The following is a 55474-nucleotide window of genomic DNA, read 5'->3' as shown; positions in this document are numbered from 1 at the left end:
GAGCACCAGCGCCGTGGCGATGATCGGTCCGGTCACTTCACGCATGGCGCGTTTGGTGGCCTCGACCGGGGTCAGGCCCAGGCCGATATTACGCTCGACGTTTTCCACCACCACTATGGCGTCGTCCACCACTATGCCGATGGCCAGCACCAGGCCGAACAGCGACAGCGCATTGAGCGAGAAGCCGAACAGATGCATCACCGCGAAGGTGCCGATCAGCGAGACCGGTACGGCCACCAGCGGAATGATCGAGGCGCGCCAGGTCTGCAGGAACAGAATGACCACCAGGACCACCAGCAGCAGGGCTTCGAACAGGGTGTGAACCACGGCTTCGATGGAACCACGCACGAAGATGGTCGGGTCATAGACGATCTCGAAGTCCATGCCTTCCGGGAAGCCCTGCTTGAGCTCGGCCATCTTGTCGCGCACTTCATTGGAGATTTCGATGGCGTTCGAGCCAGGGCGCTGGAAGATCGGAATCGCTACCGCCGGCTGGTTGTTGAGCAACGAACGCAAGGCGTACTGGCTGGAGCCCAGTTCAACCCGCGCGATGTCCTTCAGGCGCGTGATCTCGCCATTTTCGCCGGCGCGGATGATGATGTTTTCGAACTGCTCTTCGCTGACCAGACGGCCCTGGGTGTTGATCGACAGCTGGAAACTGGTGGCGCTAGGCGAGGGTGGGGCGCCCAATTGCCCGGCGGCTACTTGACGGTTCTGCTCGCGGATGGCGCTGACCACGTCCGTCGCGGTGAGATTGCGCGAGGCGGTCTTGTTCGGATCGAGCCAGACCCGCAGCGAGTAGTCGCCCATACCGAACAGCTGCACATCACCGACACCGCCCAGTCGCGCCAGCTCGTCCTTGATATTGAGCAAGGCGTAGTTGGACAGGTAGAGCATGTCGTAGCGTTGGTCCGGCGAGGTCAAGTGCACGACCATGGTCAGGTCGGGCGAGGCCTTGTCCACGGTGATCCCGATCCGCGTGACTTCTTCCGGCAGCTTGGGCTGCGTCCTGGTGACCCGGTTCTGCACCTGCACCTGGGCATTGTCCAGATCGGTGCCGAGGGCAAAGGTGATGGTCAGGGTGATCTTGCCGTCGGCGGTGGATTGCGAGGACATGTAGAGCATGTTCTCGACCCCGGTGATCGCCTGTTCCAGCGGCGCGGCCACGGTTTCGCCGATGACCTTGGGGTTGGCGCCGGGGAAGTTGGCACGCACGACCACGGTAGGCGGCACGACTTCCGGGTATTCGCTGATCGGCAGCTGGAACAGCGAGATCGCGCCGCCGATCAGGATCAGCAGCGATAGCACGGCGGCGAAGATCGGCCGCTGGATGAAGAATTGCGAGAAATTCATCGGAGTCGTCCCTTAGCCGCGTGGATCAGAGGAGTGGGCGTCGGACTTCTGCACAACCCGTGGCGGGTTGGCGGCTTCCACGGCCTTGCGTTGTTCGGCCAGGGCGGCGACTGTCGCTGCGCTGGCCATCGGAATGTCCTGCGGCTCCACGGCCATGCCTGGACGGGTACGCTGTAGGCCCTTGACCACGATGCGTTCATCCTTGGCCAGGCCGCTGCGGACGATGCGCAGGCCTTCGAGCTTGGGACCCAGTTCGACATTGCGATAACTGACGCGGTTGTCCGCACCCAGGACCAGCACGAACTTCTTGCCCAGGTCGGTACCCACGGCTTCATCGTTGATCAGCACGGCGGCATAGGTCGCGCTGCCGACCAGCTTCAGACGGGCGTAGAGCCCCGGGGTAAAGCGGCCATCGCTGTTGTCGAACACGGCGCGACCACGGATGGTGCCGGTCTTGGGGTTGACCTGGTTGTCGACGAAGTCCATCTGCCCGAGGTGCGGGTGGCCGTCTTCATCGCTCAGGCCGAGGTAGACCGGGCTGCTCTGGCCGCGCTGGCCCTGGCGGGCGAGGTCGTTGTACTTGAGGAAGACCCGCTCATCGGCATCGAAGTAGGCGTAGACCCTATCGGTCGATACCAGGCTGGTGAGCAGGGTCTGCCCGGCGTTGACCAGGTTGCCGGCGGTGATCTCGGCACGGCTGACGCGACCATCGATAGGCGCAATGACCCGAGTGAAACTCAGATTCAGCCGTGCGGCTTCCAGCTTCGCCTGAATCGCGGCGACTCCGGCGCGGGCTTCGAGGGCGGCACTGGCACGGGCATCGGCCAATTCGGCGGAGATGGCATTGCTGGCGCGTAGACGTTCGCCGCGGCGGGCCTCGTTCTCGGTGCGCCCAAGGTTGGCGCGTACTTGTTGCAGCTGAGCCTCGAGGCCACGTACCTCGGCTTCGAAGGGGCGCGGATCGATCTGGAACAGCAGGTCGCCTTTGTTCACCAGCGAACCTTCGGTGAAGGCTACCTGGTCGATATAGCCGGACACGCGTGGGCGGATATCCACGGCTTGCGGCGCTTCGAGGCGGCCGGTGAGCTCGTCCCACTCGTTGATCGGTTGTTGCAGGACCTGGGCCACGCTGACTTTGGCGGCGGGCAGTGCACTGGTCGCTTCCGGGGCTTTGCCGCACGCGCTGATCACTACCAGGGCAAGTGCCGCCAGGGGCACGCGCAAGGCCTTGAATGACTGTTCCATGTGTGTCTCCGCCAATCGGTTTTCTGAATGGGCGGAGTGTGCTGCGGGGCAGGCGGGACGGCGAATCGAACGAGCTAAAGATGACTATCAGCGGGAATGATGATTCAGCACGGGAGGCCTCTATTGCAGGCTATCCGGGTCGCCAAAGAACATCTGGATGCGTGAGCGCAGCCAGCGTTCGGCGGGGTCGTTGTCCTGTGCGCCGCGCCAGGCCATGGATAATTCGAACGAAGGGCTTTCCATGGGCGTGTCCTCGGCGCGCACACCGCCGGCGGCGGTCAGGGCTGCGGCGGTGTAGTCCGGCACTATGGCGACCAGATCGGTGCCGGCCAGCAGCGTGCCCAGGCCATTGAATTGCGGTACGGCCAGCACCACTTTGCGTGAGCGGCCGATCTTCGCCAGCTCCTCATCGATAAAACCATTCAGGTCACCCGCGAACGACACCAGCACGTGCGGGCGGGCGCAGTAGTCGTCGAGGCTCAGGCGCCCGGGTGCGGAATCCGCCCGCAGCAGTTTGGGCTGGCTGCGGCGCAAGGTCCTGCGCTTGGCATTGGCCGGGAGTTCCTCGGTGTAACTGACGCCTACGGAGATTTCCCCGGAGGCCAGCAAATTCGGCATCAGCAGGTAGTTGGCGCGACGTACCACCAGCACCACGCCTGGTGCTTCGGCACGGATACGGCGCAGCAGCAGCGGCAGCAGGCCGAACTCGACATCGTCCGACAGGCCGATGCGAAACACTGCGGTGCTGGTGCCCGGGTCGAACTCCGAGGCGCGGCTGACGGCGGTGGAGATCGAGTCCAGCGCCGGTGACAGCAGGCCGAAGATTTCCTGGGCGCGGGCGGTCGGCTCCATGCTGCGGCCGGTGCGGACGAATAGCGGGTCGTCGAACAGGCTGCGCAACCGCGCCAGGGCGGCACTGATCGCCGGCTGGCCGAGGAACAGTTTTTCCGCCGCCCGCGTCACACTGCGCTCGTGCATCAGTGTCTCGAAGACGATCAGCAGGTTCAGGTCAACGCGGCGCAGGTCGTTACGATTCATTCGACGGCTCTCAAAAATCCCTTGCGCATGAGGCTGAAGGGCTGCGCCGTTGGCGTCAAGTCGCCGCATCATTGGCATTTATGTCGACTATCGATAGCCGCGGGTGGTTTTGCCGGCGAAGCCCCGATAAAGTCCAGGTCATAGGGATCCCTATGCGAGGTGAGCGATGTCCCGCGTGATTCGTTTCCATCAGTTCGGCCCGGCCGAAGTGCTCAAGCTGGAACAACAACCCACCGCACAACCCGCGGCGGGTGAGGTGTTGCTGCGTGTCGAGGCTATCAGCGTCAGCTGGTACGACGTGTTGTGGCGGCAGAACCTGGCGCCCTCCCAGGCGCATTTGCCGGCTGGGCTGGGGCAAGAGTTGGCCGGCGTAGTCCTGGCGCTCGGCGCGGGTGTGGATGACCTGGCCGTGGGTGACAAGGTGGCCAGCTTCCCGGCCCACAGCCCCAATCAATACCCGGGCTATGGCGATGAGGTGCTGTTGCCGCGCAGCTCATTGACCCGCTATCCGGAACTGTTGACCCCGATTGAAGCCAGCGGGCATTACACGCCGCTGCTGATCGCCTATTTCGCCTACGTCGATCTGGCCAACATTAAAGCCGGGCAAACCGTGCTGGTGACGGACGCCGCGCACTGTGCCGGGCCGGCCTTCGTGCAGTTGGGCAAGGCCCTGGGCGCGCGGATCATCGCGGCGAGCAAAGACCCGGAGGATCGTGAGCAACTGCTGGCCCTCGGCGCCGAGAAAGTCATAGTCACCGAAGAGCAGGACCTGGTGACGCAAATCGGCAAGTACACCGATGGGCGTGGCGTCGACGTGGTCCTGGACGGCCTGGGTGGCCCGCAGATGTGCCTGCTCGGCGATGTGCTGGCGCCGCGTGGGCGGCTGGTGCTCTACGGTCTGCAGGGTGGTAATCAGACGCCCTTCCCGGCCTGTGCGGCGTTCCAGAAGAACATCCAGTTCTTCGTCCACTGCCTGGGTAACTTCACCGGTAAGCCGGAGCTGGGCATTCCCCAGGATCAGCCGGCGCTGGAGCGCGCCCTGAACGCATTGAACCAGCTGACCCGTGATCGCGTGCTGCTGCCACGGATCGAGCGGGTGTTCCCCTTCACTGAGTTCGTCGAGGCCCATCGCTATATGGAAGGCTGCCCGAAACATGGGCGGGTGGTGCTGCAAGTCGCCGAGTAAAACCCAGCTGCTGTCGGCTAGCGGCCCCTGAGCAAATCGGCTGCCTGGTCGAGCAGTGCCAGTGGGTTGGCCGCTTTATGAATGTCGACGGACAGCAACTGCCGGAAACGTCGCGCTCCCGGAAAGCCCTGACCCAGACCCAGCACATGCCGGGTGATATGGTGCATGGCGCCAGCGTCGGCCAGATGCTCTTCGATATACGGCCGCAGCAGCTCTAGCGCGCCAACCCGGCTGACGACCGGGGCCGTACTGCCGAACAGTCGTTGATCGACCTCGGCCAGCAGATAAGGGTTGTGATAAGCCTCGCGGCCGAGCATCACCCCGTCGAACGTCTGCAGGTGCTCCTGGCATTCCTCGAGGGTCTTGATGCCGCCGTTGAGAATGATCTCCAGGTCCGGGAAGTCCTGCTTGAGCTGCGCCGCCACGTCGTAACGCAGCGGTGGAACCTCACGGTTTTCCTTCGGTGACAGGCCGGCGAGGATGGCAATTCGGGCATGCACGGTAAAACTCCGGCAGCCCGCCTCACGCACCTGGCCGACGAAGTCGCAGAGTTCGGCGTAGCTATCACGGCCGTCGATGCCGATCCGGTGCTTGACCGTTACCGGGGTCGAGACCGCATTGCGCATGGCTTTCACACAATCGGCTACCAGCCCCGGATGGGCCATCAAGCAGGCGCCGATCATATTGTTCTGCACCCTATCGCTCGGGCAGCCGACATTCAGGTTGACCTCGTCATAACCCGCTTCCTCGGCCAGCCGCGCACAGGCCGCCAACTCGGCCGGCACACTGCCACCGAGCTGCAGGGCTAGCGGGTACTCGGCTTCGGTATGGCGCAGAAAACGCTCGTGATCACCGCGCAGCAAGGCGCCCGTCGTGACCATCTCGGTGTACAGCAGGGCATGCCGCGACAGCAGGCGCAGGAAGAACCGGCAATGCCGATCGGTCCAATCCATCATCGGCGCCACGGAGAAGCGGCGGGAGGGCTCGGGGTGTGTGGTTGGCGCGGTATTTAGGGGCATTGGGTCAGTCTGTTGTGAAGCGGTTTTGGCCGGGCGAAAAGGCTTCGGCGTAGAAATCGTTTGGTGCTGGGTATGAAATGAACGCGTGTGACCTGAAGGAGCAAGTTTATCAGGAACGCTGCGGGCTTGAGGGGGTGGAGTGTTGGGGGCGGGAAGCCAGCCAGGAGTAACCTCTTCATCTCGCGGACAGCCATTGCCGCGGGGCCTCCAGCGGTTAGCTCTGCCACTGAACTGCGAGATGGTTGGCTCGAGACCAGCTTGTGAGCGTCGAGCCCGCCATCCATGCCGTTGTTACTTCACTGCCTTAATGGACGCGATCATGGCGTTCACGCCCTCGGCACGAAACCCGAACGCCACTCGATCTCCCATCTTCAGTCCCTCCAGATGCTCCGCCGTTGTTGTGAAGACCATGGGCATGCCGTCCATCTTCATACCCGGCATGTCCTCGGCCTGGACGGGAAGAGATAGTGCAACGACTGCACTGGCAGCGGCGACCAGGGTTTTCCTCATACGGTTTTTCCTTGGCGGTTGGTGGATGCAGCGGGGAGGTGCCGACGGCGCATCAAGCGATAGGCCGCGGGAATGACGAACAGCGACAGCAGGGGCGCGGTGACCATGCCACCGACCATCGGTGCGGCGATCCGGCTCATCACCTCGCTGCCGGTGCCGCTGCCCCAGAGGATGGGTAGCAGGCCGGCGATGATCACCGCCACCGTCATGGCCTTGGGCCGCACGCGCTGCACGGCGCCTTCGCGAATCGCGGCCACCAGTCCACGCTCGGTGCTGTCGCCGCTGTCTTCACGTTCGGCCCAGGCGTTCTTCAGGTAGAGCAGCATGATCACGCCGAACTCGGCCGCCACCCCGGCCAGGGCGATGAAACCGACTCCGGTGGCCACCGACAGGTTGAAGCCCAGCAGGTAGAGGAACCACACCCCACCGGTGAGGGCGAACGGCAGGGTGGCCATGATCAAACAGGCCTCGTCGAAGCGGGCGAAGCACAGGTAGAGCAGCACGAAGATGATCAGCAGGGTGGCCGGCACCACCAGCTTGAGGCGGGCATTGGCCCGCTCGAGAAACTCGAACTGCCCCGAATAGCTCAGGCTCATTCCCGGCTGCAGCTTGACCTGCTCGCCGACGACCCGGCGCAGGTCGGCCACCACCGAGGCGATATCCCGGCCACGCACATCGATATACACCCAGCCGGAAGGCCGGGCGTTCTCGCTTTTCAACATCGGCGGCCCATCGCTGACCTTGATCTTCGCCACAGTGCCCAGGGTGATCTGGCTCCCCTGCGAGGTGTAGATCGGCAGTTGCTCCAGGGCGCCGAGCGAGTCGCGCCACTCACGGGGATAGCGCACGTTGATCGGGAAGCGCGCCAGCCCTTCGATGGTCTCCCCGACGTTTTCACCACCGATGGCGCTGGCCACAATCGACTGCACATCGGCGATATTGAGCCCGTAACGCGCGGCGGCCTGCCGGTCGATGTCTACATCGATATAGCGCCCGCCAGTAAGACGCTCGGCCAGGGCCGAACTGACGCCAGAAACGGTCTTGGCCGCGCGCTCGACTGCCTGGGTGATCTGGTCGATCTCCATCAGGTTGGTGCCGGCGACCTTCACCCCGATCGGGCTCTTGATCCCGGTGGCGAGCATATCGATGCGGTTACGGATCGGCGGAATCCAGATATTGGTCAACCCCGGCACCTTGACCACCCGATCCAGTTCCTCCACCAACTGCTCCTGGGTCAAGCCGGGTCGCCATTGCTCGCGGGGTTTGAACTGGATGGTGGTTTCGAACATCTCCAGCGGCGCCGGGTCGGTGGCGGTTTCGGCGCGTCCGGCTTTGCCGAACACGTGCTCGACTTCCGGTACCGTCTTGATCAGCCGGTCGGTCAGCTGCAGCAGTTGTGCGGCCTTCTGCGCCGACAGCCCGGGCAGGGCCGAGGGCATGTAGAGCAGGTCGCCCTCATCCAGCGGCGGCAGGAATTCGCCGCCCAACTGGGAGATCGGCCACAGCGCGCTGAGAAAAACTAGCACCGCGGCCAGCAGGGTGACCTTGGGCCGGCGCAGCACCGCGTCGAGGGCTGGTTGATAGAGCCTGATCAACCAACGGTTCAGCGGGTTCTGTGCTTCATTGGGAATCCGTCCGCGAATCCAGTAGCCCATCAGCACCGGCACCAGGGTCACCGACAGCCCGGCCGCCGCCGCCATGGCATAGGTCTTGGTGAAGGCCAGCGGACCGAACAGGCGGCCCTCCTGGGCTTCAAGGGTGAACACCGGGATGAACGACAGGGTGATGATCAAGAGGCAGAAGAACAGCGCCGGACCGACCTCGGCCGCGGCTTCGGTCATCACCTGCCAGTGATGCTCGCCCTGCAACTCTTCCCCTGGATGGGCCGCGTGCCAGGCCTCGACCTTCTTGTGGGCGTTCTCGATCATCACCACGGCGGCGTCGACCATGGCGCCGATGGCGATGGCGATCCCGCCGAGGGACATGATGTTGGCGTTGATCCCTTGGTAACGCATGACGATGAACGCGATGAGGATGCCAATCGGCAGCGAGATGATCGCGACGAGCGAGGATCGCAGGTGCCAGAGGAAGACCGCACAGACCAAGGCGACCACGATGAATTCCTCGAACAGCTTGTGGCTGAGGTTTTCCACGGCGCGGTCGATCAGCTTGCTGCGGTCGTAGGTGGTGACGATTTCCACCCCGGCCGGCAGGCTGCGCTTCAGTTCGTCGAGCTTGGCCTTGACCGCGGCGATGGTCTCGCGGGCGTTCTTGCCGCTGCGCAGAATCACCACCCCGCCGACCGTCTCGCCTTCGCCGTCGAGTTCGGTAATGCCGCGGCGCATCTCCGGCCCCAGTTGGATGGTCGCCACGTCGCCGAGGGTCACCGGCACGCCGCCGGCACCGAGCTTGAGGGGAATTGCGCGGAAGTCATTCAGCGTCTTCAGGTAGCCGGAAGCGCGCACCATGAACTCGGCCTCGGCCAGCTCCAGCACGGCGCCACCGGTTTCCTGGTTGGCCCGCCCTATGGCTTCGACCACCTCGGCCTGGGTGATGCCCAGGCTGGCCAGCCTGAGCGGATCGAGGACCACCTGGTACTGCTTGACCATGCCGCCGACGGTGGCCACTTCCGCGACATTCGCCAGGGTCTTCAGCTCGAACTTGAGAAACCAGTCCTGCAGCGCGCGCAGCTGCGCCAGGTCGTGCCCGCCGCTGCGGTCCACCAGGGCGTACTGGTAGATCCAGCCCACGCCGGTGGCATCCGGCCCCAGGGCCGGCTTGGCGCCGGCCGGCAGGCGGCTCTGCACTTGGCTCAGGTATTCCAGCACCCGCGAGCGCGCCCAGTAGAGGTCGGTACCGTCCTCGAACAGCACATAGACGAAGCTGTCGCCGAAGAAGGAGAAGCCGCGCACCGTCTTCGCCCCCGGCACCGAGAGCATGGTGGTGGCCAGCGGATAGGTAACCTGGTTTTCGACTATCTGCGGCGCCTGGCCCGGATAGGGGGTGCGGATGATCACCTGCACGTCGGAGAGGTCCGGCAGTGCATCGATAGGCGTGCTCTGCACCGACCAGACACCCCAGGCCGTGACGAACAGGGTGGCCAGCAGCACCAGGAAACGGTTGGCCACCGACCAGCGGATCAGGGCTGCGATCATGGCCGGTTCTCCCGCTGTTCGGGCGTGGCTGGCGGCAGGAGGCCCTTGAGGCTAGCCTCGGAATCCAGCAGGAACTGGCCGGAGGCGACCACCTGCTGGCCTTCCTCTAGACCTTGCAGCACCACCGTCTTGTCTTCGCTTTCGCGCCCTAGCTGTACTTCGACCGGGCGGTAGCGCCCGCCGTCTTCGGCGAGCATCACCAAGGCACGGCGGCCGGTGCGGATGACCGCCTCGCTCGGCACCCACAACAGGCTTTGTTCAGTCGACCGGTTCAGGCGCACCTGGGCGCTCATGCCGGGGCGCAGGCGGCCGTCGGGGTTGGGCAGTTCGACCCGCACGCGAACCGTGCGGCTGTCCGGATTCGTCTCAGGCAGAACGGCGCTGACCGTGCCACCGAGCACTGCCCCTGGGAAGGCCGGCAGGCGTGCCTCGACCGCCTGGCCAATGGCAATGGTCCCGGCCTCGGCCTCGGGAACGGCCACCGCGAGCCAGACGCTACTCAAGCCGTTGACCCGGGCCAGGGTGTCGCCGGTCGCCACGGTCATGCCGGCCCGCACATCCAGCTCCTGCAACACACCAGCAATGGGGCTGGTGAGGGTCAGGATCGGCCGGGTCTTGCCGCTGCGCTCCACCTGGGCGATCAGCGCCGCCGGCATGCCGGTGAGGCGCAGGCGCTGGCGTGCCGCCGTGAGCAAACCGGCGTCGCCAGTGCGCTTGAGCGCGAGGAACTCCTCCTGGGCGGCGGCCCATTCCGGCACCAACAGGTCGGCCAGCGCTGCATTGGCCGTCAGCACATCGCCTGGCGCGCGGGCATAGACGCGCTCGACGAAACCGGCGGTACGCGCCTGGATAACGGCGACATCCCGTTCGTTGAACGCCAGCACGCCGACCACCTCCAGGTTGCTGGCGAGGGCTCCACGGCTGACTGTGGCCAGGCGCAGACCGAGGTTCTGGGTCAGGCTGGGGTCGATGCTGACCGCTGCGCTATCCGCTGCTGCATCGGCGTATTGAGGCACCAGTTGCATGTCCATGAAGGGCGATTTGCCCGGCTGGTCGAACTTCTGCTGCGGGTACATCGGGTCGTACCAGTAGAGCACCGGGCGCTGGTCTTGCGCGCTGGCGCCCGGTTCGGCGGCCGCGCCGGGCATTCCATCCATGCGCTGCTGAGCGAACCAGTAGCCGCCGGCAACGCCGAGGGTGGCCGCCAAGCCAGCCAACAACGCCCCTTTCCAGATCTGCGCAGTCATTGGTTAACCTCCCCATAAGTGAAATACAGCCGGGCGCCGGTCAGGGCCCGCTGCTCTTCGAAGTCGATATGTTTGAGGCGCGCCTCGATCAGCTCGCGACGGGCGGCGATGACGGCCGCCAGGTCGCCTGTGCCGGCGCGGTAGCTGGCCATGCTCAGTTCCACCTTTTCCTGGGCCAGGGGTATCAGGCTGTCCTGGCTGCGGCGCACGGCGCGGTTCAGGCGCTGGTATTCGGCCAGGTCATCTTCCAGTTGCTGGGCATGCTCGCGGGCGAGGACTTCGCGCTCGGCCGCAAGCGCGTTCAGCTCGGCATGTTTGGCGGCGATCTTGGGGTTCTGCCGGGAGCCGGGAAATAGCGGCAGATCGAAGCTGAGCTGCACGCTCATCATGTCGCCGAACTCGCGGCCGCGGCGCTGGTAGTCGAGCTCCCAGCTCCAGTCGGAGGTCTTCTCCGCCACCGCCTCGTGCACCTTGGCTTGCGCCTCGCGGGTCATTGGTTCGTAGGCCGTCAGCGCGGGGTGGTGTTGCAGCTTATGGGCATAACCTGAGGCATCGATGGGCCACTCCGGCAAGCTGCCGGCCAGCGGCTCATCGGCGGCCGGGCCGATCCAGCGCCTGAGTGCGGCGCGGGCCTGCGCGCGCAAACGGATCAGTTCGTCCTGTTGCTCATCCAGTAGGGCCGCCTCCTGCTTCGGCGTCACGGCATCGGCGGCCTGTGCACGGCCGCCGGCGATCTGCGCGCGGACGCTATCGGCCAGCAGGCGATTCTCGCGGAAGAAGTTCTGGAACAGCGCCTGTTTGCGCTCCACCGAGTAGCTGCTGATCCAGGCCAGGGCGGTGGCCTGACGGACGTTCAGGCGTTCCACCCGGCTTTCGGCCGTTGCTCGGTCGACGGCCGCCTCGGCCACCTCGATGCGCGCCCGGCGCTTGTCGCGGTTGGGCACCTCCTGCATGACTCCGACCATCTGCATGGTCATGAAGTCCTGGTCGATACTCCAGCGCTCGGGACCGCCGATGGGGTAGTTCTGCACGCCCAGCAGTAACTTCGGATCGGGTAATTCGCCGGCCGGGATGGCGGCACTGCTGGCGGCTTGCAGCTTGGCCGCCTGGGCGCTCAGTGAAGGGGCATTGTCTTCGGCCAGCCGCAAGGCTTCATCGAGTGTCAGCGGGGCGGCCTGGCTCGGCAATGCCAGCACGGTTGCCACCAGGGCAGCCACGGCGGACCACCCGGTGCAATAGCGTTTGGAGTTCATGTTCTGGATTCCTGTGATTATTCGCTGCGCGCAACGCGGACGCGCGCGCAGGCCAGTCCACCCGCCGAGGCGCGAAGGACATCAGTGTCGAACAGGAATCAAACGCGGGGAGGTCGCCACACCCCGGACGGGGTCCGGACAGGCAGGAAGTCGCTGGAGAGGGACAGCACGAGAGGACTGGCCAAGCGGGTGGCAGGCTTCACGATCGACACCTGCAGCAAACTGCCGCTCTTGCATTCCTGACCGGGCTTGCAGAGCTTGCCATGACCGGAGGGACTGCCCATATCCTGGCAACAGTCCTGCCCCGCATCCGTACTGGTTTCAGGCGCCATCTTCGCCATGCCCGCAGTTTTCATCGGGCAAGGTTCTGTCGCTGCTGCGAGGCCCGCCATCCCGCTGAGGGGGAGCGCCAGGCTGATCAGGAAGATGAGGCAAAACCGCAGGGAGCGTTTCATGCGGGGGAGTTTAGTCGCTGGTTACGGGCCGGACAATTACTGATCCGTAAGGAAGAACCCGTATGGATGTGTTCGTGGATCAAGCGGTTGTCCTCGCCTCAAGCAAAGCGTTCGTAGTAGCGGATCATCCGGGCGGACAAACCGCCTTCACTTGCCGCTTCACCGATGTTCATTTACGCCTTCCGCTCGCTGAGTCACCGAGTCAGCCCAGCTCTCGCCGTGCCGGCTGCCAACGTTTCAGCAGCAAGGCGTAAGTGACCACCGAGACGCTGGACAACGCCATCGCCGCGCCGGCCACCACCGGATTCAAAAGTCCCATCGCCGCCAGCGGAATGCCGACCAGGTTGTAGACGAAGGCCCAGAACAGGCTCTTCAGAATCCGCCCGTAGGTTTGCCGGGACAGTGCCAACGCATCCGCCACCAGCGCCGGATCGCCGCGCATCAGGGTGATACCCGCGGTGTGCATCGCCACGTCGGAGCCGGTCGACATGGCGATGCCGACGTCGGCCGCCGCCAGTGCCGGCGCATCGTTGATGCCATCGCCGACCATCGCCACTACCGCGCCATCGGCCTTCAGCGCTTGCACCACGGCCGCCTTATCGCCCGGCAGCACCTCGGCGCGCACCTCGTCGAGGCCGAGCAGTCTGGCCACGCTAGCGGCCGCCCCCTGGTTGTCGCCGGTGATCATCACGGTGCGGATGCCCAGTTCGTGCAAGCGCGCCACAGCCTGCCGTGCGGAAGGCTTCAGCACATCACCGAAGGCGATCAGGCCCAACAGCACCGGTTGTTCTGTCACGTCGGCAAGCCAGGACAGGCTATTGCCGGCCTGGGCCAGCGCCGCCGCGGACGCCGCGAGCGGCGACAGATCCACGCCGAGTTCCTGCATCAACCGCGTGCTGCCCAGGCGCAGCTCGCAGCCTGCGACCGAGGCCGCCAGGCCGCGTCCCGGCAGCGCCGTGACCCTGGATGTCGGTAATAAGGTCGCGCCCTCTTGCTGGGCTCTGTCCAGAAGTGCCTGCGCCAGCGGGTGCTCGCTGCCGACCTGCGCCGATGCGGCGAGTTGCAGCAGGCGCACGCTATTGCCATCCGCCGCCTCCAGCGCCGTCACCTGGGGTTTGCCCAGTGTCAGCGTGCCGGTCTTGTCGAAGGCCACTACGCTCACGCGGTGCGCGATCTCCAAGGCTTCCGCGTCCTTGATCAGAATGCCGTGGCGCGCGCCGACACCGGTACCGGCCATGATCACGGTCGGTGTGGCGAGGCCCAGCGCACAGGGGCAGGCGATCACCAGCACCGCCACCGCGTTGATCAGCGGGCCGGCCACCTCGCCGGTCAGCCACCAGCCGATCAGCAGGGTCATGGCCGCGACCACCAGCACCACCGGTACGAAGACGGCGCTGACCCGATCCACCAAACGCTGGATCGGCGCCTTGGCCGCCTGGGCGTTTTCGACCAGCCGGATGATCCGGGCCAGGGTGCTTTCCGCGCCGACCGCTGTGGTCACGATCAGTAGCAAACCTTCGCCATTGATTGCGCCACCGGTGACCGGGTCGCCTTCACCTTTCGCCACCGGCAGGCTCTCGCCGGTCAGCAGCGACTCGTCGAGATGGCTGCGTCCTTCGTGCACCACGCCGTCGGCCGGCACCCGCTCGCCCGGTCGCACCGCCACCAGGTCACCGACTATCAGTGAGCTCGCTGGCACCTCGTACTCCACGTCGTCGCGCCGCACGCGGGCGGTGTCCGGTCGTAGCGCCTGCAGCGCCCGAATGGCGTCCGCGGTATGGTGCTTGGCGCGTGCTTCTAGCCATTTGCCGAGCAAGACCAGGGTAATGACTACCGCGGAAGCCTCGAAATAGAGGTGCGGGACGCCTGGACCGGAATGCGTCGCCAGCAAGTAGGCCGACAGCCCGTAGCCCGCGCTGGTGCCGAGCGCCACCAGCAGGTCCATATTGCCGCTGCCGACGCGCAAGGCCCGCCAGCCGGCCCGATAGAAACGCGCGCCCAGCCAGAACTGCACCGGCGTGGCCAGTAGCAACTGCACCCAGCCTGGCAGGCTCCACCGCGCCCCCAACAACGCGGCGAGCATCTGCGCCACGAGCGGCAAGGACAGCACGGCGGCCACAGCCACCGGCCACCAGTCGCGGTGAGGCGGCGCGGCGGCAGACACCTCGGCTGCCGGCACACTGGCCTCGTAGCCGGCGGCCGCTACCGCCTGGATCAGCGCCGCCAGCGATACCACGCCGGACACCACCCGGACCCGGGCCGCCTCGCTGGCCAGGTTCACCGCGGCCGCCAGCACACCCGGCACCTTCAGCAGGGCCTTTTCGACGCGCCCGACGCACGAGGCACAGGTCATGCCGACGATGGCCAAGTCCAGTTCGTCTTCCTTCACGCGATAGCCCGCGCCCACTATCGCCTGGAGCAGGGGTGCCAGCGCGACGTCGGCATCCACTTCAATAGTGGCCGCTTCGCTGATCAAGTTGACACTGGCGGCAGCAACACCGGGTACTCGGGTCAATGCCTTCTCGACACGTGCCACGCAGGACGCGCAGGTCATGCCGGCTACGCCGAGCGTCCATTGCCGGACTGAACCGGCGGGCAGGGCAGCAGTGGACGTGGGGAGCGCGCTGGTCATCATCAACCTCCGGAAATAGCTCTCTAGCGCAAGGGTGGACCTTGTCATTGGGGCAAGGTCAAGCGTCAACTCGATTGCTGGGCGAGTCCGCGAAGGCCGGCGCGAAGCTGCGGGCGGGGGATGAGACGGTGCCGATTCACTTCTTGCCCTCTTCGCGATTGATGGGATAACCGTTTGCCGCACCAAGTAGGGGTTGAATCAACATCCGGTCGAGCCAGAGATCACGGCTGGTGCGGAACTGTTCGATGCCGATGGTCATGCCTTCGTGGCCTTCCTGCGGCTGGGCACGGTAGGTTCCAAACAGTCGGTCCCAACAAGGCAGGTTGAAGCCGAAATTGCTGTTGGTCTCGTTCGGGTGGATGGAATGATGGACACGGTGCATGTCCGGGGTGACGAGGATCCAGCGCAGGGCGCGGTCCAGCCCGAGCGGAATGCGTACGTTGCTGTGGTTGAACATCGAAGTTGCATTCAGCAGCGCCTCGAAGACAAGCACCGCCATGGCGGGCGGTCCGAGCGAGACGACCACGGCGAATTTGAAGCCCATCGAGAGCAGGATCTCGATGGGGTGAAAGCGCAACCCCGTCGTGACATCGAACTCCAGGTCGGCATGATGCATTCGGTGCAGCCGCCAGAGGGCGGGGACCGCATGGAACATCACATGCTGAAGATAAATCGCGAGATCGAGCGCCAGTAGCGACACCAGCAAGGCGAGCCCGGCAGGCGGTTCGAACAGGTTAAGTAGGCCCCAGCCACGCGCCTCGGCAAGCAACGCAAGACCGACCGCAGCGACGGGGAAGGTGAGACGGACAAGGATCGTGTCGATCACGACCACGCCGAGGTTGTTGGTCCAGCGCAGCAAGCGGGGAATTTCCCGCCGGCGCCGGGGCGCCGCCACCTCCCATGCCGCCAACGCGACAAAAATGCCGAGAAACAAGCTGATGCGGATAAGCGGCTCGTTCTCAAGCAACAGTTCTGACATGCCCTTTCCTTCGTGATCGCCGAGCTAGAGCGCGTGGTCGTCGGCCATGCACAGTGATCCTCGCCTTCGGCGCATCGTGGAAACAGTCACTCAAAGTTGTTTGGCCTCTTTCCATGAAAGCATGGTCCTCGATCACCGCTAGCCGATCCTGCCCAGCGCCGGAAACATCTCCAAAAGCCAATAAGCGAAGGCCGAAAGTTGGCCGGTTACCATGGTCAGTCCCATCAGGATCAGGATCACACCGGAGCCAACATGGATCGCCCGGCTCCAACGGCGAAGCCGCTTCAGGTGGGCCAGGAAATAGTTGGTGAACAGGGCGGTCAACAGGAACGGCATCCCCAGACCCAGCGAGTAGACGGACAGCAGCGCGATGCCGTTGACGCCGGCGGCGCCACGGGCGGCGCTCATCGTCAAGATGCTGCCCAGGATGGGGCCAATGCAGGGCGTCCAGCCGAAGGCAAAGGCCACGCCCAGGACGTAAGCGGCCAGCGGGCCGCCCGTGGACTTGAGCTGGTGGACGAAGCGCACGTCCATATGCAGCCAACGTGGGTTGATCAGACCGGTCATGAACAGCCCGAAAGCGATCACGATCAGCCCGCCGATCAGGTTGGTTTCCTGCCGGTGGGCGAGTAGCAGCCGGCTGATGGCGGTGGCGCTGGCCCCCAGCGCGATGAACACCGTCGTGAAGCCGAGTACGAAACTCAGGCTCATGCCGATCACGGCGAGCCGCTCGCGCCGGCCTTTCAAAGCCTGCAACTCGTCTACCGAGCGACCGGCGACGTAGGACAGATAGCCGGGCACCAGCGGCAGCACGCAGGGTGACAGGAACGAGATCATCCCGGCGGCAAAGGCGCTCAGGATGCCGATGTTACTCAGACTCATCGCCGACTAATTCCTCTGGGTTGAAGCAATGACCTCGCGCAGGTACTCGATGACCTCCGGGCTGTCCCATTCGGCGGCACCGAGCTTGCGGCCCACCTCCCGGCCCTGGCGATCCAGCAGCAAGGTGATCGGCAGGCCGAACGCGTTGAGGCTCGAGATCGCTCGGGCGCTGTCGTCGATATAGAGCTCGAGGTGCTGGATGCCGATCTCGCGGTAGAAGTCCCGCACGACCTGCGGCCCGTCTTGATCGGTGGCGAGCGCAAGGACCTGAAAGTCGGCGCCGCCGAGCTGCGCCTGCAGCCGATCCAGGGTCGGCATCTCCTGGCGGCATGGGGCACACCAGGTTGCCCAAACATTCAGCAGCACCACCTTGCCCTTGAAGTCGGCCAGGGTGTGGGGCGTGCCCTCGCCATCGACGAATTTGACCTCCGGCACTGGCATCGACTGAGGCCAGATCATCAAGCCGGCGCGGGTGCTGGGCTCGGCGGCCTGCTCGGCTCCCTGGCTGCCGGCCTGCAGGACGAGGGCCATGAGGCCTGCGGTTGCCAGCCGCCAAACCCAGACTAGGCCGGTGCGCTTAGAGCGTTCCCTTGAACTTGGGCTCGGCAGCTGCGACGGCTGCAGTACAGCTTGAACGGCTCCCGCTTCGGCCCGCCCCTGCCTGGCGGCGCATGCGGGGTACCGAGAAGCCCGTGACCATGGGCGTTCCCTCAAGAGCCTGTTGATGAACTCCATCGGCAGGTGGCCTTCGACCACATAGTTCTGAATTCGCATGGCGCGGTAGCCATCCTGCTTCTCGGGGATGTTCTGTTCCTGCTTGATCCTGACCAAGTCGTTGGTCGCTACGACCTCCATCTGGAGGCCGTTCGCCTGCAGGCACTCCGTAGCGGACACACGTCCTTGTAACGGGTGTAGACGAAGTTCTGGACGACTACCTTGTCTGTAGATCGGACAAGCCCGCCGGCTTGTTGGTGAGGTCGAACAAGCGGAAACCGAACGCTTTGGTGTCCACCCACTGAGTGTAGCGCTCCTGACCCGCCGAGTCGGCGCTCTGTAGAGACTGGATTATTGACCCCTCGGGCCAGCGCTAAAGCGCTGTTCGGGTCCCGCTCCCCGCTTACGCGGGGACAAGCTGCGCGGGAATGACGAGGAAGAACTAATGCAGGGCGTCCTTAGAGCCTGTTCACGATCTCGCGAGCTAAGGTCAGGCAAGGCGAAATCGGGCTCAAAAGCGCAGTTTACAAGTAGTAAATGAGCATTTTTAGCCCGATTTCAACGCCGCATGGCCGACGCGCAGCAGATCATGAACAGGTTCTTAGGCCATTCCAGTTCAAGACTGGCAAGGGGAGATCGCCTTGCGTTGCTTCTTTAGTCAGCCAGTCAGGTCAATGATGAGTCGTCTTCGAAGCTCAGCAAGTCCTCGGCGGCGCTTTGATGCAAGCAGTTCGCGCAATGCCAGGTCGCTGAGAATCCATGGGGAGAAGAATCACTACCCGCAGCAACTACGCTGTACCTGAATTGGCGGACACTTAACCGAACCGTAGGAGCAGAACACGCAGCAGTCGCCAGGGATGGGTCGTAGCAGTGCCTTGCAGTTGCTGCACTGGTAGTAGAACTGGCAGGCATCTGTAGGCATGCTTTCCTGCTTGGCAAATCCACAGTGCGGGCACCTCAGCACGGACTCGAGGACTACGGTGCTCATGGGCTGGTTCGCTTCTGAAGGGTGGAAGGGTAACCCGCATTCGTGGTCGCCTCGATGAGGGCATCCGGCGCGGCCTTGTCGGGGTCGAAGGTGACGGTGGCGGTCTTGTTGTCGAAATTGACCTTGGCGGCACTTACGCCGGGTACCTTCTCCAACGATTTCTTGACCGTGATCGGGCAGAGTCCACACGTCATATTCTTCACATCCAGGGTGACGGTTTGCGGTGTTGCAGCCAACGCTATGAGGGGCAAAGCGGCGAGCGCGGCAATCAGCAATAGGCGCATGGGAAGCTCCTTTCAGTAGAACAATGGGGCGAACCACGGCACCGCCAGCAAGACGACCAGCAGCACTGTGACGAGCCAGAAGGTAAGCCGCTGCCGCTTGAGCGTGCGCGGCTCGGCGCACTGCATGCCTGGTGCACAAGCACGTGGTACCAGGTAGAGCGTGCGCATGGCCAGGCCCAAGAACAGCAGGGTCATACCGATGAAGATGGGGCGGTAGGGTTCCAGCGCCGTCAGGTTAGCGACCCATGCCCCACCGATACCGAGCGCCAGCAATAGCAGTGGTCCGACGCAGCACAGCGACCCGCCGAGGGCTGCCAGCCCTCCGGCGGTCAGTGAGCTGTTTGCGCTGTTCTGTGCCATATCCGTTTCCTTGAAGCTATCTGCATAGTGCTACTCTAAATTCTGTACCAAGGTACGGAGTCAAGAGGGGTGTGATGGCAGCAGGTTTAACGATTGGCAGACTGGCGGATGCGGCTGGGGTGAACGTCGAGACGGTTCGCTATTACCAGCGGCGTGGTTTGCTCGAAGAGCCAGCAAAACCAGTGGGAGGGCAGCGGCGCTATCCCCCAGAGATGGTGAAGCGGCTGCGCTTCATCAAGCGGGCGCAAGTACTAGGTTTCACTCTTTCCGAAATCACCGGCTTGCTGCGACTGGACGCGGGGTGCGAGTGTGCGGAGGCGCGTGAACTGGCTGCCCACAAGCTGGCGCTAATCGAGCAGAGGATCGCTGACCTTGCAGCGATCCGGCAGGTCCTGACCAGTCTGGTGCGGCAATGCGATGCCGGCGAATTCGGAACGGCTTGCCCGATTATCGCTGCGTTGGCCCGAGATGATCAGCAGTAGCGAAGGCGCTCATCAGTTCGAGCGCAGGTGATCCATCACCATGCTCAGCATGGCGAGCCATTAGATCGGATCGAGGCTGCCGCTACGGCTGCGGATCGGGAGATTCTGGGCAATGGCGACGCTCATCCTGCCCACCCCAAGGTCAGTGCGGTAAGCACCAGGTAGCGTGCCCCCTTAGCCAGCGTCACGATCAACAGGAAGCTCCAGAACGGCTCGCGCATGACGCCCGCTACAACGGTGAGCGGGTCACCGATGATCGGCAGCCAAGTCAGCAGTAACGACCAGCGACCATAGCGGTGGTACGCCTGCTGAGCTTTTTCCAGGTTGCGGTCACTGACGGGAAACCATCGTTTATGGCGCAAGTGCTCGACATAGCGGCCCAGCAGCCAGTTCAGCGCCGAGCCCAGCACGTTGCCTGTGGTCGCAGCAGCCAACAGTGCCGAGAGCGGATATTGGTCGGTGAGCAGCAGCCCGACCAATACCGCTTCCGACTGCAAGGGCAGAAGCGTGGCGGCACCAAATGCCGCCAGGAATAGGCCGAGATAGCCGGACAGTTCCAACACCTGATCGCGGCCCCTATGCGCTCAAGCCAATCCAGCCATGGATGCCGACATAGATACCCACACCGATGATCAGCACGCTGGAGAAGTAGGGCGCACGGCGAGCCAGCGCGCCGAGCCAGGGCCAGCGGTTCGAAGCTTGCCGCGCACCCACGGCAGCAGCGGCTCCTACAGTGACCAGGGTGATCGCCAAGCCGATGCTGAAGCACAACACGAGCACTGCGCCCAGCGCGATTTCCTTCACCTGAAGGCATAGGAGCAGGACGGTAATGGCTGCCGGGCAAGGAATGAGGCCACCCGTCAGGCCGAACAGTATGATCTGTCCTGTGGTGACATCGCGATTGGTGAAGCGCTTGCGAATGTCATTGGCATGCGCGCGCTCGTGGGCATCCTGGTAACCCCCCAGCGACAGCTCTAGGCCTTCCAACTCGGCATGCTGGCGATCATGGTCGTGCTCATGGAAGTCCAGGTCATAGTCATGCGAGTGGCCGGCATGTCCGAGGCTCAGCCGAGCGCTGAACTCGTGAGGTTCAGGAATGTCATCCTGCGACTCCAGATAAGCGCCCCGATCGGTAAATCGGAACGACTGGGTCTGCCCGTCCGGGCGGGTCGTCAGCACGCTCACTTCTGCGGCGGGCCAAGCATGACCGCTCAGCGTTTTCATGCGCCAACGTGGCGGTACACCCTCCTCGAAGACCGACAGCTCGATGCGCCCGTGCCCCGTGTCGATGCGGTGAGTTTCATCATGGTGATGATGGTCATCGCCTTCCTCGAAGCGCCACATCTGCTCGCCGCGCCAGGTGCGCCAGAGCATCCAGAGCGCGATGACGATGATGATGGCGGAGGACGCGAGCTGGAAGTAAGGCTCGGTGGTTTCGGCGTCCAGATTCTGACCGAGGTGCATGCCGCCCAGCGCCACCAGCCAGACCACTGCGGTATGCGAAACCGTCGCGGCAAGCCCAAGAAGTACGGCCTGTTTCACCGAACCGCGGATGGCCACGATAAAGGCCGCCATCATGGTCTTCGAGTGTCCCGGCTCAAGGCCGTGCAAAGCGCCCAGCAAAATGGCGCTGGGGAAGTACAACCAGGCGTTTGACGCCCCCTGTTGCAAGATTTCGGCGAAGCTCGACATGGCAGACCTAGAGGTATTTGGTGATTTGTTTGAATTCTTCCAGCGGTGCGCGCTCGCCACTGGTGAGGGCGCCGACCGTGTGTTCCAGGCAGTGATCGATGTGATCCTGGATCAGCGTGCGCTTGGCCTGGCAGACGGCCTTCTCCACCGCATGCAGTTGCTGGGCGATGTCGACGCAGGCGCGACCGTCTTCGATCATGGTGATGATGCTGCGCAAGTGGCCTTCGGCGCGTTTAAGCCGCTTGATGATGTCGTCGTGTGTCTGATGGGGGTGACTATGTTCGCTCATGGCAATTGCCTCGTTCTATCCCGTCACCGGCGAATCAGCGCCGGGACTGCTCGGATGTAGATCAGCTCACCGATAAGTTCGGTAAGGGTCTGGGTGATGATTGCGGCTGCCGCGAGGGTTCTCATCTCTTCGGGCAGTGCCAACGCCAAAGGCAGGGCAACCAAAGAGTTTCGCGTCGAGCTACTGAACGTGACGGTGCGAGCGGCTTGTGCAGGAAGCTTGAGCAGGCGTGCGCTTGCGAAACCGACCAGGGGCGCGAGCAGGAGAAACCCCAGGTAAACCGGTAGCACGGCCACTAGGCGATCGATGTCTCTCGCGACGTTGGAGATCTGGGAGCCAACCACCACGATCAGAACCACTGCCATCGCTGGTACCGGTAACCAGGCCCACGCAGAGCTCCAATCCTTTGCCAGGGTGGAGTGCTTAGTGGCAACTTCAGTGGCAATGGCCAACAACAGCGGCAACACGATCAGCAGCAGGAAAGCCTCGATGAAGGGGGATGCCGAAACGCTCACAGCCAACTCATCGCCAAGCATGAGCGTCAGGTACAGCGGCAACAGCAGCAGCTGTAGAACGAGGAGCACCGGTGTGGCTGACAGGATGAGTCTGGAGTCGCCCTTGCCCAGGTGGGTGAACACCACCACGTAGTCGATGCAAGGCGTCAGCAAAACCAGCAAGGCGCCTAGCAGAATCGCCGGCTGGCTTTTCAGTGGCAGCGTGAGCGCCCACACCAGGAAAGGCATCAGGACAAAATTTGCGATCAGCAAGGCGGCCATGAATCGCTTGTTGCGGACGCTCTCGCGCAGCTGCAGAAAGGGGATCTGCAAAAACATTGCATACATCAGAGCGCCAATACTCGGCGTGATCAGCGCTTCAGCGGATGTGCCGATGCTCGGAAAGGCCAGCCCGATAAATGCTGCCAGTAGTGTGGCAACGAAGTAGATTGGGATCTGCTGCTGTTCGAGGGTGTCGCGATTCAAGCTTTGCTCCAACTACTGCTTTGAAATCGGGTGAGCCTGCTCAACCTGAATGAACGATGTGCTGTAGCTGAGCGATCCTTTCCACTCAGTTACAGCCTCATCATATCCCCCTGGGGAGGATACGGTAAACGGATTGCCACCGGAAAGATTCGGGCCCTGAGGCGTTAGAACGCTCGGAGTGCTCAGCAAATCCCCAAAGACAGGCCAGTGATTGCCTATTGCCGGGGGCCGTTCTGCTCCCTGTCGGTCGAGGTAATCCGATTTCTGCGAGAAGCAGGGTTCAATGCCTTTCAGTGGCGCGCCGGCGCGGCTGATTGGATTTCGGCGGACGGCGAAAACAGTCCACAAATAGCGTGAAGCAATCAGCTTGAGGTGTGGCATGGAAGAATTGGTGTTTGTGTATAACGGAGACAGTGGCCTGGTGAATGGTGTGATGCATTACCTTCACAAGCGGATTTCACCGGACACCTATTCCTGTCAGCTCTGCGGCATCATCTATGACGGCATGTCCGTCAAACAGGAATGGCTCGCCTTCGTAAAGTCACTCGGGGTGAAGGCCGAATTTCTGCACCGTGATGAATACCGGAAGCGCTATGGAGAGTCCGCCCATGACTGGCCGGCTGTACTGTTGCACGATGGTCAGGTACTGAAAGCAATCGTCTTGAGCGCCCAAGATTTTGAGGCTATCTCCTCACTGGACGTTCTCAAGCAAAAGCTCGGGGATTTTGTGAGCCGCGAGTTTCCTGATCGATCTCCCCACGGCCAGGGTACCGGGTTGTCTCAGGCCTGAATTCTCACGCGGGTTATCCGGAGCCTCTGGATGCTCGTTTGCTGCGAGCAGTGGGAAAATCCCTGCCACTCAGAACGACCCGAAGCAACGCCTGGGCGAGCTTACCCGCGCTGGTCGGATCGCGGGGTGCTTGGGTGTGCGGGGAGTGATCCAGATGGATTCCCAAGGGCGCCGGGATAGGGGCTGCCGGATCAAGGCTTCCGATGAGGTGAGTTGGTATAGGCACTGTTGCGCCGGAATCAAGAGTGCGCAAAGAAGCTATGACCCAATCAAGGATCTGCGCACCTCAGCCGGACAAGGCTACGGCGAGCGATGGGCCCATCACCGTACCTGGCGCATCTTTCGCCCGCTGGAAACCGAAGGTCGGCCCGGGAGTCTGCGGCTCCTGAGCCTGTCTCGGTCTGGGCATAAACGCTAAAAGAACCTAGGGCATCGGCTCGGTTTCGCGTAGCAGCTGCTGTAGATCCGCTGGGATAGGCATTGGGGCTAAGGCACTCACCCGGGCGCGCCCTGTATTACCGATAGGCACCCAGATCCTGGAAAACAACAGGGCTGCGAGGATGCGTGGGATCTGACCCGCCAGCTCTCGAAAGTCCCTTGTCCGCCAGCCCAGTTGCAGCATAAGCCAATGCGATCGTGCGTGAAGTAGAGGCATACGCTGGGTGAGGATGTGGGCGCGTTCCAACCAGCGGAAGGCCTTCTGGTGATCCTGAACCCCGGTGGCAATGCTGGCTTGCAGAAAGGCCTCATCGATTGCGATGCGCAGTGCTTCTTTCATCTCAGATCCTCCATGGCCTACTTCTTCAGCAGGCGCAAACCGTTGAACACTACGAGCAGGCTGACACCCATGTCGGCGAAGACCGCCATCCACATCGTGGCTTGTCCGGTCAGGGTAATGGTCAGGAAAAGTGCCTTGATCCCCAAGGCCAACACGATGTTTTGTTTGAGGACTGCCGCGGTCTGCCGGGAAAGGTGAATGAATGCCGGGATCTTGCGCAGATCATCATCCATCAGCGCCACATCGGCAGTCTCGATGGCGGTATCTGTGCCAGCCGCGGCCATGGCGAAACCGATTTCCGATGTGGCCAGGGCGGGAGCATCGTTTATGCCATCCCCAACCATGCCAACGACGTGACCACGAGCTTGCAGTTCTTCAATGGCCTTCAGCTTATCGGCGGGCAGCAAGTTACCGCGTGCCTCATCAATGCCAACCTGCAGGGCGATAGCTTCGGCAGTGTGCGGGTTATCGCCTGTCAGCATCGTCGTCTTGACGCCCAACTGATGAAGCTCGCGGATAGCTGCTCGGCTTGACTCCTTGACCGTATCTGCAACAGCGAACACTGCAATCGCTCGGGATGGCTCACAGAGCACAATCACGGTCTTACCCTGGCGCTCCAGGCGATCAAGAACAGCCTCCAACCCCAGTGAGCAGAGACCAAGTGCTTCCACCAAACGGTGGTTGCCCAGGTGATAGCTGACAGCCTCGACAGTGCCGCGCACACCGCGTCCTGGCAGTGCTTCAAAACTGTCCACAGGCTTCAGCTGTAGACCGTTCTCGGCAGCATGCTTGGCGATAGCTTGAGAGACAGGGTGATCAGACCGGCCAGCCAGGCTGGCAGCCAGAATGCGATCACTTACAGAGTCAGTCTCGCCCAGAGGCATGTAGTCGGTTTGCACTGGCTTGCCATGGGTGAGGGTGCCGGTCTTGTCGAGCGCCAGGAAGTCGAGTTTGTGCCCGGTCTCGAGGTAGACACCACCTTTGACCAGGATGCCTTTGCGCGCCGCCGCTGCCAGGCCGCTGACAATAGTCACCGGCGTCGAGATCACTAGCGCGCAGGGGCATGCCACCACAAGCAATACCAGGGCGCGGTAGATCCAGTCGAACCAGGCGCCGCCCAGGAACAGCGGCGGTATCAAGGCAACCACTAAGGCAAAGATGAAAACGGCGGGGGTATATACCTTGGCGAACTGGTCGACGAAGCGCTGAGTAGGCGCCCGCGAGCCCTGTGCTTCCTCCACGGCATGAATGATGCGCGCGAGCGTCGTGTTGCTGGCGGCAGCGCTGACCCGGTATTCCAGCGAACCCGCTTGATTGATCGTGCCGGCGAAGACTGGGTCACCAATGGTCTTCTCGACCGGCAGACTCTCCCCGGTGATTGGGGCCTGGTTGATGGTGGAGTTACCGGCGATGACCTCGCCATCCAGGCCGATTCGTTCACCCGGGCGGACGCGAACAAGGGCACCGACCTCGAGCGTTTTGACATCCACATCAAGCCAGCTGCCATCGGCTTGCTGGACAGTAGCCCGTTCGGGAGTCAAATTCATCAGCCCACGGATTGCATTGCGAGCCCGATCGAGGGACTTCGCCTCGATCAACTCGGCCACCGCGAACAAGAACATGACCATCGCCGCTTCCGGCCATTGGCCGATCAAGACCGCCCCGGTCACTGCAATGCTCATCAATGCATTGATGTTGAGGTTGCTATTCTTCAGTGCAATCCAACCCTTCTTATAGGTGGTCGGCCCACACAGCAGGATCGCTACCATTGCCACTCCGGCCACTACCCACTCGGGGGCCAGCGCTGCGAAGTGAATGACTTCTGCCGACACGGCAGCTACGCCCGAGAGTGCCAGCGGCCACCATGCTTTCTTGCGTGGAGCAACGACCTCTCCGTTTTCAGACTTGGCAGCGGTCTCAGTTAAGGGCGTAAAGCCAAGGTCGCGAATTGCGGCAAGTGCCTGGGGAAGAGCCTCCGGTTTATGGCTGATAGTCAGCACGCGTTGCAACAGGTTGAATTCGAGACCTTCTATACCCGTCAGTCCAGACAGCTTGTCGCGGATGAGCTTTTCTTCGGTCGGGCAGTCCATCTGCTCGATGCGGAAGCTGCTCAGTTTTGCAGCGGCTTCGCTCACCCCGGATGCGCTTTCTCCTGCGCAGCAACTGACCGCCTCTGCAGGAGAGCAGCAGGCGTCTGGCTGATGAGCCTCGGGTTTACGTTCTTCCCCACAGCAGTTCGTCATGCAGATGTCCTCAGTGATCTATGTTGCGGAGTGCACACCCTGAAGCCACTATAGGGTCAAGCTTTTGTTGGAGGTGAGTGATGAAGATCGGCGAATTGGCCAGGCTGACGGACTGCCAGGTCGAAACCATCCGCTATTACGAACGTGAAGGGCTCCTGGCCGCTCCCGCGCGCAGCGAGGGTAATTACCGCTTGTACAGTGAAGGGCATGTCGAGCGACTCACGTTCATTCGAAACTGCCGCACGCTGGATATGACCCTGGGCGAGATCAGACGCTTGTTGAGGCTCAGGGACCGCCCCCAGGAAAACTGCGAAGGCGTCAATGCATTGATCGATGAGCACATCCAGCATGTGGAAGCGCGAGTCGCCAGCTTGCAAGCCTTGCAAGAGCAGTTGGTTGAGTTGAGGAATCGCTGCTCAGCTGAAAGAGGGATCGAGCAGTGCGGAATACTTCACCAACTGAATGTCAGCGGGGGGATCAACCTTGCTATCGATGACGACCACTCCCATGTGGGCAGGAGTCATGGCCATTAGTGGTATGGAGAGGGCCAAGGCTTAAGGGGCCGACACGAAGGGCTCGCCGAGGTGGCGAGCCCTTTTGCCTCCAGCCCAACGACCTTGGACTGAAAACTCGATCACCAATAGCGGGTCAGTTCGCCGGGTATTCGGCAATTGTTTGATCGGTGCCTGTTTTAGTCAAACCGATGACCTGATAGGCATCCTGCCTTCCCCCAGCCTCCATTCCAGGAGAGCCTGCCGGCATACCAGGGACCGCGATGCCGGCGAGATCGGGATGCTTATTCAGCTCGAGGATCTGCGCAGCAGGAACGTGACCCTCGACGAACTTCCCATTGATCACTGCGGTGTGACAGGACGCCAGTCGGGGAGCGACGCCGAGGCGCTGCTTGACCGCACTCATGTTGGACTCGACATGGTCGTTGACCTTGAAGCCATTGGCCTCGAGGTGCTTGATCCATTTCTTGCAGCATCCACAGCTGGCACTGCGGTGCACATCAATTGTCAGCGCCTCTGCTGCCTGAGCTGCAGAAGCCATGAACAAGGTGGCGAATGCGGCGACACGCAGTGCTCTGCCTTTCAGAAGAAGTTTAGCCTTCATGGACGTGCTCTTTCCCATCGGCGTGGGTGTGTGTAGTGCCTGCTGGCTTGGACTCTGGCTCAGGCTCGTCAGGTGCTTGCCCGGAGTCATGGTGACTCGCCCCAGCCACTTCGCCGGCATGGTGATCTTCGCCTGCAGCGTCATCATGGCCAGCGCCGGCTGACTTGTCGCTACCGTGTTGGCCTTCATGGTTATGCATTTCAGTTTCGCCACCACCATGCTGGTGACCGCCGCTGGATGCGATCAAGGCTTGGTACTTCTCTGCATCGAGAGTCGGCAGCTGCTGCAGGAAGGCCACCATGCCCCAGATATACTGGTCGCCCATGCTCTTGCCCCAGGCGGGCATGCCGGAGGCCTTGATGCCGTGCTTGATGATCCAGAAAGCAGTCGCCGGGCTTCCGTCCACACCGACTTTCATCAGGTTCGGCGGCGCCGGGTACAGGCTCTGGCTCAACTCGGTTTCTGCGGTGCCAGGGGCCAGGTGACAGCCGATGCACATCGAGTTGTAGTTGCCGGCCCCGGCGCGGATCATCGCCTCATCCTCTAGGTTGGGCACCTGGATGTCCTGGGAGCGCACCTCGATGGAGCGATCACGGGCCATGGCCAGGAAGGCATGCACGGCCGGCAGATGGGGATCATCGGCGCCTACGTTAACCAGGCCAAAGTAGGCACCGGCGCCTGCTGCGGCGCTTGCGACGATACTCGCTGCCACTAAGGTTTTAATTGTTCTTTTCATCTCAGATCCTCAAAACCACATCCGAATACCGGCTACAAAGCGAGCCTCGTTATCATCCTCACCTTCATCGCGAGCCATATCGGCGGTATTGCCGTAGGCGCGATTCCAGGTGACGCCGATGTAGGGGGCGAACTCCCGGCGAATTTCATAGCGCAGCCGCAGGCCGACCTCGGTATTGGCCAGCCCAGAACCGATGCCGCGTTCCGGGTCGTTCTTGCCGTAGAAGTTCACCTCGGCGGTCGGCTGCAGGATCAGGCGGTTGGTGAGCAGGAGGTCGTAGTCGCCTTCCAAGCGAGCGGCGGTCTGACCGTTCTCGCCGATGAAGGCGGTGGCCTCGGCCTCGAAACCATAGAGCGCCATGCCCTGGATGCCGAAGGCGCCCCAGGTTTGCGCTGAGCCGGGTTTGAAATCCTGCCGGACACCGGTGACCACGTCCCACCAGGGGCCAATGGCGTGTCCCCAGAGTGCTTGGATCTCAGCCTCCTCGGTCACGCCGCTGGTTCGCTCTCCTTCGGAGCGCAACCAGAGGCGATCGACGTCGCCGCCGATCCAGCCGATGGCATCCCAATTCAGTGCGCTGCCCTCATCGGCGTCCTGGTATTCCAGTTGGTCCAGCAAGAAGAAGGAGTTGAGCTGCTGGTCATGCACAGCATGGCCAGGCAGCGGAGGGAAGGCCGCTGCACGGTCGGCGTCGGTCAGGACTGGAATCGGGGTCCGACTCGTTGTCCTGGGGCCTTCGTCAGCGCTGCCAGGGTTCATCTGGCTGTGGTCCATGGAGCTATGGTCCATCGAACCCATTTTACTGTGGTCCATGGGCTCCATTGAGCCATGTCCCATTGCCGAGTGATCCATCTGGGCGCTGTTGGAACGGGTCTGCTTGGGTGGCGTGGATCCAGCTCTAGATGCAGGCTTAGCTTCCACCGCGGCAGGCGCCGGCGAAGCTGAGTGCATCGAATGGTCCATTGCCTCGGCGGCATTCGCCAGACCGGCCGTAACCGTGCTGAACGAAACGGCCAGAGCCATCAGGCTCGGATGGAAAAACCTACTGGTCATGATCTCGGTCCGCATCGGCCTTGTTAGCTTTGGGCTCATGGTTCATCGAGCCATGCGCCATCTTGCTGTGATCCATCGAGCCATGGTTCATGGAGCCGTGATCCATTTTTCGCGAGTCGGCCGCCTGGCCCTTCTGCTGGGGGGCGGGCTTGCCGGTGGAATTCGCAACAGGAGCAGTGGAGTGCTCATGCTCGCCATGGTCACCAGAAGCAACCGCGATGGGCATTTGCATGACACCCAGCAGGCTAACCGCGAAGGCACTGCCGATCAGGGTTTTACGATTCAGGAATTTGCTCATTATGGGTCTCCTTTACTCATCCACTCGGACTTCGCGGAACATGCCCATTTCCATGTGCAACAGCAGGTGGCAGTGGTAGGCCCAGCGGCCGAGGTTATCGGCAGTCACGCGGTAGCTGCGCTTCGAGCCTGGCGGCATGTCGATGGTGTGTTTGCGCACCATGAAGTTGCCGTGCTCATCCTCCAGGTCGCTCCACATGCCGTGCAGGTGGACGGGGTGAGTCATCATGGTGTCGTTCACCAGGGTGATCCGTAGCCGCTCGCCGTATTTGAGGCGCAGGGGCTGCGCATCGGAGAACTTGATGCCGTCGAACGACCAGGCGAATTTCTCCATATGGCCGGTCAGATGCAATTCGACTGTGCGGCTCGGTTCGCGGCCATCGGGATCGGGAAAGGTGCTTTTGAGATCCGCATAGGTGAGAACCCTACGGCCGTTGTTCCGCAAGCCGATACCCGGATCGTCCAGCTTCGGCGTCGGGCTCATGGTCTGCATGTCGACCAGCGGATTGTTGTCCTCCGATGCTTGGTGCGACTGCATTCCGGCCATGCCAGCCATCTTGCTGTGATCCATGCCAGCCATGTCGCCATTGCCCATGCCGGCCATCTTGCTGTGGTCCATGCCAGCCATGTCACCACTGCCCATGCCAGCCATCTTGCGGTGATCCATACCGGCCATGCCGCCCATACCGCCCATGCTTCCATGGTCCATGCCCATGTCGCCCATGCCGATCAGCGGCCGGGGATCGATCTCGGGAACGGGGGCGTTCAGGCCTTCACGCACAGCCAGGGTGCCGCGGGCATAGCCGGTGCGGTCCATGGATTGGGCGAAGAGGGTGTAGGCCTCGGCGCCGCTCGGCTCGACTATCACGTCATAGGTTTCCGCGACTGCGATGCGGAACTCATCGACGCTGACAGGTTTGACGCGCTGGCCATCGGCGGCCACCACGGTCATTTTCAAACCCGGGATGCGCACATCGAAGTAGCTCATGGCCGAGCCGTTGATAAAGCGCAGGCGGATCTTCTCGCCCGGTTTGAAGAGGCCGGTCCAGTTGCCGTTGGGCGCCTGGCCGTTCATCAGGTAGGTGTAGGTGTAACCGCTGACGTCGGCGAGATCGGTGGGGCTCATTTTCATCTCGGCCCACATCTTCCGATCGGCCACGGCGGCTGACCAGCCGTTCTCGCTCACGTCATCGATGAAGTCGCCGACGGTGCGTTTGTGGAAGTTGTAGTAGTCCGACTGCTTCTTGAGCTTGGCCATGACCCGGGCAGGGTTTTCATCGGTCCAGTCCGACAGCATCACGACATAGTCGCGGTCGTACTGGAACGGCTCGGGCTCTTTGGCGTCGATCACGATCGGGCCATAGACGCCCACCTGTTCCTGCAGCCCTGAGTGGCTGTGGTACCAGTAGGTGCCGTTCTGCTGGACCCTGAACCTGTACTCGTACATGCCATCCGGCGCGATGCCGTGGAAGCTCAGGCCGGGGACGCCGTCCATGTTGGCGGGCAGGATAATGCCGTGCCAGTGGATGGAGGTGTCTTCATCCAGGCGGTTCTTGACCCGCAGCGTGACCGTGTCGCCTTCGCGCCAGCGCAGCAGCGGACCCGGCAAGGTGCCGTTGATGGTCATCGCCGTACGCGGTGAACCTGTGATATTCACCGGGGTTTCGCCAATGAACAGGTCGAACTCGGTGCCGCTGAGCACAGTCGGCAGGCCCGGACTGGTCACTGCCCATACCGGGGCGCGCCACAGGCCCAGGCCGCCGAGAAGGCCGCCGGCGGCCAGGCCTTTGACGAAGGTCCGCCTGGAGGTTTTGGATTGCATGCCGTAAATGTCCAATCAGTCAAAGGAAGCCAGTGCTGAACAGCCCGCATGTGACGCTTGCAGGTTGGGCTGCCTGGTCAGGAGTTTCTTCGCGCGCTCCTGACCAGCCGTCCCGCTGCCGCTATGAGTCAGACGCACGCGCCAGCGAGCGTAGAAACTGCCACATTTGAACCATCCGGGTGATTACATTTCTGTAAGGTCGGACGCTGCGAAGTGGATCAGCAGTTGGCGTGAGCGGTCGCCTTGGCCTTGCTTTGAGCTACTGGGGCTTCAGCCTTCTGCGTCTGTGCAAGCTGGTAGGCCTCCATCGAGACTTTCCGGGCCTGCTCCATACGCGCGAAGGTCCGGTCACCGCCACCTGCGGCCATGGCCAGGGAGGAGGCGGTCAGAGCGGTGATTACGAAGAGCGCTTTCATGGATTGCATGTGGGTATCCTCAAGTGAGATTTGCTTACCCCGTGGAGTCCATCTCTCAAGCTGGACTTGGGGTTGAGCTTCTGGCTCGAAGTAACCTTAACCATCACGCCCTGTCAGAAAGCTGAGGCGAACATTACAGTTCAGTCAGGTTGCCATTTCCTTCTTGAAGAGCCTGCTCCTTGCTCTGTAGTGTCTGGGCCATGCTAGGCAGGCAACCGTGTTGAGTGGTTGCCTGGAATGCGTGTTGCGCAGTCATGCCTATGCTTCCGCGGGTCAGAAACGAGCAGTCGGACCTGACCTCAACACCATCACCGATCGAGAGAGCTAACCCAATGTCGAGAAAAACTACCGCCGCCACCGGTGCTGCCTTGGCGCTTGTTGCAGCCAGCCTGTTCGCCACTCTGCCCGCGCAAGCGGCACAAGATGCGAAAACTGCTGAAGTGAAGTGCTTTGGGGTCAACGGCTGTAAAGGCCAGAACGACTGCATGACCGCCAAGAACTCCTGCAAGGGCCAGGGCGAATGCAAAGGCCAGGGCTTCAAGCTGATGACCCAGGCCAAGTGCGATGAGGCCGGTGGCAAGACCAGCGAGTGAAGCAGTTCGGGAGTGCTTGCCACTCCCTTTCTCTGGAGTCCTGAATGAGTAAAAACAGCAGTCTGGGATTTGGTTTGGGGCTCCGCAGCGAGTATTACCACCAGATCTTGGAGCTTCGCCCCAGTGTCGACTGGTTCGAGATCATCTCGGAGAACTACATGGTGGGGGGCGGTAAAGCCCTTTACTTTCTGGACGCGATCAAAGAGCAGTACCCACTGGTGATGCATGGGGTTTCGCTGTCCATCGGTGGTCCGCGCTCAATCGATATCGACTACCTGCGCCAGTTGAAGCAGCTGGCTGAGCGAGTACAACCGCGTTGGATCTCGGATCACCTCTGTTGGAGCCGGGGCAATGCCCACCACCTGCATGACCTGTTGCCCCTGCCTTTCACCCAGGAGAGCTTGCTGCACGTCGCGGCCCGGGTACGGCTGGTTCAGGACGTGATCGAACGGCCATTGGTGCTGGAGAATGTCTCGGCCTACGTGCAATGGGCCGACTCCTCCATGAGCGAGGCGGCGTTCCTGGCTGAGCTTAGCTATTTGACTGGCTGCGAATTGCTCCTGGACATCAACAACGTCTACGTCAGCTCGCGCAATCAGGGGTTCGATGCCTGGCAGTTCATCCAAGAACTTCCCCAAGCGCGTATCCGCCAGATTCATCTGGCAGGGCACAGCGATTACGGGCACTACCTGATCGATACGCACGATCATCCAGTCGCTGACCCGGTCTGGGGCCTGTATGAGCGGGTCATCGGCTACCTGGGGCCTAGGGCCACCCTGATCGAGCGAGATGATTGCTTCCCACCGTTCGAGGAGTTGCTGGCGGAGCTGGAGAAGGCTCGAGGTATTGCGGCCGGGCGATTGCGGGAGGACGCCTCATGCGCCTGACTGCCATGCAGAAAGCATTTGAGGCGTACCTGACGTCAGGTGATAACGATGCGCCCCCCGAGCTGCTCGAGAGTATCCGGGGAAGCCGCACGCTTGCCGCTGAAGATGGGCTGAAGATCTACCACAACGCCTACCGTGCCCGGCTCCTGTCTGTCCTACGAGAGGATTTCCCCGCGCTCTATCAGTGGCTTGGGGATGACTCTTTTGAGCAGTTGGCCTTCGCCTACCTTGCGGCCTGGCCATCCAGCCATTTCAGCCTGCGCTGGTTGGGGGAGAAACTTCCCTGCTTCATCAGCGGCTACCTGGCCGACCCACAGTCCTCTGTGGTTCGAGAGTTGGCCGAGCTGGAATGGGCTTTCACCTTGGCGTTCGACGCGCCGGATGTGAAGCCATTGTCGCTGGAAATGATGGCCACACTCAGCCCCGATGAGTGGACAAGCCTGACAGTGAAGCTGCAGCCCTCGGTTCGGTGGCTGGAACTGCACTACAACACCCTGGAGAGATGGAAAGCAGTGAAAGGCGAGAGCCCTTCGCCAGACCCTGAACCGCTTCCTGAACCCATGATTTGCCTGGTCTGGCGATTCGACCTGACCTGCCAGTACCGCACATTGGGCCGCGGCGAAGCGGATGCGCTCAAGCTGATGGTGCAAGGCAACGTAACGTTTTCCGGGCTCTGCGCCACGTTGTTCGATGAGTTAGGAGAGCGAGCACCTTTACAGGCCGCCACATGGCTCAAACAGTGGGTGAGCGAAGGGTTGTTGATCCAAGCTGGCCCACGGTCAGATCAAGGTTAAGCGTCTATCGCGGACAAGCCGCTTGGCAGCAGTTAATCGTGAACATGCCCGTGGCCTTCGCTGCTGGCTTGGCCTTCGTGCTCACCACTGCCACATGCCGCAAGCAAGCCCAGCAGACAGACCAACAGCATGGATCGGCCCAGAATGGCTGTAGTTTTCATTGGGTAGTCCTTTCTTAAGAAGTAATGGTTATCTGATCTTTCAAGTCCAAGCCCCTCTCCCGCCGCATGGCGGGAGAGGGGCATGCCTTAAATCACCCGTTTGACGCCCAGGTATTCACCGGTCGTCTTCAGCGAGATGGTCACGTCGTTTTTGCTGCGATTGCGCCAGAACCAACCATGCGTGCCGTCAAAAATAGCGGTGAACTCACCCTTATCGCCTGTCACCTGCTGGCCTTTGCGGTAGCTGTGGAAATAGCCTTCGGCCCCGTTATAGGGCTCACCATGAGTGTCGTGATTCACCGGGCCTCCGGTGGTGGTGGACCATTCGTAGCTGACCTTGGCGTTATTCAACATTTCCAGCTTGATTTCGCGGGCTTCACCCGGCTTCAGGGTGACCGTCACTTCGTCGGTCTTTAGCGCAGGCTTAGGCTCCGACGCTGACTTAGCCGCAGGCTGTGCAGCAACCTGTACTGGTGACGTTTCCTGCGCCGGGGCTTGAGCAGGAGTCGTCACTATTGGTTGCGAGGCTGCTGCATCTGCAAGAGCTTCTTGCGCCAGGGTGATTTTCAGTTCACCCATTTGCGTTATGCGTATTTCGGCCCAGGTTCCAACGCCGTCAGGTTTCCGACCCAAGCACCGCCGATGCCGAGCGCCAACAGTACCAACGGCCCGACACAACACAGCGACGCGCCAATGGCGGCCAGCACCCCCCTCGATTAGCGAGCCTTTTCCGCTGAGTTGTGCCATGCCTGTCTCCTTGAACCTGCTTGCCAAGTACTATGCTAAATCCAGTACCTAAGTACGGAATCAAGGGGCAGGTGATGGCCGCAGAACTGACCATCGGCAAGCTGGCGGCTTCCGCCGGGGTGAACGTCGAGACGATCCGCTATCACCAGCGGCGCGGCCTGCTGGATGAACCGGCCAGGCCGCAGGGCGGGCAGCGGCGCTACGCGATGGAACAGGCGAAGCGGCTGCGCTTCATCAAGCGGGCACAGGCGCTTGGCTTCACGCTGTCTGAAGTCGGTGGGTTGCTGCGCTTGGACGCGGGCTGCGCGTGCGCCGAGACGCAGGCATTGGCGGCCCGCAAGCTGGCGCTGATCGAACAGAAGATCACAGACCTTGCCGCTATGCAGAAAGTGCTGGCCGGTCTGGTGCAGCAATGCGGTGATGGTAATGGTGGCGCGAGCTGTCCAATCATCGATGTGCTGACGAAGGATTAATAACTCGCCACGAGTTTCGTAGCCCCCCTGAAGGACTGCTACGGGGCGTTCTGAGCCGGTTGTGACCGACTCGGTTCGGCCAAAAAACAGCCGATGGACAAGCTGATGGCAAAGCAGGAGCTATGCTTGGTCTGCTGCCGAAACTGATCGAGCAGCCTGGGCTTGCCGTCCATGTCGTGTTTCTTCTCGAATAGTGTCGCGCTCGCAGTGACTATCTTCAGGAAAACAAGGTCATTACAGAATGACAAGGAACATTCTGCGACATCATATCGTGAGCAAGCGCGACATGATGTCGCCTAATAAAAGGAGCAGTGATGCAGCAACCGCCCAAATCCAAATACGTGCCGGCACTGGGCTTTCACTGGCTTACCCCTTACTACGACGCAGTAGTAGGCTCTACCACGCGAGAACGCATTTTCAAACAAGCGCTCATCAAGCAGGCTCGCATTGAGCCGGGCCATCAGCTGCTTGATCTCGCTTGTGGAACAGGCACATTAGCGATCTGGATCAAACAAAACCAGCCGCAAGCCAACGTAACAGGAGTTGATGGCGATCCTGTCATTCTATCCATTGCGTCTCGCAAGTCACAAAAGGCTAATGTTTCGGTGAAGTTCGACCGTGCGCTGTCCTACAACTTGCCTTACCCAGAGGAGCACTTCGATCGGGTGGTTTCAAGCCTGTTCTTTCACCATCTGTCATGGGAAGCCAAAGAACAGACAGCACAAGAGTTGTTTCGGATTCTCAAGCCAGGTGCAGAACTGCACGTTGCTGACTGGGGACGTGCTAGCAACGCCTTGATGCGGGGGCTATTTTTGTTCATTCAGCTTCTTGACGGCTTCAAAAATACGCAGGACAACGTCTCAGGCAAGCTCATCACACTCTTCGAGCAAGCCGGGTTTGTTGAAGTAACACAGCGGCAAACCTTCGGCACCGTCTACGGAACAATGGCACTCTATAGTGCGGTTAAACCCAGCTAAGGATTTCCAGCGGGTGAAAACGCAGGCCGGTGGTGACGTCGACATCCAGGTCAGCGTGGTGAACCCGGTGTAACCGCCACAACAGCGGCACGGCATGCACCAGGACATGCTGCAGATAGATCACCAGATCCAGCGCGGCCACCGACAGCGACACCGTGGGCCAAAGCGGCCAGCGCAGGACCTGGAACAACCCCAGGCCTGCGCCTCGACAAAGGCCGCCATGCCCGCCGCCGCCGCGGGAAACAGCAAGCGCACCGCCAGACTGTCTACCACCACTAGGCCCAGGTTGGTGGTCCAGCGTCGTGCCCTGGAGACGCTGGGAGCGCGGAATGGCCGGGCGATCTCCCACAGCGCCATCGCCGCCAAAACACCGAAGAAAGCCCCTCAACGCGGCAGCGGCTCGTGCGCCAGAATCCAGCTCGACGCGTTCATTCCGGGCCTCTTGTTACGTCCATAAACTCACACGCGACCTCGCGCCCCACGAAATGCAAGTCGGCAAAGCCGGCGCGGGCCCGCTCGCCGGTGTTGTCGGTATCGGCGGCCACGGCCAGCAGGGTAGCCTGTACGCGCTCCGTGCCGAAGGCCTGCGCCATGTCAGCCAGCACGTTCCGCCGTTCGCTCACCCAGGCCCCGGCCTGCTGTGGCCCCGAGCGCTGGACGATCATCCGAGTGCGGTCGGTGTAGGCGCTAGCGCGGCTCGTTCCCACGGCATAGCGGTTATCCCAGACGTAATTGAGCGCGGCGTCCGGTACCTGGTCGCCATAGAAGCTACGCGCCAGTTCGAGCTTGGCGCGGGTAGCAGGACTCAGGGTCTCGGGCGGCAGGCGGAAGGTGATATAGACGCGCGCCGCATAGTCGTCGCCCTGTTTGGTCATCATATCGGCGTTGTTGAGCGGAGCATCGACCCGCCAGCGCCAGCAAAGCACGGGAGTAAGTTGCAGATCGACGGCCAAGGGGCGCGCCAGCAGGGCCATGCTGGCGTTGGCCTCTGCCTCGACGGCGGCCACCCCGTCCCAGGCGATCACTCGGTAGCGGGTGGGCGGCACTTTTTCATCGAATCGGATCACGCGCCAAGGCGGAGGCGGCGTACTGGCGGATGCGTCGAAACGCCCAACGTAGGTGGTGGCGGTGTCTCGCGCCCTGGCGCCGGTTGCCAGCAGATTCCCACGCAGCGCACCGGCATCGGAGCGATCCACCCGGTGCCCGCGAGGGCTACGGACCTGCGGGTTGTCCGGTGACACTGCGCCCTTGTGCGGCTGAATGAACTCCATCCTCACCCAGCCAGGTTTGCGATAGAAATAGCGTATCACTTGGCGCTCGCCGTCGACCGCAATCGAGCGAACCGTGACCTGATAAGCATTCAGTGCGCGGAAACGGAGTTCGGCCTCGGCCAGCGGATCGGCCATGACGTCACCGAGCAGTACGAAGAACAATATTCCCCATAGCACGCGCTACTCCTGGACCTCCAACACGCCGGCCATGCCTCGCTCGCGATGACTCTTGAAGAGCAACAGCCGGTTTGGGCAATGAAACAGATAATCGCCAGCCGGCAGGGCAAAGCGTAGCGTTTTCGCCTTCTTGCCGAGAGGTACGTCAGCCAGCACCTTGCCGTCCGTCGACTCCAGTACGAACCGGTGGGGGATGACGCCGGGCTCCACCCTCACCGTGATCTCCAGCGACCGGCCCGCCTGCACGACGATATGATCGGGTCGGAAGAAATAACTGCCACCAACGATGACTACCCGCTGCACGTCATCGGCGCCTGCTCTCGTCTGGTAGGGGGTTGCATCCGCCCCGACGGCGCTCGTCACCAACGCGAGCAAGGCGATGGCTATGGCGTCGGCGCACGAATGGGAAAACCGGGAAGGTTTCATTGCAGCGTCTCGGTCACCATCTCCGTGCGTGCGAAAAAGTATTGCGCCGTGAGCAAGGGATTCGCTCGCGAACACGCGGCCAACACCGGCGAAAGCGCCGGTTGTGCAATTGAGCATTTCACGTCTCATGGTCGGTGTGCTCTCCGGGACTATGTTGCCCCGATGCCGAATGCTCCGATCGAGTGTCGAACCCACTATCTAATTCATCAAACACTACATATAGATTTTCGGCCAGAAATTTGGTTCATGGCGCGAGCACTTCGCCTTTCGAGCGGGCACACGATCCTTGCGCTCGATATCGACGAGTCCGCCGAGGCTGAAGCGCGCGTCAAGTGATGAGGGAATAAGCGAAGGGGTGAATCCCAAGATCAGCGCTCTAAGCACTGATCTTGGTGGGGTAACAAGCCTTCAGGAGGCCAACCGGTAGGCATCAAAGGCTGTGGTATCGGTGCTTTTGCATGACAGACGGGCGGTATAGGTGGCCGTAGGGCTGACTGCATCGGGGGCATAACGGCCTATCTCGGCCCCATGATCTCTGCCAGCCCCTGCGCTTGCGGCACCCCTTGCTGCATTTTCAGGCGGCCGTTGTCATCCAGATAGAAAATCGCCGGTGTCGCCATGCCCCCAAGCTCGCTCATCAGCGCAAGGTTGGCGTCGAGTTGCTTCTGGACTTCCGCAGGAATGCTTTCCAGTGCCTTGAGCTTGCTGGCATTGCCGGCGGCTTCATGCTCCTTCAGTGCCGCTTCCGGCTGTTTGGCAGTCAGCAGTGCGGCGGATTTGCCGGCGCTGTCGGCGCGCAGCATGCCGACCATGATGTGGCGCACTTGTACCTTGCCGGATTCGACCCAGGGCCGCGCCTGGTTCCAGAACATGTTGCAGTAGGGACAGTTCGGGTCGGAGAACATGTAGACGATGCGCGGGGCATCGTCGCTGCCATCGGCGATCCAGGTGCTGTTCTCCATGCGCGCCCACATCTCCTTGGCCAGCGGTTCATAAACCAGTTTGTCCAACGGCGCGCGAGTCAGGTCCTCGCCCTGGGCATCGAACAGGGTTCCGATCAGCACATGCTTGCCATCCGCAGTGAGATAGAGCGCTATGCCCTGACCGTTGTAGCGAGCGGCATAACCTCGCAGGCCGCTCGGCGCGTCGAACGGGCCGACGATGGTCGCGCCGCGGGCCACTATTGCCTTGATCGGGGCTGGCAGCTCCTCGGCCTGGGTGACCGCCACGGGCAAGGCCAGCAGGCTCAAGACCGTCAGCAAAATGGGTATGTACTTGAAACGCATCATGGCTCGGTACTCTCTCGCAGATTTTCCAGCGCGCGAGCGAGGCTCGCGCGGGACAGTTCGCCGAGATGGTTGCCGATCTGGCGGCCTTCGGCGTCGTAGAACAGCGTGGTGGGCAGGGTCATGGAGCCGACGTGCTGGCCGAGGCGTCCGCCGCTGTCAAGCAGCACATTCTCCAGATCCAATCCGCCGGCCTCGAGGAGGCGGAGGATTTCGCCGTCGCCCTCGCCTGGTTGACGAACAGAAAGGTCAGTGCCTCTTCCTTGGCCTGAGCCTCGGCGAGCACCGGCATTTCCCGCCGGCAGGGCGGACACCAGGTCGCCCAGAGGTTGATCACTAGAGGCTTGCCAACATAGTCCTGCAGCGCTACTGGAGCGCCGCGGCTATCGCGTAGTACCAGTTCGGGCAGCCGCGTGCCTTGCTCGAAGGCATGCCAGGCGAGATTGCCGAAGCCCCAGCTCAGCACGCCGACCGCCAGCGCCACGCCGAGCGGTTTGCGCAATCCGCGGGCGCGCCAGGCCTGCCAGCCACCCAGCAGCAGCGCCGCGGTCACGCCGGGCCAGGCGATGAAGCCACCGTCGCGAATGTCCACCACCCGCCAGAACTCACCCTGATAGTGCTCGAAATAACCCACCACGAAGGCCAAGCGAGCCACCAATAAGGCAACCAGCAGCAGCCGGAACACCTGCTGTTCGGGGTTGCGTGCGCAGTCCCGACCGAGTCACCAACCGGTCAGTACCGCCAGCAGCAGACTGCCGATTAGCAGCAGGTGGGGTACGGCCAAGGTTAGCGGTCCCAGATTGACGGTCAGCATCAGCCACGCTCCCGGGGCTCGGCCCAACGATTGTGAAAGTCCTCTGCACCCACTTCGCGACTGATCTGCAGGGCACAGCGCTCTATACCGTACGGGCCGATCCACAAGGAGCTTGTCGGTCCTGGAACACGGTAACGGGTCAGCAGTTCGCGCCTGTCGCGCTAAATTTTCGACTTGCCGATTCAGCCGATTACAACCCGCCGTAGGCGAAGTGCGTTAAACACAACCGAAGCAGAGCTCACACTCATGGCCAGAGCCGCAATCATCGGCGACAGCAGATGGCCGGTCAGGGGATAGAGCAAACCTGCCGCCAGCGGTATACCCATGGCGTTGTAGAGGAAGGCGAATCCCAGGTTCTGGCGCATGTTCTTCACGGTGGCCACGGACAACGTCCGCGCGCGCAGAATGCCCATCAGGTCGCCTTTCACCAGGGTCACTTGGGCGCTATTCATCGCGACATCGGTGCCGGTCCCCATGGCGATCCCTACCTCCGCACGCGCCAACGCGGGGGCATCGTTGATGCCATCGCCGGCCATCGCGACTCGCCGGCCATATCCCTGTAGGTTGGCAACCAGCTTCTCCTTGTCCTGGGGTTTCACTTCGCCGTGGACTTCCTCGATGCCCAATTGCTTGGCGACAGCACGTGCCGTTGTGAGGCCATCGCCGGTGGCCATGATGACCTTAACATCCTCCTCCTGTAGCTTGGCCACCGCCTCCTTGGAACTCGGTTTGATTGGATCAGATACCGCCAGGAGGCCGGCCAGCGCACCGTCGACCGCCAGGTACATGATGCTGATGCCTTCAAGTCGGAGCAGCTCAGCACGCTCTCTAAGCGGAGCGATGTCCAACCCCGCGTCTTCCATCAAGGTGGTGTTGCCGAGCTGAAGCTGTTTACCCTCTACCTGGCCGCGGACACCGATGCCTGAGCCGGACTCGAACTCTTCCGGCTTGGTCAGAGCAATCCCCGCCGCCCGCGCGTGATCGACAATCGCATGGGCCAGCGGGTGTTCGCTGCCTTGATCAAGACTCGCAGCCAGGTGTAGCACCTCACGGGAATCGAACTCGGGAGTAGCTTCCACGCTATGAAAGACCGGGCGTCCCTCGGTTAACGTGCCTGTCTTGTCGACGATCAGCGTGTCGATCTTGCACAGATTTTCGATGGCGCTGGCGTCTCTGAACAGCACGCCGCTGCCAGCGGCCTTGCCAGTGGCCACCATGATCGACATAGGCGTTGCTAGACCAAGGGCACAGGGGCAGGCGATGATCAGCACGGCCACCGCGTTGATCAGGCCAAACACCCAGCTGGGTTCGGGACCGAAAAGTCCCCACCCCAAAAAGGTGAGCAAGGCGATCGCGATTACGCCCATCACGAAGTACCCGGCGATGGCGTCTGCCATGCGTTGCATGGGGGCTTTCGAGCGCTGTGCGCGGGCGACCATTTGCACGATCTGCGACAGCACGGTTTCGGCGCCTACCTTCTGCGCCTCCATCACCAGGCTGCCATGGGTGTTGAGCGTGGCCCCGATCAGGGTGTCCCGAGGTCTCTTCATCACCGGCACGGGTTCGCCGGTCAGCATGGACTCATCGACGGCGCTTTCGCCTTCTAGGACGATGCCATCGGCGGGGACCTTTTCACCCGGGCGCACACGCAGATGGTCACCCTGGTGCACATGGGTAAGGGGGATGTCCTCCTCCTGACCATCCGGGTTAATCCGGCGCGCCGTCTTCGGGGCCAGCCCCAGAAGAGACTTGATGGCCGCGGAGGTTTGCGAGCGCGCTTTGAGTTCAAGCATTTGCCCCAATAGGGTCAGGGAAATGATCACCGCGGCCGCTTCGAAGTAGACGCCAATGCGCCCGTCTTGCATGAAGGTTTCGGGGAACACCTGGGGGAACAGGGTCGCAGCGACACTGTAGAGATAGGCGGCCGCTGTCCCGAGTCCGATCAAGGTCCACATGTTCGGGCTGCGCTGACGGATGGATACCACTCCTCGCACAAAGAAGGGCCAGCCAGCCCAAAGGGTCACTGGTGTCGCAATCATCAGCTCGACCCAGTTCTGCGTGGCACCATGGAGGATCGGCAGCGAATGGCCTGCCATCGCCAGAACCGTCACGATCACCGTCAGCGGCAATGACCACCAGAAGCGGCGGGTGAAGTCTCTGAGCTCGGGGTTGTCCTCTTCCTCCAGCTCAGGCATGACGGGCTCCAATGCCATGCCGCATTTGGGGCAGGTGCCAGGCCCCGCCTGGAGAATCTCCGGATGCATCGGGCAGGTGTATTCAGCTGCTCCAATTACCGGTTGTGCAGGCGAATCATGGGCATGGCCTGTGTGATCGGTGCTGTGCTGATGCCTGGCATAGTGCTGGGGTTCAACTCGAAACTTCTCCTGGCACTTCTGGCTGCAGAATTGATACGTCTGTCCCTCGTACTGTTCGCTGAACTGACTGTCGTTACTGACAGCCATGCCGCACACCGGATCGTGCAGCCCCCCATGTTGCTGCTCACCATGATGGGAGTGGTCGTGATCGCACGAAGGGGTGTGCATGGGCTAATGCCTTTTCTCATCCTTGGAAGTTTCTGCTGCAACTCCGTGATGTGCATGAGCCCCATGGTTGTGTCCGAACAAATGCATCAGGGGGCATAGCAGCAGAATCAGGTAGGGCAGAATCTGCGAGATGTGGCCGTAGTGCTCTCGAGCGATGTAGAACACGCCGATGACCACCAGCATGATCAGCGCGATTCCTGCCTTGCTCTTCCACAAGGGTGGGGAGGTGTTAACCGAGTGATGCGGATTCGTCATGATTCAGTACCCATCGGCTGTAACAGCAGGCGTTGCGCTGGTCTTAGCGACTGAGAGTAGACAACGCCCATTGTGATGACTTGATGCACATCAACTCGGTGTTACTTCCCTGTGATCTGGCCGACCATCCCTGATTGGTAAGGGCCAGGAACGTTGCAGGCGAACTCGAGGCCGGCGCTCTGAGTAAATGTCCAGTGGGGAGCAGGGAGAGTGCATTTCCAGTGCTCACGAGTGCACCCTAGACAGTCATTCCTGACAGAGAGCTGAAGCCAAGATTACATTTCTGTAAGTTGCTGGTTGGTTGGCGCTATTCGCTGCAAACTCAAGTCGTCATTCGCTTGAGAACCACCCCCATGAAACTCCTGGTAGCTGAAGACGAGCCGAAAATCGGTACCTATGTGCAACAGGGTCTGAGCGAGGCCGGATTCAATGTTGATAGGGTGACCACCGGAACTGAAGCCCTTCAGCATGCGTTGAGTGAAGCCTATGACCTCTTGATCCTGGACGTCATGATGCCTGGCCTGGATGGCTGGGAAGTGCTGCGGAGGGTTCGTGCGGCGGGCAAAGATGTCCCGGTGCTCTTCCTGACTGCGCGTGACCGGGTGGAAGACCGGGTAAAGGGGCTTGAGCTTGGCGCTGACGACTACCTGATCAAGCCCTTCGCCTTTTCCGAGCTGCTGGCCAGGGTTCGGACCCTCTTGCGTCGGGGTAGCAGTGCCCCGTCCCAGACCCAGATGAAGATCGCTGACCTTGAGGTCGACCTGATGAAGCGCAGAGCCATTCGCGCAGGCACGCGCATCGATCTCACGGCAAAAGAGTTCGCCCTGCTTGAGCTGCTCCTTCGGCGGCGGGGTGAGGTGTTGCCGAAGTCACTGATCGCATCGCAAGTCTGGGACATGAATTTCGACAGCGACACCAACGTCATCGAGGTGGCCGTCAGGCGGCTAAGGGCGAAGATCGATGACGCTTTCGAACTCAAACTGATCCACACCGTCCGCGGAATGGGCTACATGCTCGATACGCCGGAGTCGGCATGAAGAGGCTTTCCCTGACCGCACGCCTGAGCTTGATGTTCATGCTCGCGGTCACTGCGGTGCTGACTGCAGCAGGGCTCAGCTTCAACCATCTCAGCCAACTGCACTTCAAATCACTCGATCAGCACACGCTGGTCGAGAAACTGCAGGCCAGCCAAAGTATTTTGGGGGAGCTGCCTAGCCTTGACGCTTTCGCTGAGGCGAGGCCGCAATTGCAGGCATTGCTTGGGGCGCATCGAGAGCTCACGGCGATCATTCTGGACAGCAACGGCAAGGTATTATTTGCCGATCCGGCACCGGTGAACATTCCCGAGCGGTTCCGTTCCGCCGTAGGCCCACGTGATTGGGAGTGGCAGGACCAAGAGCACATGTTTCGCGGCATGACCGCGCAGGTAGCGGTTACCGGACAGGAGCAGCCCCTGACTGTGATGCTGGTTCTCGATGTCACCCATCACATGTCCTTCTTTGTGACCCTGCAGCGTTGGTTCTGGATAGGCCTGGTAATCAGTGCGTTGGTGAGTGCCGGATTGGGCTGGGTAGTGGCGCGCAGTGGCTTGCGCCCATTGCGACAGGTGACCGCTCTGGCGGCTTCAATGTCGGCCAAGTCGCTCAAGGAGCGCATCCCAATGGCGCCTATTCCTTTGGAGCTACAGCAGCTGGTTTCCTCATTCAACGCCATGCTGGCAAGGCTGGACGAGGCCTTCGTAAGGCTCTCCAACTTTTCCGCCGACATTGCCCATGAGCTGCGTACGCCGGTCAGCAACCTGATGACGCACACGGAGGTAGTTCTTTCCAGAAAGAGAAACATCGAGGACTACGAGGAAAATCTCTACTCGAATCTGGATGACTTGAAGCGCATGTCCCGGATGATCGATGACATGCTGTTCCTGGCCAAGGCGGACAACGGCTTGATCATTCCCGAGCGCAAGCGGATTGCCCTCGAGGAGGTGGTGGACAAGCTGCTGGAGTATTACTACCTGCTGGCTGACGAACGCGGCATTGAGCTGGAGCTGTCTGGTTCCGGAAGTGTTCAAGGCGATGTCCTGATGCTGCATCGCGCCATTTCGAACCTCCTTTCCAATGCACTGCGCTATACCCCGCAGGGTAAAGCCATCAGCGTGCAGATCCGCCAGAACAACCTTTGCACAGTGCTGACCGTGGAAAACCCTGGCGCAACCATCCCTCCCGAGCACCTGGAAAGGCTATTCGACAGGTTCTATCGGGTTGACCCGGCTCGACGCGAAGGCAGCCCCAGTAACGCCGGTTTGGGCCTAGCCATCACCCGTTCTATCGTTGAAGCACACCAAGGCAGGATCTGGTGTACCTCCACCAATGGGCGGACGGCTTTCCATCTGGAGTTTCCCGGTCCAGAGAGCTCAATTCGATGCCGCCGGAGTAAAGCCTGATAGTCGTAGGCATAGCCTGGTAACTGGGTAGAACGCAGTGAAACCCAGCGCTGTCAAAACGCTGGGTTTCGGCCATGGCCTCGAAGTCTGGCGGCAGGATATCCATGCCCAGGGGCGGAACCTCGCGGGCCGCCATGGAATCGCGAAGTTCTGCTTAGCACTGGTTGTTCCCCAGCAGCAGGATGACGCCGACGCCGGTCTCGCGTGCGGCGATGAGCTCTTTGAGTGGCGGGCGGGCTCCTTAGCAGGTGGCTTCCTGCTCGGAGCGGCTTTTAGTTCAAGGAATGCTTTGCTGGCAGATGGGGCTGCTCGTGTTTAGGTGTTTGCGCGAAAAAATGCGGCCGCCCATGCAGCGATTTGGCTGTTATCCACGCGCAGTGTTTCAAGGCTTTCAAGGGCCTTGGCCGATACCTCTTCGGGCAAAAGGGTGCCTCTGAATTTTTCGGCCAGCGCCCGGATATATTCTGGGGTGAATTCTGGGTGGTACTGAACTGAAATTGCGGGGAAGTTGTAACTGAAGACCCCGTTAGGACAATGGGGCGATCCGCCAATGCGTGAGGCCTCAGGCGGCATCTCTGTCACTTGATCCTGATGGAAAATGAAGGATGCGGCTGATTTCGGCACGGCATCGGCCACATACTCATAATGTTGCGCACCTACACCCCAGCCTTCGACCGCTTTGGTCGTCAGTCCGCCATAAGCGTCCGCCATGATCTGGTGACCGAAGCAGATGCCAAAGACGGGTCGGCGAATATCCCGCAGGTTTTGCAAAAATACGCTCAGCTTAAGCATCCAGGCAGTTTTTTCGTAGGCGCTGTACCGAGAGCCGGACAATATATAGCCGTCGAACTCCTCTGGCCTGGGTAGAGGCTCACCCTTCACTGGGGAGATATAAGTGAACTGTGCCTCTGGCAAAAAAGGGGCAAGCCAGCGCTCGATCATTGCGGGATATGATCCAAAAGTTCCGATCAGATCATCGGGGGTCACCCCGTTTTCGAGGATACCTATATTGAGCGGCTTCTTATTCATCTCTCACCCATGACCAATTTATCTATTCAATAGTCACCTCACCGGCTGATTTCAGCCGGTGAGGTATTTAGACTGCCTGCGCCCTACTGAAGTTTGCACGCTCGGACCCTGACGGCCCGAGCGCTGCGGCTCAGCGCGCCCAGCGGCTGGTGTCGTCCAGCGCCTTGGCGAAACGTTCCAGGATCAGGCCGACTTCCTGCTCGCTGACAATCAGCGGCGGGCAGAAGGCGACGGCATCGCCCATGGCGCGGGTGATCATGCCGTGCTCCTGGGCCCTGCCGGCCATGTAGCGGCCGAGGGTGCCGAGTGCCTGGTGCGGCGCCTTGCTCGCGCGATCGCCAACCAGCTCGACCGCGGCGATCAGGCCGCAACCGCGGACCTCGCCAACCAAGGGGTGATCGGCGAAAGCCTGCAGGCCGCCGTGCAGCAGTTTGCCCATCTGCGCCGCATGTTCGACCAGATTGTCCTCTTCGATGATCTTCAGGTTTTCCAGGGCCACGGCGGTGGCCACCGGATGGCCGCTGCCGGTGAAACCATGGCCGAGGGTGCCGAGGGCCTGGCTCTGATCGGCGATGCCCTGGAAGACTCTGTCGTTGAGCAGAATCGCCGCGATCGGCTGGTAGGAAGAGGACAGCTGTTTGGACAGCACCATGATGTCCGGCTGGATGCCAAAGGTCTGGCTGCCGAACATCTGCCCGGTCCTGCCGAAGCCGCAGATGACTTCGTCGGCGATCACCAGGATGTCGTGCTGGCGGCAGACCCGTTGGATTTTTTCCCAGTAGGTGCGTGGCGGCACTATGACGCCGCCGGCGCCCATCAGCGGTTCGCCGATGAAGGCGGCGATGGTTTCCGGGCCTTCGGCGAGAATCTTCTGCTCCAGCTCCGCCGCCAGCCGGTCGGCGAACTGTTCTTCGCTTTCACCGGGCAGCGCGAAGCGGTAGTGGTGCGGGCAACCGACATGCAGGAAGCCCGGCAGCGGCAGGTCGAAACCGCGCTGGTTGCCCGGCAGGCCGGTCAGGCTGGCGCTGGCGACTGTGATGCCGTGGTAGCCGTTGACCCGGCTGATGAACTTCTTCTTGGCCGGTTTACCCAGTGCGTTGTTCAGGTACCAGACCAGCTTGACGACGGTGTCGTTGGCCTCGGAACCGGAGTTGGTGAAGAACACCTTGCTCATCGGCACCGGCGCCATCTCGATCAGCTTCTCGGCCAGCTCGATGCTCGGGCGGTGCGACTTGTGGCTGAACAGGTGGTAGAACGGCAGGGTATGCAACTGCTGCTCGGCGGCCTTGATCAGGCGTTGATTGCTGAAGCCCAGCGCGGCGCTCCACAAACCAGACATGGCCTCGATATAGGCTTTGCCCTGGTCGTCATACACGTAGATGCCTTCGCCACGCTCGATGATCAGCGGGCCGACGTCCTGGTGCAGGCGGGCATTGGTGTAAGGGTGCAGCTGATACTGGATGTCTTTTTCCGGCAGCGAGGAAACTGGCTGGTGCATGGCACGCTCTCGAGTTGAGTGACAAGGCATGGGGTTAGGTTGGCTAGGCGGATTGCCTGGCTTTGCTGAAACCCGGCAAGGCCAGCAGTTGAGCGTCGATCTGTTCGATGATGTAGGCCCCGATCGGCAGTGCGGAGGTCGCCGCCGGTGACGGCGCGTTGCAGACATTGACGCTGCGCTTGGTATTACGGAACAGGAAGTCCTCGATCAGCTTGCCGTCCTTGGACACCGCCTGGGCACGGACCCCGGCCGGGTAGGGTTTGAGGTCTTGCACCCCGAGGCTGGGGCAATACTTGCGCACTTCCTGCAGATAACCGCGCTTGAACAGCGAGTTCTTCATCTCGATCAGGCCGGGGCGCAGGTTGTCCTTGAGCACCTTGAGGATGCCAGGGTCGGTCAGCATGGCGAAGGTGTCGGCCAGGGAGATGTCGCGTTTGCGATAGCCCTCGCGCTTGAGCGCCAGTACCGCATTCGGCCCGACGGTGACGCTGCCGTCGATCATGCGGGTCAGGTGCACGCCGAGGAACGGCATCGACGGGTCCGGGATCGGGTAAATCAGGTGGTTGACGATGCGGTTGTGCTGCTCGGGCAGCAGATAGTATTCGCCGCGGAAGGGGCAAATGCTGAAACCCGGGTCGAGGCCGAGCATGCGCACCATGCGGTCGGCCATCAGCCCTGAGCAGGTGACCATGAAGCGGCCGCTGAATTCGCCGGCCTGGGTTTTCACCAGCATCTCCGTGGGGCGCTCCTCCAGGCCGCTGACCTCGGTACCGTAGCGAATCTCGCCGCCGCACTTCTGGAATTCGCGGGCCATGGCGGCGGTGACCTCGGCGTAATTTACTATGCCGCTGGAGGGCACGAAGATACCGCCTATCCCGCTGATGTTCGGTTCACGCTCACGCAACTGCCCGGCAGATAGCCAGTGCCGCTCCAGGCCATTGGCCGCGGTGCGCTCCCAGAGCGCCTTCATCCGCTGCATTTCCAGCTCGTTGGTCGCCACCAGCAGCTTGCCGCACTCGTCGTAGCGGATGCCGTGCTGGTCGCAGAAGGCCTTGGTGGCCCTATTACCCTCCAGGCAGAACTTGGCCTTCAGGCTGCCGGGCGTGTAATAGACGCCCGCGTGGATCACGCCGCTGTTATGGCCGGTTTGATGCTGCGCCGGCCCGGACTCCTTTTCCAGCAACAGCATCCTGCTGTCGGGATAGGCCTTGATCAGCTGCATGGCCGTGGACATGCCGATGATGCCGCCGCCGATGATGATGAAGTCGTACATGCCGTTGCCTACGCTGTGACAATTAAAGGTGCAAGAGGGCAGGCGCAGCAGCCTGGCGTGCCCTCAGCATGAAGTGGAGTGGGGCAGGCCCGGCTCACTGGCGAGGGTTGCGCAGCACCTTGGCGTGGGTGAAGTAACCACGCTGGCGCATCAGTTCGCGGCGCAGCCCCGGGTGCGCGGTGAAGCGGTCACGTCCGTGCAGCCAGAAATGGTTGTTGATCAAGACGAAGCTGCCGACCGGCACCGGCACCGAGACTTTGCGTTGGCTGGTTTCGAGCGCTTCACAGAGATCGGTCAGCCAGTTGCCTTCCTCGAAATTCCTCGGCTGCACGAACTGGTCGATGTAGCTGATGATCGGCCGGCCCTGGTTGTCATTATCGAACACGGCATGAAACACGTCCTTGTCGACTTTCTTGCTGGGCGGGGCCGTCCAGCGCATTTCACGCCGCGCCAGGGGGTGGCTGCTGAACTTCTGCAGGTGCTCCCAGTCATCCAGGTGCAAGAGCAGGGAGTTGCCGCCTTCCATGTTCTTCTCGTCGATCTTCATCATCAGCACGTAGTCGGTGTCCTGCTCGACGAAGGTGCCATCGGTATGCAGTTCCAACACCCGATGGGGCTGACGCAGGTAGCTGTCGGAGCGGTCGACGTTCTCCACCACAAAGCGCGCGTAGTACTGGCCGCTCATCGCATCGTAGTTGGAGCGGCCAAACAGGTGGGCCACGGCCGTCGCCAGTTTCACCATGTCGTCCGCCTGCTCGACGGCGTCCAGCCCCTGCGCCGAGACCAGCAGGCCGCCGGTAGCGCGATCGACCAGGGTGTTGATCAGCACCGGCTGCAGGCTGCCTTCGCACAACTCATCCAGCAACTTGGCGGCGCGGAAACGCAGGAAGGATTTGTATTCCAGCGCCTGTATTGGCCACTCGGCCATCGCGGCGAGGAAGGCATCCACCGTGCTTTTGGCGAATGTCAGTTGCAACAGACGGGGCGAGTGCTCGGACGGGGCGAGGGTGAAACCCTTGAAGGCCTCCGGCAGCGGCACAACGAGATCTTTGAGGGGAGCGTAACTAGTCATGGCGATTCTCCTAGGCAGGGAGGTGAGCGAATCCAAGGGCTGACGTGAAGCGATAAATCAACTTAATGTCGTCGTAGTTGAAAAATATCTACATTTTTAAAGTGTGTCAATAAAATGTTGGGCTCTGGATGCTAGCGGCTCTTGTCGCTTGATCCGGTATGATGGGCGGGTTACGTGAAAGGACTTGCTCAAATGGATGCACTGATTTCCCGGGAAAATTCTGCTGTGCGCGGCTACGACGTGCTGAAGCGAGACATCATTCGCGGCCTGTTCAAGCCGGGTGAAAAGCTCTTGATGAGCGGCCTGAAGGAGCGCTACGGGCTGGGCGTGGGGCCGCTGCGCGAGGCGCTGTCACAGCTGGTGGCGGAGCGTCTGGTGGTTGCCATCAGCCAACGCGGTTATCGGGTTGCACCTATGTCGCTGAGCGAGTTGGCGGACATCTACGATGCCCGGGCCAACCTGGAAGCCATGCTGCTGACGCTGGCGATTCAGCGCGGTGATGACGCCTGGGAGGCGGAGATCCTGGCGCGGGCGCATACCTTGACCAAGGTCGTGGAAGTCAGAAATGCCGAGGAGATGCTCAGCCTCTGGGATACCCGGCACAAGGCCTTCCACGGGGCCATAGTCGCCGGTTGCGGTTCCGCCCATCTGCTCCAGGTGCGCGCGTCCCTCTTCGATCAGGCCGAGCGCTATCGCCACCTCTGGTTGCAGCACACGGTGTTTTCCGAAGCGGCGCTGCAGGCCAAGCGGCAGGAGCATGCCGTGCTGGTCGAGGCGATTCTGGCGCGCGATGCCGAGCGCGCCAGCCGCATCATGCGCGAGCATTTGCTCGGCCCGGTGCCGATCATCACCGCGCTGATGAAGGCCCAGGGGCTTGCCGGCTGACGGGCTGGCCGGTCCGACTTCCGAGGTGGCCTTGCCGACAGGTCACCTCGGCCTCTGCTAGCCCTCACATGCCAGCATCTTTCCTACCACTCGGCCTACACGCAGCTGCCGCTTGCCGGTGTGCTCTGTTGGGTCCGACAGCCACTTCAGGGAGTGAGTTGCGCCTGTTCGGCTAAGGATTTTTTTGCCGAGACGTTGCGTTCGTGAAATTTACAGGGTAATTTTACATGAAATTATAAAAACATAATTTCACGAGGCCTGTATGTTTCAGCAATCCAGCCAGCACGTCGCCAGCTATTACGCCCAGAGTTGCGCCGATCGCTTGTCGACTCGAACGGCTCTGGACGGCGAACAAAATACCGAGGTGCTGATCATCGGCGCCGGCTTCAGCGGCCTGCACACGGCCTTGCGCCTGGCCCTGGCCGGCAAGCGCGTGACGCTGCTGGAAGCCAGCCGAATCGCCTGGGCGGCCTCGGGGCGCAATGGCGGCCAGGCGATTCTCGGTTGGTCCTGCGATATGCCGCCGCTGGAGGCCGCGCTCGGCTATGAACGCGCACGGCGGTTGTGGGACAGCATGCGCTGGGCCGCCCGGGAGTTGCGCGAACTACCCGCGCGCCACGGCTTCGACTGCGATTACCGCGCCGGCCATCTGTGGACCTCGGTGATGCCGCGCCGAGTCAGCCTGCTGACCGAATGGCAGCACGAGGCCAGCCACAAGTGGGGGCACGACGGCCTGCGCTTCATCCCGCGCGCAGAGTTGCCGCAGTGGGTCGCCAGCGAACGCTATCAGGCGGGCCTGTTCGACCCCGAAGGCGGCCATCTGAACCCGCTGAAATTGGCGCTCGGTCTGGCCGCCGCCATCGAGCGCGCCGGCGGGCGCATCCATGAACAGAGCAGGGCGTTGAGCTATCGCGAAGAAGGCGGTCAATACCTGGTGACCACCGAGCGCGGGCGCATCCGTGCGGATGTGCTGGTGCTGGCCTGCAATGCCTATATCGATCGGCTCGATCCGCAGTTGGCCAGTCGTGTGCTGCCGGTTGGCACCTATCAGGTGGCCACCGCGCCGCTGACGGCAGAGCAGGCGACAGCGCTGCTGCCGAGCAATGTCTGCGTCACCGATAACCAGTTCGTTCTCGATTACTTCCGTCGCACGCCGGATAACCGCCTGCTGTTCGGTGGCGGCTGCACCTATCTGGGCGGCATGCCGAAGGACATCGCGGCGGCGACCCGGCCCTATCTGCAGCGGGTCTTCCCGCAGCTCAAGGACGTCGAGTTGGAGTTTGCCTGGGGTGGGCATATCGACCTTACCCTCAAGCGCACCCCGGACATCGGCCGGCGCGGCGACCTCTACTGGCTGCAGGGCTACTCCGGACATGGCGTGCTACCGACCCTGGCTGGCGCCCGCGCGGTGTCCGCCGCGATTCTCGGTCAGGCGGATGACCTGGCCTTGTACCAAGGGCTGAGCAACGGCAGCTTCCCCGGCGGCAAACACCTGGCAGCCCCATTGGAGGCGGTCGGCAAGGCCTGGTATCGACTGCGTGACAGCATTTGATGAGCAATCTTCTGGAGCTCTTGGCATGAACAAGCAAGAAGAAATCGCCGCTCTGGCGATCCTTATCCACGACCTGCGCAAGCACAAGAAATACACCCTGAAGGAACTGGCCGACAAGATCGGCCGCTCGGTAGGTTTTCTCTCGCAAGTCGAGCGTGGCATATCGCGCCCCACAGTGGCGGATTTGACGGCGATCAGCGAAACCCTCGGGGTGCCGACCACCTATTTCTATAACTTGCCCAAGCCTAAGGAGTTGTCTTGGGTGACCCGGCCGGCTGAGCGACGCACGCTGTATTTCGCCAACGGGATTACCGACATCTTGGTCTCGCCGAAGATGTCGGCCACCTTCTCCATGCTCGAAAGCCAACTGGAGGCCGGCGCCAACAGTGGCGAGCGACACCTGAGCGACAGCTCCGAGCAGGGCGGCTATGTCCTGGAGGGCGAGTTGACGCTGTGGCTGGGCGATGACGAGGAGCCGGTCACCCTGTACCCCGGCGACAGTTTTCAACTGGCCAGCCACACCCGTTGTCGCTACGGCAACCTCACCGAACAGCCCACCCGGGTTCTCTGGGTTTACACCTGATGACACTTACAAAGATCGAAGGAAGAACAACGATGAATGCCGTCTGCTCCGACCTGCTGGCCGAGGTTCGTGCTTTTCGCCAGCGCTACCCCCAGGTGCGCTTCGTCGACCTGATTTGCCTGGATATTCCCGGGCATTTCTATGGCAAGCGCTATCCGGTGGAGATGCTTGAGAAGGTGGCCGCTGGCAGCGCCCTGAAATTGCCGCAGAACTGCGTGCTGCTGGGGGCCCAGGGCGGCCTCTATGAAATCGCCGAGTACTGCTTCCATGACGGCGACCCGGACGCCCCGCGCCGCCTGATTCCCGGCACCTTGAAGCCGGTGACCTGGGAGACGCAGCCCCTCGGGCAGATGCTGATCAGCTCCGATGGCACCCATGAGCCGATCGAGTTTGAGCCGCGCGAAGTGTTGGCCAAGGTGGTCGAGCGTCTGGCGCGCAAGGGCATTCGCCCGGTGGTGGCTTTCGAACTGGAGTTCTACCTGTTCGACAAGGCGCTCCAGGATGGCCTGCCGCAGTTCCCGCGCGACGCGCTTTCGGGGGATGCCGACAACCAGCCGAATATGCATATCGAGCGTCTGTCGCGTTTCAGCGAGGTGCTCGACGATATGACCGAGACTGCCCGCGAGCAGGGCATAGAGACCACGGTGATTACCGCGGAGCTGGGACCGGGGCAGTTTGAGATCAACTTCGCCCACTGCGAGGACCCGCTGCAGGCCGCCGACTGGTCGGCGCTGTTCTGCCGCAGCACCCGCGGGGTGGCGCTCAAGCATGGCCATCGCGCCAGCTTTATGGCCAAGCCTTACCTGCAGTATCCGGGCAGCGGCATGCATATCCACGTCAGCCTGTACGACCAGGGCGGCAATAACCTGCTGGCTCAAGCTGAGCAGCAGCCGCTGCGCCATGCGGTGGCCGGCTGCCTGGAGCTGCTGCCGCAACTGATGCCGATCTACGCGCCGAATCACAACAGTTACCGGCGTTTCGGTGCCATGGTCAACTCGGCGAGCAAGGCCAGCTGGGGTTATGAGGACCGCGACGCCTGTGTGCGCATTCCCGAGTCGGACGAGCGCAACTTGCGCCTGGAATTCCGCCTGCCGGGTGCCGATGCCAACCCCTATCTGGTGCTGGCCGCGCTCTTGGTCAGTATCGAGCAGGGCCTGGAGGCGCGCCGCGAACCCATCGCGCCGCTGAATGACGACCGCGCCAGCGGCATCGATTTCCCCAAGGACATGCTCGAAGCCGTGCGCCAGATGCGCGAGAGCCAAGCGGTCAATACCGGCCTGGGCGAGGAATTCGTCATGGTCTATTGCGAGAACAAACGCCAGGACCATCTGGCCTTCCTCAACGAGATCAATCAGCGCGAATACCGCTGGTATCTGTAAACGGCAGTTCGCGGTTCCCGCGCGTTGGCGTGGATGGGAGCCGCGACCTCTCCCTGGATTTGTTAGGTACTACTGTAGGAATCAAGCATGAGCAAGCAAGCGACTAACCCGCAGACGCTCGAGTGGCAAACCCTGAGCAATGATCACCACCTGGCGCCCTTCAGCGACTACAAACAGCTGAAGGAGAAGGGCCCGCGGATCATCACCAAGGCCGACGGCGTCTATATCTGGGACAGCGAGGGCAACAAGATTCTCGACGGCATGGCCGGGCTCTGGTGCGTGGCGCTGGGTTATGGCCGCGAGGAACTGGTGCAGGCCGCCAGCCAGCAGATGCGCGAACTGCCGTTCTACAACACCTTCTTCAT

Annotated in this window: 56 protein-coding genes and 4 pseudogenes (1 of these 60 cut by a window edge); 16 read left to right on the top strand and 44 right to left on the bottom strand. The window is 61.8% G+C overall.

Translation table 11 applies throughout. The annotated features are described in order from the left end of the window. The 3 genes from FFS13_RS16740 to FFS13_RS16730 form a co-directional block, all read right to left on the bottom strand. A protein-coding gene (locus tag FFS13_RS16740) for an efflux RND transporter permease subunit (RefSeq protein ID WP_137820199.1) crosses the window boundary here: on the bottom strand, positions 1-1353 show its 5' end (the start). Its footprint begins 1818 nt before the window's first position; the window shows 1353 of its 3171 coding nt (coding positions 1-1353); the start codon lies at positions 1351-1353; its stop codon lies beyond the left edge, outside the window. A 12-nt stretch (positions 1354-1365) separates the two neighbouring features. Then, entirely contained in the window at positions 1366-2598 is a 1233-nt protein-coding gene (gene mexE, locus FFS13_RS16735) for a multidrug efflux RND transporter periplasmic adaptor subunit MexE (protein WP_137820198.1), read from the bottom strand. Positions 2599-2718: 120 nt separating this feature from the next. Continuing rightward, on the bottom strand, positions 2719-3636 hold the full coding sequence (locus tag FFS13_RS16730) for a LysR substrate-binding domain-containing protein (RefSeq protein ID WP_137820197.1): 918 nt from the start codon (positions 3634-3636) through the stop codon (positions 2719-2721). A 166-nt stretch (positions 3637-3802) separates the two neighbouring features. On the opposite strand from FFS13_RS16730, the gene FFS13_RS16725 reads away from it, so the two are divergent. Next, positions 3803-4822: a zinc-dependent alcohol dehydrogenase family protein gene (locus FFS13_RS16725; protein WP_137820196.1), complete on the top strand. Its 1020-nt coding sequence runs from the start codon at positions 3803-3805 to the stop codon at positions 4820-4822. 17 nt (positions 4823-4839) lie between these two features. On the opposite strand, the gene dusA is transcribed toward FFS13_RS16725, so the two are convergent. From dusA to FFS13_RS16655, 14 genes are all read right to left on the bottom strand, one after another. After that, on the bottom strand, positions 4840-5841 hold the full coding sequence (dusA, locus tag FFS13_RS16720; protein ID WP_137820195.1) for a tRNA dihydrouridine(20/20a) synthase DusA: 1002 nt from the start codon (positions 5839-5841) through the stop codon (positions 4840-4842). 291 nt (positions 5842-6132) lie between these two features. Beyond that, on the bottom strand, positions 6133-6351 hold the full coding sequence (locus FFS13_RS16715) for a copper-binding protein (protein ID WP_137820194.1): 219 nt from the start codon (positions 6349-6351) through the stop codon (positions 6133-6135). Next, positions 6348-9506, bottom strand: a complete 3159-nt coding sequence (locus tag FFS13_RS16710; protein WP_137820193.1) for an efflux RND transporter permease subunit — start codon at positions 9504-9506, stop codon at positions 6348-6350. Before FFS13_RS16710 ends, FFS13_RS16715 begins: the two co-directional genes overlap by 4 nt. Then, positions 9503-10753, bottom strand: coding sequence for an efflux RND transporter periplasmic adaptor subunit (locus tag FFS13_RS16705; RefSeq protein WP_256657934.1), 1251 nt, complete (start codon positions 10751-10753; stop codon positions 9503-9505). Before FFS13_RS16705 ends, FFS13_RS16710 begins: the two co-directional genes overlap by 4 nt. Beyond that, the gene (locus FFS13_RS16700) at positions 10750-12006 is read right to left on the bottom strand and encodes a TolC family protein (RefSeq protein WP_137820192.1); all 1257 of its coding nucleotides are present in this window, start codon (positions 12004-12006) and stop codon (positions 10750-10752) included. The genes FFS13_RS16705 and FFS13_RS16700 overlap by 4 nt, the downstream gene beginning before the upstream one ends. Before the next feature lie 98 nt (positions 12007-12104). Then, positions 12105-12461: a hypothetical protein gene (locus FFS13_RS20200; protein ID WP_137820191.1), complete on the bottom strand. Its 357-nt coding sequence runs from the start codon at positions 12459-12461 to the stop codon at positions 12105-12107. 98 nt (positions 12462-12559) lie between these two features. Beyond that, a complete protein-coding gene (locus FFS13_RS16690) occupies positions 12560-12634 on the bottom strand; it encodes a MerR family DNA-binding transcriptional regulator (RefSeq protein WP_256657936.1) in 75 nt (24 codons plus the stop codon). 29 nt (positions 12635-12663) lie between these two features. Next, complete coding sequence (locus tag FFS13_RS16685) at positions 12664-15093, bottom strand: heavy metal translocating P-type ATPase (protein ID WP_137820190.1); 2430 nt, start codon at positions 15091-15093, stop codon at positions 12664-12666. 136 nt (positions 15094-15229) lie between these two features. After that, positions 15230-16072: a sterol desaturase family protein gene (locus FFS13_RS16680; RefSeq protein ID WP_137820189.1), complete on the bottom strand. Its 843-nt coding sequence runs from the start codon at positions 16070-16072 to the stop codon at positions 15230-15232. 138 nt (positions 16073-16210) lie between these two features. Beyond that, positions 16211-16954, bottom strand: coding sequence for a cytochrome c biogenesis CcdA family protein (locus tag FFS13_RS16675; protein WP_137820188.1), 744 nt, complete (start codon positions 16952-16954; stop codon positions 16211-16213). 6 nt (positions 16955-16960) lie between these two features. Continuing rightward, on the bottom strand, positions 16961-17485 hold the full coding sequence (locus FFS13_RS20195) for a TlpA disulfide reductase family protein (RefSeq protein WP_305956020.1): 525 nt from the start codon (positions 17483-17485) through the stop codon (positions 16961-16963). A 958-nt stretch (positions 17486-18443) separates the two neighbouring features. Next, positions 18444-18656 (bottom strand): GDCCVxC domain-containing (seleno)protein, encoded by a 213-nt coding sequence (locus tag FFS13_RS20190; RefSeq protein WP_137820186.1) that lies wholly within the window; start codon positions 18654-18656, stop codon positions 18444-18446. Further along, on the bottom strand, positions 18653-18940 hold the full coding sequence (merP, locus tag FFS13_RS16660; RefSeq protein ID WP_137820185.1) for a mercury resistance system periplasmic binding protein MerP: 288 nt from the start codon (positions 18938-18940) through the stop codon (positions 18653-18655). The genes FFS13_RS20190 and merP overlap by 4 nt, the downstream gene beginning before the upstream one ends. 12 nt (positions 18941-18952) lie before the next feature. Further along, entirely contained in the window at positions 18953-19300 is a 348-nt protein-coding gene (locus FFS13_RS16655) for a mercuric transporter MerT family protein (protein ID WP_137820184.1), read from the bottom strand. A gap of 74 nt (positions 19301-19374) precedes the next feature. On the opposite strand from FFS13_RS16655, the gene merR (FFS13_RS16650) reads away from it, so the two are divergent. After that, positions 19375-19782 (top strand): Hg(II)-responsive transcriptional regulator, encoded by a 408-nt coding sequence (gene merR, locus FFS13_RS16650; protein ID WP_137820183.1) that lies wholly within the window; start codon positions 19375-19377, stop codon positions 19780-19782. Positions 19783-19904: 122 nt separating this feature from the next. Here the strand turns inward: merR (FFS13_RS16650) and FFS13_RS16645 are convergent, their stop codons facing one another. The 4 genes from FFS13_RS16645 to FFS13_RS16630 are packed head-to-tail and all read right to left on the bottom strand — an operon-like array spanning position 19905 to position 22743. After that, positions 19905-20345, bottom strand: coding sequence for a YqaA family protein (locus FFS13_RS16645; protein WP_137820182.1), 441 nt, complete (start codon positions 20343-20345; stop codon positions 19905-19907). Positions 20346-20358: 13 nt separating this feature from the next. Continuing rightward, a complete protein-coding gene (locus FFS13_RS16640) occupies positions 20359-21474 on the bottom strand; it encodes a nickel/cobalt efflux protein RcnA (protein ID WP_137820181.1) in 1116 nt (371 codons plus the stop codon). 7 nt (positions 21475-21481) lie between these two features. Further along, positions 21482-21763, bottom strand: a complete 282-nt coding sequence (locus FFS13_RS16635; protein ID WP_137820180.1) for a metal-sensing transcriptional repressor — start codon at positions 21761-21763, stop codon at positions 21482-21484. 23 nt (positions 21764-21786) lie between these two features. Then, the gene (locus FFS13_RS16630; RefSeq protein ID WP_137820179.1) at positions 21787-22743 is read right to left on the bottom strand and encodes a bile acid:sodium symporter; all 957 of its coding nucleotides are present in this window, start codon (positions 22741-22743) and stop codon (positions 21787-21789) included. Between the two features lie 379 nt (positions 22744-23122). Here FFS13_RS16630 and FFS13_RS16625 point away from each other — a divergent pair, with 379 nt between their 5' ends. After that, entirely contained in the window at positions 23123-23533 is a 411-nt protein-coding gene (locus tag FFS13_RS16625; protein WP_137820178.1) for a hypothetical protein, read from the top strand. Positions 23534-23957: 424 nt separating this feature from the next. Here FFS13_RS16625 and FFS13_RS16620 read toward each other — a convergent pair whose 3' ends face one another. Beyond that, a complete protein-coding gene (locus FFS13_RS16620) occupies positions 23958-24311 on the bottom strand; it encodes a DUF3703 domain-containing protein (protein ID WP_137820177.1) in 354 nt (117 codons plus the stop codon). A gap of 17 nt (positions 24312-24328) precedes the next feature. Continuing rightward, positions 24329-26554 carry a heavy metal translocating P-type ATPase gene (locus FFS13_RS16615; protein ID WP_137820176.1) on the bottom strand — a complete coding sequence of 742 codons (2226 nt, stop codon included), beginning with the start codon at positions 26552-26554 and terminating at the stop codon, positions 24329-24331. Between the two features lie 80 nt (positions 26555-26634). On the opposite strand from FFS13_RS16615, the gene cadR reads away from it, so the two are divergent. Then, the gene (gene cadR / locus FFS13_RS16610) at positions 26635-27087 is read left to right on the top strand and encodes a Cd(II)/Pb(II)-responsive transcriptional regulator (RefSeq protein WP_137820175.1); all 453 of its coding nucleotides are present in this window, start codon (positions 26635-26637) and stop codon (positions 27085-27087) included. Positions 27088-27202: 115 nt separating this feature from the next. On the opposite strand, the gene FFS13_RS16605 is transcribed toward cadR, so the two are convergent. The 6 genes from FFS13_RS16605 to FFS13_RS16580 all read right to left on the bottom strand — a co-directional run bounded on the left by FFS13_RS16605 (position 27203) and on the right by FFS13_RS16580 (position 32003). Next, positions 27203-27670, bottom strand: coding sequence for a DUF411 domain-containing protein (locus FFS13_RS16605; RefSeq protein ID WP_137820174.1), 468 nt, complete (start codon positions 27668-27670; stop codon positions 27203-27205). Next, positions 27660-28406 (bottom strand): cytochrome c, encoded by a 747-nt coding sequence (locus FFS13_RS16600; protein ID WP_137820173.1) that lies wholly within the window; start codon positions 28404-28406, stop codon positions 27660-27662. The genes FFS13_RS16605 and FFS13_RS16600 overlap by 11 nt, the downstream gene beginning before the upstream one ends. Positions 28407-28415: 9 nt before the next feature. Further along, a complete protein-coding gene (locus FFS13_RS16595) occupies positions 28416-29459 on the bottom strand; it encodes a copper resistance protein B (RefSeq protein ID WP_137820172.1) in 1044 nt (347 codons plus the stop codon). Beyond that, complete coding sequence (locus FFS13_RS19870) at positions 29449-29757, bottom strand: hypothetical protein (protein ID WP_137820171.1); 309 nt, start codon at positions 29755-29757, stop codon at positions 29449-29451. The genes FFS13_RS16595 and FFS13_RS19870 overlap by 11 nt, the downstream gene beginning before the upstream one ends. A 12-nt stretch (positions 29758-29769) precedes the next feature. After that, positions 29770-31578 (bottom strand): copper resistance system multicopper oxidase, encoded by a 1809-nt coding sequence (locus tag FFS13_RS16585; protein WP_137820170.1) that lies wholly within the window; start codon positions 31576-31578, stop codon positions 29770-29772. 218 nt (positions 31579-31796) lie between these two features. Beyond that, positions 31797-32003 carry a co-regulatory protein PtrA N-terminal domain-containing protein gene (locus tag FFS13_RS16580; RefSeq protein WP_137820169.1) on the bottom strand — a complete coding sequence of 69 codons (207 nt, stop codon included), beginning with the start codon at positions 32001-32003 and terminating at the stop codon, positions 31797-31799. Between the two features lie 323 nt (positions 32004-32326). On the opposite strand from FFS13_RS16580, the gene FFS13_RS16575 reads away from it, so the two are divergent. The 3 genes from FFS13_RS16575 to FFS13_RS16565 are packed head-to-tail and all read left to right on the top strand — an operon-like array spanning position 32327 to position 34268. Then, positions 32327-32587 (top strand): hypothetical protein, encoded by a 261-nt coding sequence (locus FFS13_RS16575; protein WP_137820168.1) that lies wholly within the window; start codon positions 32327-32329, stop codon positions 32585-32587. A 44-nt stretch (positions 32588-32631) separates the two neighbouring features. Continuing rightward, positions 32632-33474, top strand: a complete 843-nt coding sequence (locus FFS13_RS16570) for a DUF692 domain-containing protein (RefSeq protein ID WP_137820167.1) — start codon at positions 32632-32634, stop codon at positions 33472-33474. After that, positions 33465-34268, top strand: coding sequence for a DUF2063 domain-containing protein (locus FFS13_RS16565; RefSeq protein ID WP_137820166.1), 804 nt, complete (start codon positions 33465-33467; stop codon positions 34266-34268). The genes FFS13_RS16570 and FFS13_RS16565 overlap by 10 nt, the downstream gene beginning before the upstream one ends. A gap of 32 nt (positions 34269-34300) precedes the next feature. Here FFS13_RS16565 and FFS13_RS20185 read toward each other — a convergent pair whose 3' ends face one another. The 3 genes and pseudogenes from FFS13_RS20185 to FFS13_RS20180 form a co-directional block, all read right to left on the bottom strand. Beyond that, positions 34301-34429 (bottom strand): hypothetical protein, encoded by a 129-nt coding sequence (locus FFS13_RS20185; RefSeq protein ID WP_256657933.1) that lies wholly within the window; start codon positions 34427-34429, stop codon positions 34301-34303. An 87-nt stretch (positions 34430-34516) separates the two neighbouring features. Continuing rightward, positions 34517-35050 (bottom strand): annotated as a pseudogene (locus FFS13_RS16560) (transmembrane anchor protein); the annotation flags it as partial. Further along, positions 35032-35136 (bottom strand): annotated as a pseudogene (locus tag FFS13_RS20180) (mercuric transporter MerT family protein); the annotation flags it as partial. The pseudogenes FFS13_RS20180 and FFS13_RS16560, both read right to left, overlap by 19 nt. Before the next feature lie 114 nt (positions 35137-35250). On the opposite strand from FFS13_RS20180, the gene merR (FFS13_RS16550) reads away from it, so the two are divergent. Together merR (FFS13_RS16550) and FFS13_RS16545 are read left to right on the top strand one after the other, a co-directional pair. Further along, positions 35251-35649 (top strand): Hg(II)-responsive transcriptional regulator, encoded by a 399-nt coding sequence (gene merR / locus FFS13_RS16550; protein ID WP_137820163.1) that lies wholly within the window; start codon positions 35251-35253, stop codon positions 35647-35649. A 314-nt stretch (positions 35650-35963) separates the two neighbouring features. Beyond that, positions 35964-36626, top strand: coding sequence for a class I SAM-dependent methyltransferase (locus FFS13_RS16545; protein ID WP_137820162.1), 663 nt, complete (start codon positions 35964-35966; stop codon positions 36624-36626). Here FFS13_RS16545 and FFS13_RS19905 read toward each other — a convergent pair. The 8 genes and pseudogenes from FFS13_RS19905 to FFS13_RS20175 all read right to left on the bottom strand — a co-directional run. Then, entirely contained in the window at positions 36613-36816 is a 204-nt protein-coding gene (locus tag FFS13_RS19905; RefSeq protein ID WP_218568632.1) for a sterol desaturase family protein, read from the bottom strand. The genes FFS13_RS16545 and FFS13_RS19905 overlap by 14 nt on opposite strands. A gap of 238 nt (positions 36817-37054) precedes the next feature. Beyond that, positions 37055-38074 (bottom strand): DUF3047 domain-containing protein, encoded by a 1020-nt coding sequence (locus FFS13_RS16535; protein ID WP_218568631.1) that lies wholly within the window; start codon positions 38072-38074, stop codon positions 37055-37057. Between the two features lie 3 nt (positions 38075-38077). After that, on the bottom strand, positions 38078-38629 hold the full coding sequence (locus FFS13_RS16530) for a cupredoxin domain-containing protein (protein ID WP_218568630.1): 552 nt from the start codon (positions 38627-38629) through the stop codon (positions 38078-38080). A 386-nt stretch (positions 38630-39015) separates the two neighbouring features. Beyond that, positions 39016-39789 (bottom strand): thiol:disulfide interchange protein DsbG, encoded by a 774-nt coding sequence (dsbG, locus tag FFS13_RS16525; protein WP_137820161.1) that lies wholly within the window; start codon positions 39787-39789, stop codon positions 39016-39018. Then, a pseudogene (locus tag FFS13_RS16520) lies at positions 39786-40600 on the bottom strand (TlpA family protein disulfide reductase). The gene dsbG and the pseudogene FFS13_RS16520 overlap by 4 nt, the downstream one beginning before the upstream one ends. Before the next feature lie 182 nt (positions 40601-40782). Beyond that, positions 40783-43143 (bottom strand): heavy metal translocating P-type ATPase, encoded by a 2361-nt coding sequence (locus FFS13_RS16515; RefSeq protein ID WP_137820160.1) that lies wholly within the window; start codon positions 43141-43143, stop codon positions 40783-40785. Between the two features lie 3 nt (positions 43144-43146). Beyond that, positions 43147-43398: a DUF2933 domain-containing protein gene (locus tag FFS13_RS16510; protein ID WP_137820159.1), complete on the bottom strand. Its 252-nt coding sequence runs from the start codon at positions 43396-43398 to the stop codon at positions 43147-43149. Between the two features lie 101 nt (positions 43399-43499). After that, positions 43500-43592 (bottom strand): annotated as a pseudogene (locus FFS13_RS20175) (plastocyanin); the annotation flags it as partial. A 159-nt stretch (positions 43593-43751) separates the two neighbouring features. Here FFS13_RS20175 and FFS13_RS16500 point away from each other — a divergent pair. Together FFS13_RS16500 and FFS13_RS16495 are read left to right on the top strand one after the other, a co-directional pair. Then, a complete protein-coding gene (locus tag FFS13_RS16500; RefSeq protein WP_137820158.1) occupies positions 43752-44435 on the top strand; it encodes a heavy metal response regulator transcription factor in 684 nt (227 codons plus the stop codon). Beyond that, on the top strand, positions 44432-45838 hold the full coding sequence (locus FFS13_RS16495) for a heavy metal sensor histidine kinase (RefSeq protein ID WP_137820157.1): 1407 nt from the start codon (positions 44432-44434) through the stop codon (positions 45836-45838). The genes FFS13_RS16500 and FFS13_RS16495 overlap by 4 nt, the downstream gene beginning before the upstream one ends. A 315-nt stretch (positions 45839-46153) precedes the next feature. Here the strand turns inward: FFS13_RS16495 and FFS13_RS16490 are convergent, their stop codons facing one another. The 4 genes from FFS13_RS16490 to glaH all read right to left on the bottom strand — a co-directional run bounded on the left by FFS13_RS16490 (position 46154) and on the right by glaH (position 50710). After that, the gene (locus FFS13_RS16490) at positions 46154-46867 is read right to left on the bottom strand and encodes a type 1 glutamine amidotransferase (RefSeq protein ID WP_137820156.1); all 714 of its coding nucleotides are present in this window, start codon (positions 46865-46867) and stop codon (positions 46154-46156) included. Positions 46868-46997: 130 nt separating this feature from the next. Next, the gene (locus tag FFS13_RS16485) at positions 46998-48365 is read right to left on the bottom strand and encodes an aspartate aminotransferase family protein (protein ID WP_137820155.1); all 1368 of its coding nucleotides are present in this window, start codon (positions 48363-48365) and stop codon (positions 46998-47000) included. 43 nt (positions 48366-48408) lie between these two features. Further along, the gene (lhgO, locus tag FFS13_RS16480; RefSeq protein WP_137820154.1) at positions 48409-49638 is read right to left on the bottom strand and encodes an L-2-hydroxyglutarate oxidase; all 1230 of its coding nucleotides are present in this window, start codon (positions 49636-49638) and stop codon (positions 48409-48411) included. 94 nt (positions 49639-49732) lie between these two features. Beyond that, entirely contained in the window at positions 49733-50710 is a 978-nt protein-coding gene (gene glaH / locus FFS13_RS16475) for a glutarate dioxygenase GlaH (protein ID WP_137820153.1), read from the bottom strand. 192 nt (positions 50711-50902) lie between these two features. Between glaH and csiR the strand changes: the two genes are divergently transcribed. The 5 genes from csiR to FFS13_RS16450 form a co-directional block, all read left to right on the top strand. Next, positions 50903-51595, top strand: a complete 693-nt coding sequence (csiR, locus tag FFS13_RS16470) for a DNA-binding transcriptional regulator CsiR (protein ID WP_137820152.1) — start codon at positions 50903-50905, stop codon at positions 51593-51595. A 262-nt stretch (positions 51596-51857) separates the two neighbouring features. Next, positions 51858-53147: an FAD-binding oxidoreductase gene (locus FFS13_RS16465; RefSeq protein ID WP_137820151.1), complete on the top strand. Its 1290-nt coding sequence runs from the start codon at positions 51858-51860 to the stop codon at positions 53145-53147. Between the two features lie 25 nt (positions 53148-53172). Then, a complete protein-coding gene (locus tag FFS13_RS16460) occupies positions 53173-53730 on the top strand; it encodes a helix-turn-helix domain-containing protein (RefSeq protein WP_137820150.1) in 558 nt (185 codons plus the stop codon). A 32-nt stretch (positions 53731-53762) separates the two neighbouring features. After that, positions 53763-55109, top strand: a complete 1347-nt coding sequence (locus tag FFS13_RS16455; RefSeq protein ID WP_137820149.1) for a glutamine synthetase family protein — start codon at positions 53763-53765, stop codon at positions 55107-55109. Positions 55110-55196: 87 nt separating this feature from the next. Then, positions 55197-55474: aminotransferase class III-fold pyridoxal phosphate-dependent enzyme (locus FFS13_RS16450; protein ID WP_137820148.1), on the top strand; the 278-nt coding region annotated here is incomplete at its 3' end.

Origin of the sequence: Pseudomonas sp. 2FG (genome assembly GCF_005502935.1) — a bacterium.
Taxonomy (GTDB): Bacteria; Pseudomonadota; Gammaproteobacteria; order Pseudomonadales; family Pseudomonadaceae; genus Aquipseudomonas.
This window is presented reverse-complemented; position numbering and strand designations above follow the sequence as displayed.

Coding starts and splice junctions, on each gene's coding strand:
- mexE (WP_137820198.1), bottom strand. CDS start 2,598: ATGGAACAGTCATTCAAGGCCTTGCGCGTGCCCCTGGCGGCACTTGCC.
- FFS13_RS16730 (WP_137820197.1), bottom strand. CDS start 3,636: ATGAATCGTAACGACCTGCGCCGCGTTGACCTGAACCTGCTGATCGTC.
- FFS13_RS16725 (WP_137820196.1), top strand. CDS start 3,803: ATGTCCCGCGTGATTCGTTTCCATCAGTTCGGCCCGGCCGAAGTGCTC.
- dusA (WP_137820195.1), bottom strand. CDS start 5,841: ATGCCCCTAAATACCGCGCCAACCACACACCCCGAGCCCTCCCGCCGC.
- FFS13_RS16715 (WP_137820194.1), bottom strand. CDS start 6,351: ATGAGGAAAACCCTGGTCGCCGCTGCCAGTGCAGTCGTTGCACTATCT.
- FFS13_RS16710 (WP_137820193.1), bottom strand. CDS start 9,506: ATGATCGCAGCCCTGATCCGCTGGTCGGTGGCCAACCGTTTCCTGGTG.
- FFS13_RS16705 (WP_256657934.1), bottom strand. CDS start 10,753: ATGACTGCGCAGATCTGGAAAGGGGCGTTGTTGGCTGGCTTGGCGGCC.
- FFS13_RS16700 (WP_137820192.1), bottom strand. CDS start 12,006: ATGAACTCCAAACGCTATTGCACCGGGTGGTCCGCCGTGGCTGCCCTG.
- FFS13_RS20200 (WP_137820191.1), bottom strand. CDS start 12,461: ATGAAACGCTCCCTGCGGTTTTGCCTCATCTTCCTGATCAGCCTGGCG.
- FFS13_RS16685 (WP_137820190.1), bottom strand. CDS start 15,093: ATGACCAGCGCGCTCCCCACGTCCACTGCTGCCCTGCCCGCCGGTTCA.
- FFS13_RS16680 (WP_137820189.1), bottom strand. CDS start 16,072: ATGTCAGAACTGTTGCTTGAGAACGAGCCGCTTATCCGCATCAGCTTG.
- FFS13_RS16675 (WP_137820188.1), bottom strand. CDS start 16,954: ATGAGTCTGAGTAACATCGGCATCCTGAGCGCCTTTGCCGCCGGGATG.
- FFS13_RS20195 (WP_305956020.1), bottom strand. CDS start 17,485: ATGGCCCTCGTCCTGCAGGCCGGCAGCCAGGGAGCCGAGCAGGCCGCC.
- FFS13_RS20190 (WP_137820186.1), bottom strand. CDS start 18,656: ATGAGCACCGTAGTCCTCGAGTCCGTGCTGAGGTGCCCGCACTGTGGA.
- merP (WP_137820185.1), bottom strand. CDS start 18,940: ATGCGCCTATTGCTGATTGCCGCGCTCGCCGCTTTGCCCCTCATAGCG.
- FFS13_RS16655 (WP_137820184.1), bottom strand. CDS start 19,300: ATGGCACAGAACAGCGCAAACAGCTCACTGACCGCCGGAGGGCTGGCA.
- merR (WP_137820183.1), top strand. CDS start 19,375: ATGGCAGCAGGTTTAACGATTGGCAGACTGGCGGATGCGGCTGGGGTG.
- FFS13_RS16640 (WP_137820181.1), bottom strand. CDS start 21,474: ATGTCGAGCTTCGCCGAAATCTTGCAACAGGGGGCGTCAAACGCCTGG.
- FFS13_RS16635 (WP_137820180.1), bottom strand. CDS start 21,763: ATGAGCGAACATAGTCACCCCCATCAGACACACGACGACATCATCAAG.
- FFS13_RS16625 (WP_137820178.1), top strand. CDS start 23,123: ATGGAAGAATTGGTGTTTGTGTATAACGGAGACAGTGGCCTGGTGAAT.
- FFS13_RS16620 (WP_137820177.1), bottom strand. CDS start 24,311: ATGAAAGAAGCACTGCGCATCGCAATCGATGAGGCCTTTCTGCAAGCC.
- FFS13_RS16615 (WP_137820176.1), bottom strand. CDS start 26,554: ATGACGAACTGCTGTGGGGAAGAACGTAAACCCGAGGCTCATCAGCCA.
- cadR (WP_137820175.1), top strand. CDS start 26,635: ATGAAGATCGGCGAATTGGCCAGGCTGACGGACTGCCAGGTCGAAACC.
- FFS13_RS16605 (WP_137820174.1), bottom strand. CDS start 27,670: ATGAAGGCTAAACTTCTTCTGAAAGGCAGAGCACTGCGTGTCGCCGCA.
- FFS13_RS16600 (WP_137820173.1), bottom strand. CDS start 28,406: ATGAAAAGAACAATTAAAACCTTAGTGGCAGCGAGTATCGTCGCAAGC.
- FFS13_RS16595 (WP_137820172.1), bottom strand. CDS start 29,459: ATGACCAGTAGGTTTTTCCATCCGAGCCTGATGGCTCTGGCCGTTTCG.
- FFS13_RS19870 (WP_137820171.1), bottom strand. CDS start 29,757: ATGAGCAAATTCCTGAATCGTAAAACCCTGATCGGCAGTGCCTTCGCG.
- FFS13_RS16585 (WP_137820170.1), bottom strand. CDS start 31,578: ATGCAATCCAAAACCTCCAGGCGGACCTTCGTCAAAGGCCTGGCCGCC.
- FFS13_RS16580 (WP_137820169.1), bottom strand. CDS start 32,003: ATGCAATCCATGAAAGCGCTCTTCGTAATCACCGCTCTGACCGCCTCC.
- FFS13_RS16575 (WP_137820168.1), top strand. CDS start 32,327: ATGTCGAGAAAAACTACCGCCGCCACCGGTGCTGCCTTGGCGCTTGTT.
- FFS13_RS16570 (WP_137820167.1), top strand. CDS start 32,632: ATGAGTAAAAACAGCAGTCTGGGATTTGGTTTGGGGCTCCGCAGCGAG.
- FFS13_RS16565 (WP_137820166.1), top strand. CDS start 33,465: ATGCGCCTGACTGCCATGCAGAAAGCATTTGAGGCGTACCTGACGTCA.
- FFS13_RS20185 (WP_256657933.1), bottom strand. CDS start 34,429: ATGAAAACTACAGCCATTCTGGGCCGATCCATGCTGTTGGTCTGTCTG.
- merR (WP_137820163.1), top strand. CDS start 35,251: ATGGCCGCAGAACTGACCATCGGCAAGCTGGCGGCTTCCGCCGGGGTG.
- FFS13_RS16545 (WP_137820162.1), top strand. CDS start 35,964: ATGCAGCAACCGCCCAAATCCAAATACGTGCCGGCACTGGGCTTTCAC.
- FFS13_RS16530 (WP_218568630.1), bottom strand. CDS start 38,629: ATGAGACGTGAAATGCTCAATTGCACAACCGGCGCTTTCGCCGGTGTT.
- dsbG (WP_137820161.1), bottom strand. CDS start 39,789: ATGATGCGTTTCAAGTACATACCCATTTTGCTGACGGTCTTGAGCCTG.
- FFS13_RS16515 (WP_137820160.1), bottom strand. CDS start 43,143: ATGCACACCCCTTCGTGCGATCACGACCACTCCCATCATGGTGAGCAG.
- FFS13_RS16510 (WP_137820159.1), bottom strand. CDS start 43,398: ATGACGAATCCGCATCACTCGGTTAACACCTCCCCACCCTTGTGGAAG.
- FFS13_RS16500 (WP_137820158.1), top strand. CDS start 43,752: ATGAAACTCCTGGTAGCTGAAGACGAGCCGAAAATCGGTACCTATGTG.
- FFS13_RS16495 (WP_137820157.1), top strand. CDS start 44,432: ATGAAGAGGCTTTCCCTGACCGCACGCCTGAGCTTGATGTTCATGCTC.
- FFS13_RS16490 (WP_137820156.1), bottom strand. CDS start 46,867: ATGAATAAGAAGCCGCTCAATATAGGTATCCTCGAAAACGGGGTGACC.
- FFS13_RS16485 (WP_137820155.1), bottom strand. CDS start 48,365: ATGCACCAGCCAGTTTCCTCGCTGCCGGAAAAAGACATCCAGTATCAG.
- lhgO (WP_137820154.1), bottom strand. CDS start 49,638: ATGTACGACTTCATCATCATCGGCGGCGGCATCATCGGCATGTCCACG.
- glaH (WP_137820153.1), bottom strand. CDS start 50,710: ATGACTAGTTACGCTCCCCTCAAAGATCTCGTTGTGCCGCTGCCGGAG.
- csiR (WP_137820152.1), top strand. CDS start 50,903: ATGGATGCACTGATTTCCCGGGAAAATTCTGCTGTGCGCGGCTACGAC.
- FFS13_RS16465 (WP_137820151.1), top strand. CDS start 51,858: ATGTTTCAGCAATCCAGCCAGCACGTCGCCAGCTATTACGCCCAGAGT.
- FFS13_RS16460 (WP_137820150.1), top strand. CDS start 53,173: ATGAACAAGCAAGAAGAAATCGCCGCTCTGGCGATCCTTATCCACGAC.
- FFS13_RS16455 (WP_137820149.1), top strand. CDS start 53,763: ATGAATGCCGTCTGCTCCGACCTGCTGGCCGAGGTTCGTGCTTTTCGC.